52 protein-coding genes and 2 pseudogenes (1 of these 54 cut by a window edge) are annotated in these 57,001 nt (G+C 69.7%); 37 read left to right on the forward strand and 17 right to left on the reverse strand.

What is annotated here, in order from left to right; all coding sequences use genetic code 11:
- The 8 genes and pseudogenes from ACSMXV_RS33610 to ACSMXV_RS33645 all read left to right on the forward strand — a co-directional run.
- Positions 1-706 (forward strand): annotated as a pseudogene (locus ACSMXV_RS33610) (IS110 family RNA-guided transposase); it begins 394 nt to the left of the window's first position.
- Between the two features lie 32 nt (positions 707-738).
- Positions 739-2,031, forward strand: coding sequence for a bifunctional 3-oxoadipate enol-lactonase/4-carboxymuconolactone decarboxylase PcaDC (gene pcaDC, locus ACSMXV_RS33615; protein ID WP_473174889.1), 1,293 nt, complete (start codon positions 739-741; stop codon positions 2,029-2,031).
- Positions 2,032-2,122: 91 nt separating this feature from the next.
- The gene (locus tag ACSMXV_RS33620; protein ID WP_473174890.1) at positions 2,123-2,755 is read left to right on the forward strand and encodes an MBL fold metallo-hydrolase; all 633 of its coding nucleotides are present in this window, start codon (positions 2,123-2,125) and stop codon (positions 2,753-2,755) included.
- Positions 2,756-2,901: 146 nt separating this feature from the next.
- The gene (locus ACSMXV_RS33625) at positions 2,902-3,906 is read left to right on the forward strand and encodes a FecCD family ABC transporter permease (protein ID WP_473174891.1); all 1,005 of its coding nucleotides are present in this window, start codon (positions 2,902-2,904) and stop codon (positions 3,904-3,906) included.
- A complete protein-coding gene (locus ACSMXV_RS33630) occupies positions 3,903-4,976 on the forward strand; it encodes a FecCD family ABC transporter permease (protein ID WP_473174892.1) in 1,074 nt (357 codons plus the stop codon). Before ACSMXV_RS33625 ends, ACSMXV_RS33630 begins: the two co-directional genes overlap by 4 nt.
- Positions 4,973-5,851 carry an ABC transporter ATP-binding protein gene (locus ACSMXV_RS33635; RefSeq protein ID WP_473174893.1) on the forward strand — a complete coding sequence of 293 codons (879 nt, stop codon included), beginning with the start codon at positions 4,973-4,975 and terminating at the stop codon, positions 5,849-5,851. The genes ACSMXV_RS33630 and ACSMXV_RS33635 overlap by 4 nt, the downstream gene beginning before the upstream one ends.
- 222 nt (positions 5,852-6,073) lie before the next feature.
- Positions 6,074-7,120, forward strand: a complete 1,047-nt coding sequence (locus ACSMXV_RS33640) for an ABC transporter substrate-binding protein (protein WP_473174894.1) — start codon at positions 6,074-6,076, stop codon at positions 7,118-7,120.
- Positions 7,121-7,298: 178 nt separating this feature from the next.
- Positions 7,299-8,078: an exodeoxyribonuclease III gene (locus ACSMXV_RS33645; RefSeq protein ID WP_473174895.1), complete on the forward strand. Its 780-nt coding sequence runs from the start codon at positions 7,299-7,301 to the stop codon at positions 8,076-8,078.
- Between the two features lie 213 nt (positions 8,079-8,291).
- Here the strand turns inward: ACSMXV_RS33645 and ACSMXV_RS33650 are convergent, their stop codons facing one another.
- Positions 8,292-10,097: an SGNH/GDSL hydrolase family protein gene (locus ACSMXV_RS33650; protein ID WP_473179145.1), complete on the reverse strand. Its 1,806-nt coding sequence runs from the start codon at positions 10,095-10,097 to the stop codon at positions 8,292-8,294.
- Positions 10,098-10,287: 190 nt separating this feature from the next.
- Between ACSMXV_RS33650 and ACSMXV_RS33655 the strand changes: the two genes are divergently transcribed.
- The 5 genes from ACSMXV_RS33655 to ACSMXV_RS33675 all read left to right on the forward strand — a co-directional run bounded on the left by ACSMXV_RS33655 (position 10,288) and on the right by ACSMXV_RS33675 (position 14,195).
- Positions 10,288-10,734 (forward strand): DUF6278 family protein, encoded by a 447-nt coding sequence (locus ACSMXV_RS33655; protein ID WP_473174896.1) that lies wholly within the window; start codon positions 10,288-10,290, stop codon positions 10,732-10,734.
- Positions 10,735-10,960: 226 nt separating this feature from the next.
- The gene (locus tag ACSMXV_RS33660; protein WP_473179146.1) at positions 10,961-11,704 is read left to right on the forward strand and encodes an amino acid ABC transporter ATP-binding protein; all 744 of its coding nucleotides are present in this window, start codon (positions 10,961-10,963) and stop codon (positions 11,702-11,704) included.
- Between the two features lie 18 nt (positions 11,705-11,722).
- Entirely contained in the window at positions 11,723-12,640 is a 918-nt protein-coding gene (locus ACSMXV_RS33665; protein WP_473174897.1) for a glutamate ABC transporter substrate-binding protein, read from the forward strand.
- Between the two features lie 11 nt (positions 12,641-12,651).
- A complete protein-coding gene (locus ACSMXV_RS33670; RefSeq protein WP_473174898.1) occupies positions 12,652-13,296 on the forward strand; it encodes an amino acid ABC transporter permease in 645 nt (214 codons plus the stop codon).
- A 5-nt stretch (positions 13,297-13,301) separates the two neighbouring features.
- Complete coding sequence (locus ACSMXV_RS33675) at positions 13,302-14,195, forward strand: amino acid ABC transporter permease (protein ID WP_473174899.1); 894 nt, start codon at positions 13,302-13,304, stop codon at positions 14,193-14,195.
- 60 nt (positions 14,196-14,255) lie between these two features.
- Here ACSMXV_RS33675 and ACSMXV_RS33680 read toward each other — a convergent pair whose 3' ends face one another.
- A complete protein-coding gene (locus tag ACSMXV_RS33680; protein ID WP_473174900.1) occupies positions 14,256-15,863 on the reverse strand; it encodes an alpha/beta fold hydrolase in 1,608 nt (535 codons plus the stop codon).
- 131 nt (positions 15,864-15,994) lie between these two features.
- Positions 15,995-16,418, reverse strand: a pseudogene (locus ACSMXV_RS33685) (hypothetical protein); the annotation flags it as partial.
- A 281-nt stretch (positions 16,419-16,699) separates the two neighbouring features.
- On the opposite strand from ACSMXV_RS33685, the gene ACSMXV_RS33690 reads away from it, so the two are divergent.
- Positions 16,700-18,568, forward strand: coding sequence for a recombinase family protein (locus ACSMXV_RS33690; RefSeq protein ID WP_473174901.1), 1,869 nt, complete (start codon positions 16,700-16,702; stop codon positions 18,566-18,568).
- Positions 18,569-18,718: 150 nt separating this feature from the next.
- Complete coding sequence (locus ACSMXV_RS33695) at positions 18,719-18,937, forward strand: transposase (protein WP_473174902.1); 219 nt, start codon at positions 18,719-18,721, stop codon at positions 18,935-18,937.
- A gap of 72 nt (positions 18,938-19,009) precedes the next feature.
- Here the strand turns inward: ACSMXV_RS33695 and ACSMXV_RS33700 are convergent, their stop codons facing one another.
- Entirely contained in the window at positions 19,010-20,347 is a 1,338-nt protein-coding gene (locus ACSMXV_RS33700; RefSeq protein ID WP_473174903.1) for an MFS transporter, read from the reverse strand.
- Positions 20,344-21,009, reverse strand: a complete 666-nt coding sequence (locus tag ACSMXV_RS33705; protein WP_473174904.1) for an ArsR/SmtB family transcription factor — start codon at positions 21,007-21,009, stop codon at positions 20,344-20,346. Before ACSMXV_RS33705 ends, ACSMXV_RS33700 begins: the two co-directional genes overlap by 4 nt.
- Before the next feature lie 232 nt (positions 21,010-21,241).
- On the opposite strand from ACSMXV_RS33705, the gene ACSMXV_RS33710 reads away from it, so the two are divergent.
- The 3 genes from ACSMXV_RS33710 (at position 21,242) to ACSMXV_RS33720 (ending at position 22,835) form a co-directional block, all read left to right on the forward strand.
- Entirely contained in the window at positions 21,242-21,553 is a 312-nt protein-coding gene (locus ACSMXV_RS33710; protein WP_473179245.1) for a recombinase family protein, read from the forward strand.
- A complete protein-coding gene (locus ACSMXV_RS33715) occupies positions 21,501-21,797 on the forward strand; it encodes a helix-turn-helix domain-containing protein (protein ID WP_473174905.1) in 297 nt (98 codons plus the stop codon). The genes ACSMXV_RS33710 and ACSMXV_RS33715 overlap by 53 nt, the downstream gene beginning before the upstream one ends.
- 207 nt (positions 21,798-22,004) lie before the next feature.
- Positions 22,005-22,835, forward strand: a complete 831-nt coding sequence (locus ACSMXV_RS33720; protein WP_473174906.1) for a class I SAM-dependent methyltransferase — start codon at positions 22,005-22,007, stop codon at positions 22,833-22,835.
- Positions 22,836-22,933: 98 nt separating this feature from the next.
- Here the strand turns inward: ACSMXV_RS33720 and ACSMXV_RS33725 are convergent, their stop codons facing one another.
- The 5 genes from ACSMXV_RS33725 to ACSMXV_RS33745 all read right to left on the reverse strand — a co-directional run bounded on the left by ACSMXV_RS33725 (position 22,934) and on the right by ACSMXV_RS33745 (position 26,098).
- Complete coding sequence (locus tag ACSMXV_RS33725) at positions 22,934-24,064, reverse strand: hypothetical protein (RefSeq protein WP_473174907.1); 1,131 nt, start codon at positions 24,062-24,064, stop codon at positions 22,934-22,936.
- Positions 24,065-24,204: 140 nt separating this feature from the next.
- Positions 24,205-24,528 (reverse strand): helix-turn-helix domain-containing protein, encoded by a 324-nt coding sequence (locus ACSMXV_RS33730; protein WP_473174908.1) that lies wholly within the window; start codon positions 24,526-24,528, stop codon positions 24,205-24,207.
- Positions 24,525-25,310: a tyrosine-type recombinase/integrase gene (locus ACSMXV_RS33735; protein ID WP_473174909.1), complete on the reverse strand. Its 786-nt coding sequence runs from the start codon at positions 25,308-25,310 to the stop codon at positions 24,525-24,527. Before ACSMXV_RS33735 ends, ACSMXV_RS33730 begins: the two co-directional genes overlap by 4 nt.
- Before the next feature lie 118 nt (positions 25,311-25,428).
- Positions 25,429-25,593, reverse strand: a complete 165-nt coding sequence (locus tag ACSMXV_RS33740) for a hypothetical protein (RefSeq protein ID WP_473174910.1) — start codon at positions 25,591-25,593, stop codon at positions 25,429-25,431.
- Between the two features lie 172 nt (positions 25,594-25,765).
- Positions 25,766-26,098, reverse strand: coding sequence for an alpha/beta fold hydrolase (locus tag ACSMXV_RS33745; protein WP_473179147.1), 333 nt, complete (start codon positions 26,096-26,098; stop codon positions 25,766-25,768).
- Positions 26,099-26,219: 121 nt separating this feature from the next.
- On the opposite strand from ACSMXV_RS33745, the gene ggt reads away from it, so the two are divergent.
- The 9 genes from ggt (at position 26,220) to ACSMXV_RS33790 (ending at position 39,628) form a co-directional block, all read left to right on the forward strand.
- On the forward strand, positions 26,220-28,022 hold the full coding sequence (gene ggt / locus ACSMXV_RS33750) for a gamma-glutamyltransferase (RefSeq protein WP_473174911.1): 1,803 nt from the start codon (positions 26,220-26,222) through the stop codon (positions 28,020-28,022).
- 144 nt (positions 28,023-28,166) lie between these two features.
- Positions 28,167-30,245: a hypothetical protein gene (locus ACSMXV_RS33755; protein WP_473174912.1), complete on the forward strand. Its 2,079-nt coding sequence runs from the start codon at positions 28,167-28,169 to the stop codon at positions 30,243-30,245.
- Between the two features lie 220 nt (positions 30,246-30,465).
- Positions 30,466-31,308, forward strand: coding sequence for a nitrilase-related carbon-nitrogen hydrolase (locus tag ACSMXV_RS33760; protein ID WP_473174913.1), 843 nt, complete (start codon positions 30,466-30,468; stop codon positions 31,306-31,308).
- Complete coding sequence (locus ACSMXV_RS33765; RefSeq protein ID WP_473174914.1) at positions 31,305-32,591, forward strand: aspartate aminotransferase family protein; 1,287 nt, start codon at positions 31,305-31,307, stop codon at positions 32,589-32,591. Before ACSMXV_RS33760 ends, ACSMXV_RS33765 begins: the two co-directional genes overlap by 4 nt.
- 33 nt (positions 32,592-32,624) lie before the next feature.
- Positions 32,625-34,193 (forward strand): PucR family transcriptional regulator, encoded by a 1,569-nt coding sequence (locus tag ACSMXV_RS33770; RefSeq protein WP_473174915.1) that lies wholly within the window; start codon positions 32,625-32,627, stop codon positions 34,191-34,193.
- Positions 34,194-34,444: 251 nt separating this feature from the next.
- Complete coding sequence (locus ACSMXV_RS33775) at positions 34,445-35,287, forward strand: nitrilase-related carbon-nitrogen hydrolase (RefSeq protein WP_473174916.1); 843 nt, start codon at positions 34,445-34,447, stop codon at positions 35,285-35,287.
- 122 nt (positions 35,288-35,409) lie between these two features.
- Positions 35,410-36,813 (forward strand): dihydropyrimidinase, encoded by a 1,404-nt coding sequence (gene hydA, locus ACSMXV_RS33780; protein WP_473174917.1) that lies wholly within the window; start codon positions 35,410-35,412, stop codon positions 36,811-36,813.
- A 33-nt stretch (positions 36,814-36,846) separates the two neighbouring features.
- The gene (locus ACSMXV_RS33785; RefSeq protein WP_473174918.1) at positions 36,847-37,869 is read left to right on the forward strand and encodes a TIGR03842 family LLM class F420-dependent oxidoreductase; all 1,023 of its coding nucleotides are present in this window, start codon (positions 36,847-36,849) and stop codon (positions 37,867-37,869) included.
- 184 nt (positions 37,870-38,053) lie between these two features.
- Positions 38,054-39,628 carry an NCS1 family nucleobase:cation symporter-1 gene (locus tag ACSMXV_RS33790; RefSeq protein ID WP_473174919.1) on the forward strand — a complete coding sequence of 525 codons (1,575 nt, stop codon included), beginning with the start codon at positions 38,054-38,056 and terminating at the stop codon, positions 39,626-39,628.
- A gap of 42 nt (positions 39,629-39,670) precedes the next feature.
- On the opposite strand, the gene ACSMXV_RS33795 is transcribed toward ACSMXV_RS33790, so the two are convergent.
- Entirely contained in the window at positions 39,671-40,327 is a 657-nt protein-coding gene (locus ACSMXV_RS33795) for a hypothetical protein (RefSeq protein WP_473174920.1), read from the reverse strand.
- Between the two features lie 236 nt (positions 40,328-40,563).
- Between ACSMXV_RS33795 and ACSMXV_RS33800 the strand changes: the two genes are divergently transcribed.
- Complete coding sequence (locus ACSMXV_RS33800) at positions 40,564-41,370, forward strand: class I SAM-dependent methyltransferase (protein ID WP_473174921.1); 807 nt, start codon at positions 40,564-40,566, stop codon at positions 41,368-41,370.
- 385 nt (positions 41,371-41,755) lie between these two features.
- Here ACSMXV_RS33800 and ACSMXV_RS33805 read toward each other — a convergent pair whose 3' ends face one another.
- Positions 41,756-43,015: an acyl-CoA dehydrogenase family protein gene (locus tag ACSMXV_RS33805; RefSeq protein ID WP_473174922.1), complete on the reverse strand. Its 1,260-nt coding sequence runs from the start codon at positions 43,013-43,015 to the stop codon at positions 41,756-41,758.
- 198 nt (positions 43,016-43,213) lie between these two features.
- On the opposite strand from ACSMXV_RS33805, the gene ACSMXV_RS33810 reads away from it, so the two are divergent.
- On the forward strand, positions 43,214-43,915 hold the full coding sequence (locus ACSMXV_RS33810; RefSeq protein ID WP_473174923.1) for a DUF4232 domain-containing protein: 702 nt from the start codon (positions 43,214-43,216) through the stop codon (positions 43,913-43,915).
- A 30-nt stretch (positions 43,916-43,945) separates the two neighbouring features.
- Here the strand turns inward: ACSMXV_RS33810 and ACSMXV_RS33815 are convergent, their stop codons facing one another.
- The 3 genes from ACSMXV_RS33815 to ACSMXV_RS33825 form a co-directional block, all read right to left on the reverse strand.
- The gene (locus ACSMXV_RS33815; RefSeq protein ID WP_473174924.1) at positions 43,946-44,161 is read right to left on the reverse strand and encodes a hypothetical protein; all 216 of its coding nucleotides are present in this window, start codon (positions 44,159-44,161) and stop codon (positions 43,946-43,948) included.
- A gap of 3 nt (positions 44,162-44,164) precedes the next feature.
- A complete protein-coding gene (locus ACSMXV_RS33820; RefSeq protein ID WP_473174925.1) occupies positions 44,165-44,866 on the reverse strand; it encodes a sigma-70 family RNA polymerase sigma factor in 702 nt (233 codons plus the stop codon).
- Positions 44,867-45,217: 351 nt separating this feature from the next.
- Positions 45,218-45,919, reverse strand: coding sequence for a hypothetical protein (locus ACSMXV_RS33825; RefSeq protein ID WP_473174926.1), 702 nt, complete (start codon positions 45,917-45,919; stop codon positions 45,218-45,220).
- Positions 45,920-46,292: 373 nt separating this feature from the next.
- On the opposite strand from ACSMXV_RS33825, the gene ACSMXV_RS33830 reads away from it, so the two are divergent.
- From ACSMXV_RS33830 to ACSMXV_RS33850, 5 genes are all read left to right on the forward strand, one after another.
- Positions 46,293-47,861: an ABC transporter substrate-binding protein gene (locus tag ACSMXV_RS33830; protein ID WP_473174927.1), complete on the forward strand. Its 1,569-nt coding sequence runs from the start codon at positions 46,293-46,295 to the stop codon at positions 47,859-47,861.
- A 26-nt stretch (positions 47,862-47,887) separates the two neighbouring features.
- Positions 47,888-48,844, forward strand: a complete 957-nt coding sequence (locus ACSMXV_RS33835; protein WP_473174928.1) for an ABC transporter permease — start codon at positions 47,888-47,890, stop codon at positions 48,842-48,844.
- Positions 48,845-48,876: 32 nt separating this feature from the next.
- Complete coding sequence (locus ACSMXV_RS33840) at positions 48,877-49,728, forward strand: ABC transporter permease (RefSeq protein WP_473179148.1); 852 nt, start codon at positions 48,877-48,879, stop codon at positions 49,726-49,728.
- A complete protein-coding gene (locus ACSMXV_RS33845) occupies positions 49,725-50,912 on the forward strand; it encodes an ABC transporter ATP-binding protein (protein ID WP_473174929.1) in 1,188 nt (395 codons plus the stop codon). Before ACSMXV_RS33840 ends, ACSMXV_RS33845 begins: the two co-directional genes overlap by 4 nt.
- Before the next feature lie 62 nt (positions 50,913-50,974).
- The gene (locus ACSMXV_RS33850; protein ID WP_473179149.1) at positions 50,975-52,000 is read left to right on the forward strand and encodes an ABC transporter ATP-binding protein; all 1,026 of its coding nucleotides are present in this window, start codon (positions 50,975-50,977) and stop codon (positions 51,998-52,000) included.
- A 44-nt stretch (positions 52,001-52,044) separates the two neighbouring features.
- On the opposite strand, the gene ACSMXV_RS33855 is transcribed toward ACSMXV_RS33850, so the two are convergent.
- The gene (locus ACSMXV_RS33855) at positions 52,045-52,638 is read right to left on the reverse strand and encodes a hypothetical protein (protein ID WP_473174930.1); all 594 of its coding nucleotides are present in this window, start codon (positions 52,636-52,638) and stop codon (positions 52,045-52,047) included.
- Between the two features lie 130 nt (positions 52,639-52,768).
- Positions 52,769-53,980 carry an RCC1 domain-containing protein gene (locus ACSMXV_RS33860; RefSeq protein ID WP_473174931.1) on the reverse strand — a complete coding sequence of 404 codons (1,212 nt, stop codon included), beginning with the start codon at positions 53,978-53,980 and terminating at the stop codon, positions 52,769-52,771.
- 372 nt (positions 53,981-54,352) lie between these two features.
- Here ACSMXV_RS33860 and ACSMXV_RS33865 point away from each other — a divergent pair, with 372 nt between their 5' ends.
- The 3 genes from ACSMXV_RS33865 to ACSMXV_RS33875 all read left to right on the forward strand — a co-directional run bounded on the left by ACSMXV_RS33865 (position 54,353) and on the right by ACSMXV_RS33875 (position 56,732).
- Complete coding sequence (locus ACSMXV_RS33865) at positions 54,353-55,225, forward strand: universal stress protein (RefSeq protein ID WP_473174932.1); 873 nt, start codon at positions 54,353-54,355, stop codon at positions 55,223-55,225.
- 177 nt (positions 55,226-55,402) lie between these two features.
- Positions 55,403-55,936 carry a chloramphenicol phosphotransferase CPT gene (gene cpt, locus ACSMXV_RS33870; protein WP_473174933.1) on the forward strand — a complete coding sequence of 178 codons (534 nt, stop codon included), beginning with the start codon at positions 55,403-55,405 and terminating at the stop codon, positions 55,934-55,936.
- 307 nt (positions 55,937-56,243) lie between these two features.
- Positions 56,244-56,732, forward strand: coding sequence for a hypothetical protein (locus ACSMXV_RS33875; protein ID WP_473174934.1), 489 nt, complete (start codon positions 56,244-56,246; stop codon positions 56,730-56,732).
- Positions 56,733-57,001 lie beyond the last annotated feature (269 nt).

Genomic DNA, 57,001 nt, shown 5'->3' on the forward strand with positions numbered 1-57,001 from the left:
AGCGGGCGACGGGCCGGTGCAGATCGCGAGAATGTACAAACTCACGAAGGCGTCGGCCGTCAAGGCGCGCACGCAGGCCGTCAATCAGCTCAAGTCCGTCCTGATCACTGCCGATCCCGCCTTGCGGGAAGAACTGGCCGGACTGGGCAATGCCGACCTCTTCCGAACCTGTGCGCGGTTCGCCGACGTGAGCAGGCGCGAGGAGGTCGGCGAGGAGTCGGTGCTGCAGGCCACTCGGATCACGCTGGGTCTGCTGGCTCACCGGATCGGCCAGCTCTCCGAGCAGATCCGGGAGGTGGACGCTCGTCTGGCCCGGCTCGTGGAGTGTCATGCCCCGCAACTGCTCGACGTGGTGGGGATCGGTCCGGATACGGCCGTCGCTCTGCTGATCGCGGTGGGGGACAACCCGGAGCGGCTGGGCAGCGAGGCGTCGTTCGCTGCTTTGTGCGGGGTCAGTCCGGTCGAGCGTTCCTCGGGACGCCGGCAGTACCGTCGTCTCAACCGTGGTGGCGATCGTCAGGCCAATGCCGCGCTCCATCGCATCGTGTTCACCCGTCTACGGGTCGACCCGCGCACTCAGGACTACTACGAACGCCGCATCAAAGAGGGCAAGACCCGGCGCGAAATCGTCCGTTGCCTCAAGCGCTACGCTGCTCGGGAGGTCTTCCACCTGGTCAAACAGCTACAGCCAGGACCCCGCTTATAGGGGCTGTCGTGACAGATGAGAGGCTCAGGCGGGTGAGTGAGACACCAGCGAACATCCTGCAATACCGCTTTGACGGGCCAGAAGACGCTCCTGTCCTGATATTGGGTCCCTCACTGGGTACCACATGGCACATGTGGGACCGGCAGGTCCCGGAGCTGACGCGCCAGTGGCGGGTGCTCCGGTTCGACCTGCCGGGACACGGCGGCGCCCCGGCGCACCCCGCCCCTTCGGTCGGAGAGCTGGCCGACCGGCTGCTCGCCACCGTCGACGAGCTCGGCGTGCAGCGGTTCGGCTACGCGGGCTGCGCACTGGGCGGTGCCATCGGCGCCGACCTCGCGCTGCGCCACCCGGAGCGGCTCGCCTCGCTCGTGCTGATCGCCGCCTCGCCCCGGTTCGGCACGGCCGACGAGTTCCGGCAGCGCGGCGTGATCGTCCGTACGAACGGCCTCGACCCGATCGCCCGCACCTCGCCCGAGCGGTGGTTCACCCCCGGATTCGCCGCCGCCCAGCCCGCGATCACCGAGTGGGCCGTACAGATGGTGCGGACCACCGATCCCGGTTGCTACATCGCGTCCTGTGAGGCGCTCGCGTCCTTCGACATACGCGCCGAACTCGGCCGTATCGGAGTGCCCACGCTCGTCCTCGTCGGCTCGGAGGACCAGGTGACCGGGCCCGCCGAGGCCCGCACGCTGGTCGCCGGGATACCCGACGCCCGGCTCGCCGTCGTCCCCGGCGCCTCGCACCTTGCGCCCGTCGAGCAGCCGGCGGCCGTCACCGATCTGCTGATACGTCACTTCTCCACGGCCTGGCAGACCGCCGTCGACGCGACCACGGGACAGATGGCGATCGTGGCGCCCCCCGTCAAGCCGGTGCTCGCCCCGCCGTCCGCCGGGCCCGTCGCGGAGATCGCGCCGATGGCGGAGCAGCCCGTCGCCGGGGTCCGCCCCGATCCGTACGAAGCAGGTCTGAAGGTCCGCCGGGAGGTGCTCGGCGACGCGCACGTCGACCGGGCCCTGGCGGCGGCCGACGACTTCTCCGGGGACTTCCAGGAACTCATCACCCGGTACGCCTGGGGCGAGATCTGGAACCGGCCCGGGCTCGACCGGCGCACCCGCAGCTGCGTCACCCTCACGGCCCTGGTCGCGGGCGGGCATCTCGAAGAACTCGCCTTCCACACCCGGGCGGCCCTGCGCAACGGGCTCACCCCGGCGGAGATCAAGGAAGTGCTGCTGCAGGCCGCGGTCTACTGCGGTGTCCCGGCGGCCAACAGCGCGTTCAAGGTGGCGCAGGCGGTCATAAGGGAGGAGACGACTCCTCAGGAGTGACGGCCCGAAGAGGCCGAGGACGAGAATTCCCGAGGGTGTGATGCCCGCGGGGTGCATCGCCCGGCAGGGCCCGCGTTGCAGGATGGGACGCATGAAGCTCACAAAGAAGTCGCACGCCTGCATCAGGCTGGAGAAGGACGGTCGGACCCTCGTCGTCGACCCCGGCGCCTTCAGTGAGGAGGACGCCGCGGTCGGCGCCGACGCGATCCTCGTCACGCACGAACACGCGGACCACTTCAACGAGCAGCGGCTGCGGGCCGGTCTCGAGTCCAACCCGGCCGCCGAGATCTGGACGCTGAAGTCCGTCGCGGACAAGATCGCGCCCGCCTTCCCGGGACGCGTGCACACCGTCGGGCACGGCGACACGTTCACGGCCGCCGGGTTCGACGTCCAGGTGCACGGCGAACTGCACGCCGTGATCCACCCGGACATTCCGCGCATCACCAACGTCGGCTACCTCGTCGACGGCTCGCTCTTCCACCCGGGCGACGCCCTCACGGCCCCCGACCACGCGGTCGAGACGCTGATGCTTCCGGTGATGGCCCCCTGGAACAAGATCTCCGAGGTCATCGACTACGTCCGCGAGGTCAAGCCGCAGCGGGCGTACGACATCCATGACGCGCTGCTCACGGATCTGGCGCGGCCGATCTACGACAACCAGATCGGTGCCCTGGGCGGCGCGGAGCACCTCCGCCTGGCGCCGGGCGCCTCTGCCGAGCTCTGACAGCGCACGCCCTGCACAAGCCAGGAGCACGCCCTGCGCAAGCCAGGAGCACGCCCTGCGCAAGCCAGGACGCACCCCCTGCACAAGCCACCCGGAGGGCACCTTATTCTTAGCTGAGCCTTAACTAACTTCGAGAGAGCGAGCGCATGTCCCGAACGACCTCGCGCCGCGTCGGCTGGCTGGTCGTGGGCACCTTGCTGCTGCTCCTCGCTGTGCTGCTCAGCCTTGCGGTCGGGAGCCGTGCCATTGCCCCGGGCGAGGTGGTGGACGCCCTGCTGCATGGCGGTACCGACGACAACGCCCAGGTCGTACGCGCGCTTCGGGTGCCGCGCACGATCGTCGGTGTGCTGGTCGGGGTCGCGCTGGCCGTGGCCGGCACGGTGATGCAGGGCATCACGCGCAACCCGATCGCGGAGCCCGGAATCCTGGGCGTCAGCCAGGGCGCGTCGCTGGGCGTGGTCTGCGCGATCGCCTTCGCGGGCGTGCACACACTGAGCGGCTACGTGTGGTTCGCCTTCGTGGGCGCCGGCATCGCGGCGGTGACCGCCTATGTGATCGCCGGCAGCGGGCGCGGCGGAGCCACCCCGGTGAAGCTCGCGCTGGCCGGTGCCGCGATGAACGCCCTGCTGGCCTCGCTGGTTTCGGCCATCGTCACCACCAACGCCCGCGCGCTGGACGAATTCCGTTTCTGGCAGGTCGGTTCGGTCAGCGGGCGCGATGCCGAAATCGTGGGCCAGGTTCTGCCGTTCCTGATTGCGGGACTTCTCCTCGTAGCTGCGATGGCGCGCGGCCTCGACGCGATGGCGCTGGGGGAGGACGTGGCCAAGAGCCTCGGCCACAATGTCGGATTGCTGCGGGTTCTCGGAGCCCTCGGGGCGACGGTACTCACCGGCGTCGCGGTCGCCGCAGCCGGGCCCATCGCCTTCACGGGCCTGGCCGTCCCCCACATCGCACGGGCACTGGTGGGCACAGGCCACCGCTGGGTGCTGCCCCTGGCCGCGCTGCTCGGACCGGTGATGATCCTGGTCGCGGACGTCATAGGCCGTATCGTCTTCCCGCCGTCGGAGGTGCCGGTGGCCGTCATGACCGCATTGCTGGGCGTGCCGTTCCTGGTCGCTCTGGTACGGCGCAAGGCGGTGGTGGCGGCGTGACGCGGGTCGCGGATCCGGTGCCTACGGTGCGCCCGGCCGGATACGCCGTGCTGCGTGCCGGGCAGGCCAGTTTCCTGCTGCACCGGCGCGCGAGTGTGGTCACGGCTGCGGTCGGCGTGCTGCTGGCGGCGGCAGTGGTGGCGTATCTGTGCGTCGGGCAGTCCTTCGTCTCGCCTGCGGAGGTCGTCCGCGTGCTGCTCGGGCAACCGAGCCCGGACGAACTCGTCGTGGGCACGTTGCGCATGCCCCGTCTGACCGTGGGTCTGCTGGTCGGCGCCGCGTTCGGCGTGGCCGGCGCCCTCGTCCAGACAGTGGCCCGCAACCCGCTCGCCAGTCCCGACGTCATCGGCGTCACCCATGGCGCGGGTGCGGCGACGGTCGCAGCGATGACCTTCGGCGTCACATCCTTCACCGCGCTGCCGTATGTCTCCGTCGGCGGTGGTCTGGCCGCCGCACTGCTGGTCTACGTCTTCGCCTGGCGGCGTGGCCTGCACGCCTCCCGCTTCGTGCTCATCGGGATCGGTTTCTCGATCGCCCTCGGCTCGCTGACCCAGCTGTTCCTGACCAAGGGCGACTACTTGGTAGCCCAGCAGGCCAAGGTGTGGCTCACCGGCTCCCTCAACGGCCGCGGCTACGACCAGGCGGCTCCTGTCGCCGTGATCCTGCTCGTCGCCGTGCCGTTCGTGCTGTGGGCGGCCCGGGCCCAGCGCGACGTGTCGTTCGACGACGACACGGCGACCGCTCTAGGCGTCCGGCTCGGCAGGGTCCGCCTCGGCCTGGTCGGTCTCGGCGTCGTCCTCGCGTCCGTGGCGACCGCCACCGCGGGCCCGGTCGACTTCGTGGCGCTGCTCGCCCCGCAGATCGCCCGCCGGCTCACGCGCACCGCCCAGATCCCGCTGCTGTGCTCGGCGTTGACGGGCGCGCTGATCATGGTCGTGGCGGACCTGCTGGCCCGCGTCGTGTTCTCGCCGACCGAGCTGCCGGTGGGCGTGCTCACCGCGGCCGTGGGCGCGCCGTATCTGATGTGGCTGATCGCCCGCACCTCTAGCCGTTTCGGAGGCACCGCGTGACCGACAACCGTCTTGCGGCCCGGGGGCTCACCCTCGCGTACGAGGACCGCATCGTCGTCGACGGCCTCGACCTGGAGATACCGGACGGGCAGGTCACGGTCATCGTCGGCCCCAACGCCTGCGGCAAGTCCACCGTTCTGCGGGCGCTGGGACGGCTGCTCAAGCCGAGGCGCGGCGCGGTTCTGCTCGACGGCACCGAGTTGTCGCGTATTCCTTCGAAGAAGATCGCCCAGGCCGTCGGACTGCTCCCGCAGACCCCGGTGGCGCCGGAAGGGATCACGGTCGCGGATCTGGTCTCGCGTGGGCGGCAGCCGCACCAGAGGTGGTGGCGGCAGTGGTCGGGTGACGACGAGAAGGCCGTCACCGAGGCCATGGAGCGCACCGGGACCAGCGGCCTGGCCGACCGGCTGGTCGACGAACTGTCCGGCGGCCAGCGCCAGCGGGTCTGGATCGCCATGGCCCTTGCTCAGGACACCGATCTGCTGCTGCTCGACGAGCCGACCACCTACCTCGACATCGCCCACCAGGTGGAGGTGCTGAACGTGGTCCGGCAGCTCAACCGCGAGCGCGGGCGGACGGTCGTCGCCGTCCTGCACGACCTCAACCAGGCCGCACGGTACGCCGACCATCTGGTCGCCATGAAGGCCGGCCGGATCGTCGCGCAGGGCTCTCCCGGCGACGTCGTCACCGCGGATCTCGTGCAGGAGGTCTTCGGGCTCGCGTCGGTCGTCGTACCGGACCCGGTGACGGGCGATCCTCTGGTCGTGCCGGGCGCCCCCTGGCAGCCGGGCGGTGAGGGCGACGAGGCCGGGCCTGCGGGCAGGCAGGGCGACGAGGCCGGGCCCGCGGACGAGTTGACGACTGCACGTCCGTGAATGGCCGAGTTGGCCACCACGCGTCCGTAAATAGATGAGTTAACCGTGCAAGTCCGTGAATAAGCGAGTTGATCGTTCACGCCGTAATGGGGACGAGTTGAGCCCTTTACGTCCGTGACCGGAAGCACATGATCCGCCACTTGCCGTACCTGTACAGGGTCAACATAAGTTAGCCTCACCTAAGGATCTCTTAGGTGATTCACAGCAACACAGGAGCCTTGTATGTCTCTTCGGCGCCGCGGCACCGCTGCCGTCGCCCTCGTCGTCGCCGCCACGCTGTCCCTCGCGGCATGCGGCGGTTCGTCCGACTCCGGTGAGGGGTCGGCCAAGGCCACGGCGGGAGCCGGCGACAAGAAGGCCGTCGCCCAGGGCGGCGAGGACTTCGGCGAGGCCGCCAAGAAGACCGCTGAGATGGGCACCGACGCCAAGCCCGGCGAGTGGCCGCGCACCGTCAACCACGCCATGGGCGAGACCGAGATCAAGTCCCAGCCCAAGCGCGTCGTCGTCCTGGACGTCGGCGAGCTCGACAACGTCGTGTCGCTGGGCATCAAGCCGGTCGGCCTCGCGCCCACCGAGGGCTCCCCGGAGCTGCCCTCGTACCTGAAGAAGGACGCCGGCAGCCCCACGAACGTCGGCACCATCAACAACCTCAACCTCGAGGCCATCGCCGCGCTCAAGCCCGACCTCATCCTCGGCAGCCAGCTGCGCGCCGCGGACAAGTACGACGAGCTGAAGCAGATCGCGCCGACGATCTTCTCCCTCCGCCCCGGCTTCACGTGGAAGGAGAACTACCTTCTCAACGCGGCGGCGCTCGACAAGACCGCCGAGGCCAAGTCGCAGCTCGCCGCCTACGACAAGAAGGTGGCGGCGCTCAGCGACAAGCTCGGTGCGGACAAGCCGACCGTCTCGATGGTCCGCTACCTGCCCGACGGCGTGATCCGCCTCTACGCCAACGCCTCGTTCATCGGCACCATCCTCAAGGACGCCGGCATCCCGCGCCCGAAGAACCAGGACATCGAGGACCTCGCCGCCGAGGTGAGCGCCGAGAACATCGACCAGGCCGACGCCGACTACATCTTCACCGGCGTCTACGGCGACCCGAAGGCCACCGACAAGTCCAAGGCCCAGGGCAACCCGCTGTGGAAGAACCTGAAGGCCGTCAAGGCCGGCCACGCCTACGACGTGCCGGACGAGACGTGGTACCTCGGCCTCGGCGTCACGGCCGCGAACGAGGTCGTCGCGGACCTGGAGAGCTACCTCACCAAGTAAGCGAGCACGCGACGTATCCTCCGCCGCCGGCGTCGGGCAGGCTGCTCACCAGCCAGCCGGTGACGGCGGCGGTCGGCGTGTCGGCGGGGGCGGTTTCCGCAGCGTGTGCGACCCGACCGAGCGGCCGCTCACCCACGCGGCCGGACGTTTGTCGTACCCGACCGGTAGTTTGTAGGGCATGCGCATCGCCACCTGGAACGTGAACTCGATCACCGCCCGCCTCCCGAGGCTGCTGGCCTGGCTGGAGAGCAGCGGTACGGACGTGCTGTGCCTCCAGGAGGCCAAGACGACCGCCGAGGGATTCCCGGTCGAGCAGCTCCGCGAGCTCGGCTATGAGTCGGCGGTGCACGCCACGGGCCGGTGGAACGGCGTGGCGGTGATCTCCCGGGTCGGCATCGAGGACGTGGTCAGGGGCCTGCCGGGCGATCCCGGGTACGACGGCGCCGAGGAGCCCCGCGCCATCTCCGCGACGTGCGGCCCGGCCCGCGTCTGGTCGGTGTACGTGCCGAACGGCCGCGAGGTCGAGCACGCCCACTATGCGTACAAGCTGCAGTGGATCGAAGCGCTCAAGGCGGCGGTCGCGGGCGACGCGGCAGGCAGCCGCCCCTTCGCCGTCCTCGGCGACTACAACATCGCGCCGACCGACGACGACGTGTGGGACCCCGAGTTCTTCGAGGGCTCCACGCATGTCACTCCCGCCGAGCGGGCGGCACTTGCGTCACTGCGGGAGGCGGGGCTTTCGGATGTGGTGCCGCGGCCGCTGAAGTATGAGCAGCCGTTTACGTACTGGGATTACCGGCAGTTGTGTTTCCCCAAGAACCGGGGCATGCGGATTGACCTCGTCTATGGGAACGAGGCGTTCGCCAAGGCTGTGTCGGATGCGTACGTCGACCGCGAGGAGCGGAAGGGGAAGGGGGCGTCGGATCACGCGCCGGTCGTGGTGGACCTGGAGATTTAGCCCCCACCCCGCCCCTTCCCGTAACCAGGGGGCAGGCCCCCGGACCCTGCTGGGGGCTTCGCCCCCAGACCCCCCTATCGCCCTTCGGGCTCGTCCTCAATCGCCGGACGGGCTCATTTTGAGCCCGTCCGGCGATTGAGGACCGGGGTCTGGGGCGGAGCCCCAGTTTCGGGAAGGGGCGGGATTGGGGGAAAGGCCCCGCGCAGCGGCCCCCTACGGCCCGAGCACCCGCAAATCCACCGACTCCGCAATCGCCGCCAACCCGGCATCCCCCGGATGCAGATGATCCCCGCTGTCATACGCGGCCAGTATCCGCGCCGGCTCCGCGGGATCCCGCAAGACCGCATCAAAGTCCAGCACCGCGTCAAAATCTCCACCGCTGTCCCGGATGTAGGCATTGACGGCAACCCGCTCCGCATCAGCGGAAGCGGTGCACAACGCCTCCCCCTGACAGGGCGCGATCGTCGCGCCCACCACCCGCAGCCCATGCGCCCGCGCCCGCTCGGCGATCTCCCGCAGCCCGGCGATCACCTGGTCCGCCGAAGCCCCCCACCGGACATCGTTGACGCCCTGGAAGACCACCACCGTCCGCACCGACGTCTGCGCGAGGACATCGCGGTCGAGCCGGTGCAGGGCGCTGACGCCGCCCGTGTCGGTGGAGACCCCGTCACCGGGGTAGCGGTCGGTGACCACACGGTTCGCCGAGATGCCATGGTTGAGCACCCCGTACCGAGGGACCGCGCTCTGGTTCAGCAGCCGCCTGGCCAGCTCATTGGGCCACCGGCGGTTCGCGTCCTGCGTCGACCTCACGCCGTCGGTGATCGAGTCTCCGAGCAGCACCACGGACCCCGGCCCACCGCCCACGTCGACACCGGTCAGCAGCGGCCAAGTGGTGATCGTCGAGGTGTACGCGGCGGGGGAGCCGTCCGCCGCGTGGTCGCCCGGCTCGCTCACGTACGACCGCTGGATGGCCTGGCTGTGCAGGGGCGCCGCCGTCACGGTGCCGGGCAGATGGAAGCTCACCAGCAGGTTGGTGTCGGCGGGCACGTCGAAGTCCAGCGGGTCGCTGAAAGCCTGTGCCCCCGCCGGGATTTCGGTCCCGGCCGCGCCCCGGAACGACAGCGCCACGGGTTCGCCATGCGCCTCCGCCCCCGCGCTCTGCACGGCCACCGTCGCACTGCCGATGCGTACGGGCGTGGCCGCGAAGGTGTTCTCGAGCCGGATCCGCACCCGCGGACCGCCCGTGCTGGTGTGCACCACGAGCCGTACCGTCCGGTCCGTCCAGGGCCCCACAGCCGCGTATCCGGCGGTCGACGCCGACCAACTGCCCGTCCACCCCTCGGTCGTCGCCCGCACGGACAGGGCGAAGACGTGCAGGTCCGGCCCATTGTCCCTGGGCAGCTCGACCGAGGCGACGGCGCGGCCTCGAGCGAGCGGCACTGTCACCACGTAGAGCCGTGCCTTCTCGGCGGGTCGGCCGCCGGGTGTGTTGATGTGCGGCAGCGCCACGGCCTTCGTGGCCAGGGGGCCCGTGCGCCAGTCCGGTGCGGTGAGCCGGTACGTGCTGGACGAGCCGTCCTGATACCGGACCGTTCCGGTGCCCTGCGCCTCGCCACCCGTCGCGGCGACCAGGAAGACAAGGGCGTCGCCGCGCCCGCGCACCCGTACGGACTGGCCGTCCGCGCGCACGTTGTCCGGCTCGCCCGGGGCCGTGCGCGGCCAGGTCAGCCGGGCGCCGTTCACGGCCAGGGAACGCCCGGGGGTCCATCCGGCGGCCGTCAGGTCCTGTGCCGACAGGGAGCCGCCCGAGCCGTCGAGGTCCGCGTCGCCGGGGCGCGCGTCGTCGCTGACCGCTCTGTTGTCGAAGAGCCGCTCCAGGGGGAGCGGCTCGGCTCTCCCGGCGGGCGCGGCCTCTGAAGGTGCCGCCTGTGTGGCGGCCTCGGCGGATGCCGCCGGCGCCACCGTGACCACCGGCGCCACCGTACCGAGAAGAGCGAGTAACGCGGCCGGACCCCACATGCGTCGGCGCAAGACCGACTCCTCCCGCTCGGGGACAAGGTGACAGATGCGCCATGAAGCTAAAGATGCGACAGGGACGCGTCAATGAGTCACACCAGAACACCATCCGAACTGCGGCCGAACACCGCCCGAACGGGTACGTCCGCGCGCCTGTGGTGCACAGGCGGGGGTCAATGCCAGTCTGGGTGGTATGAACATCCCTTTCCTGGACATGTGGCGCAAGCGGCAGTCGGCGGTGTCGGAGCGGAGCGACGTGCTCGCGGCCGCGTTCAAGGCCGACCCGGAGGGCGTCGGGGCCCTCCTGTCCGAGTGCGAGCTGCTGCGCTCCCAGGCGGGGGACACGGGCCTGGAACTCGACGACTCCGCCACCTCGTTGGAGGCCCTCGACCAGCTGCTGCCGCGCTGGCGCGACGACCCGGAGATGCTGCCGTGGCTCGGCAACGACGCGGGCCTGTACCTCGGCACGGTGATCGTGCGCACCGTGCCGGGCGCGACCTGGCACGTCTGGCCCGGCGGCCACCCCGTGGTGCGGCTCGCGTCGGGCCGGGAGATCCACGTCGTCGAGTCCGGGCTCGACTGGGCGGTGAACGGCGCGCCCCAGCTCTCGCAGGTGTACGCGGAGGCGTCCGAGGCCTGATCGGGGCTGCGAAGAGGCCTGACCGGGGCCGCGAAGAGTCCTCACGGGAGACCGCCGAAAGGCGAGACGGAACGCCGACCCTGACACCCACTAGGGCGAGTTGCCCGACAAAATACGGTTTATTCAAGTAAGCGCGTGTCCTGTGTTAAATCCCATATTGCGGTGGATAGTTTGCGCGAACCGAGACCGCTGAGAGTGGGTAGAGCTGGGCATGGCCGTTGATCCATTGGCCGTCGATCCGTTGATCGAACTACGTGATGTGAACAAGTACTACGGGGCGCTGCATGTCCTGCGGGACATCAACCTCATCGTCGGCAAGGGAGAGGTGGTGGTGGTCATCGGCCCCTCGGGGTCGGGCAAGTCGACCCTGTGCCGGACGATCAACCGGCTCGAGACCATCCAGTCCGGCAGCATCTACCTGGACGGGCAGCCGCTCCCGGAGGAGGGCAAGGCCCTCGCGAAGCTCCGCGCCGAGGTGGGCATGGTCTTCCAGTCCTTCAACCTCTTCGCGCACAAGACCGTCCTGCAGAACATCTCGCTCGCGCAGACCAAGGTGCGGGGGCGCAGGAAGGACGAGGCCGACCAGCGCTCCCGTGAACTCCTGGAGCGCGTCGGCCTCGCCGCGCACGCCGAGAAGTACCCCGCGCAGCTCTCCGGCGGCCAGCAGCAGCGCGTGGCCATCGCCCGCGCCCTCGCCATGGACCCCAAGGCGCTGCTCTTCGACGAGCCGACCTCGGCCCTCGACCCCGAGATGATCAACGAGGTCCTGGAAGTCATGCAGCAGCTCGCCCGGGACGGCATGACCATGGTCGTCGTCACCCACGAGATGGGCTTCGCGCGCAACGCCGCCAACCGCGTCGTGTTCATGGCGGACGGCCGCATCATCGAGGACCGCACCCCTCACGACTTCTTCACCAACCCGGAGAGCGCCCGCGCCCAGGACTTCCTCTCCAAGATCCTCAAGCACTGAGGCCGGGGGAACGGAACCATGACGCGTACGACACGTGTGTGCCGCGCCCTCGCCGTGCTGCTGATCGCCGCCTTCACCGCTCTCGCCGCCGGCGCCTGCGGCAAGGAGGGCAGCCCGCCGGTGAAGGGACCCGCGCAGGACAAACTCCCCACGTTCGAGGTGAACAAGGACTTCGAGCTGCCCGACTCGCCCACCTGGCGGCGGGCCAAGCAGCGCGGCTACTTCATCGTCGGCGCCAAGGAGGACCAGCCGTACCTCGGCGAGAAGGACCCGGCGAGCGGCCTCTACACCGGCTTCGACATCGAGATCGCCAAGATGGTCTCGGCCTACCTCGGCCTCGACCCGAACAGGATCCAGTTCAAGACGATCGCCTCCGCGAACCGCGAAACGGCCCTGCAGAACGGCCAGATCGACTACTACGTCGGCACCTACACCATCAACGACAACCGCAAGAAGCTCGTCGGCTTCGCCGGCCCCTACTACATGGCAGGCCAGAGCCTGCTGGTGCGCGCCGACGAGAACGACATCAAAGGGCCCGAGGACCTCGACGGCAAACGCGTCTGCTCCGCCGCCGGCTCGACCCCGTACCAGCGGATCCAGGAGAAGTTCCCGAAGGCGATCCTGGTCGCGTACGACACGTACTCGGTCTGCGTCGACAACCTCCTCACCTACCAGGTGGACGCCGTCACCACCGACGACGCGATCCTCATCGGCTACGCGGCCAAGCTGCCGGACGAGCTCAAGGTCGTCGGCGAGCCGTTCTCCGAGGAGCCGTACGGCATCGGCGTGCCGCGCGATGACAACGCGCTGCGGATGGCGATCAACGACGCGCTGGAGGCCGGTGTGAAGAACGGCGACTGGAAGAGGGCGTACGACGCGACGCTCGGCCTGTCCGGCGTCCCGGCACCCACGCCGCCGCCCATCGACCGCTACTGAGGGAGGTCTCTGTGAACGTACTGATCGACAACTTCTCCGTCTACGGCGAGGGCTTCCTCGGCACCGTCGAACTGACCGTCTACGCCTCGATCCTCGCCCTCGTCCTCGGCTTCGTCATGGCGTCGTTCCGCGTGGCGCCCGTCGGGTCCCTCCGTACCTTCGGCACGGTATGGGTGACGGTGCTGCGCAACACCCCGCTCACCCTGCTCTTCTTCGCCGTACTGCTCGGCCTGCCGCGGTTCGGACTCGTCCTGCCCTTCCAGCTCTTCGCGGTCCTCGCCCTCGGCTGCTACACCTCCGCCTTCATCTGCGAGGCGCTGCGCTCCGGCATCAACACCGTGCCCCGAGGGCAGGGTGAGGCGGCCCGCAGCCTCGGTATGACGTTCCGTCAGACGCTGTCCACCGTCGTGCTCCCGCAGGCGTTCCGCACGGTGATTCCGCCCATCGGCTCCACGCTCATCGCGCTCGCCAAGAACTCCGCGATCGCGGGCGCGTTCAGCGTCACCGAGCTCCTCGGCACCTACAAGGTCCTCAGCGAACGCGGCTACAACATCATCTGGACCTTCGTCTGGATCGCCGTCGGCTACCTGATCATCACCCTCACCATCAGCGCGATCTTCAACGTGCTGGAGAAGCGCTATGGAGTCGCACGATGAGCCCCATGGCCCGTGGAACCACCGCCACCGACACCGCCCTGTACGACATCCCCGGCCCCCGGACCCGCCAGCGGCACCTCGCCTACGGCGCCCTCGCGACGCTCGTGATCATCGGGCTCATCGCGTGGATGATGTACCTGCTCTTCGACACCGGCCAGTTCACCTATGGCAAGTGGATGCCCTTCCAGTACGAGGGCATCCAGGAACTGCTTCTGCGGGGCCTCGGCAACACGCTCAAGGCGTTCGCGATCGCCGCGGTGCTCTCGCTGGCGCTCGGCGGCCTCCTGGCGGTCGGCAGACTGTCGGACCATGCGCCGGTGCGCTGGGTGTCCACGCTGATCGTCGAGTTCTTCCGCGCCATGCCCGTACTGGTGATGATCTTCTTCATCTTCGTGGCGCTCAAAGTGCAGCCGCTGCCCGCACTCGTCGCCGGACTGACGCTCTACAACGGCTCGGTGCTGGCCGAGGTCTTCCGCTCCGGCGTCAACTCCGTGGAACGCGGCCAGCGCGAGGCGGCGTACGCGCTCGGCATGCGGAAGACGCAGGTCATGTCGTACGTCCTCGTGCCCCAGGCCGTGCGTGCCATGCTGCCCGCCATCATCAGCCAGCTGGTGGTGGCCCTCAAGGACACATCGCTCGGCTTCCTCATCACGTACGAGGAATTCCTCCACGCCGGAAAACTGATCGCGTCGAACCTCGACTACGATCTGCCGTTCATCCCCGTGGTGCTGGTGATCTCGCCGATCTACATCGGGATGTGCATGCTGCTCTCCTGGTTCGCCAACTGGGTGGCGAAGTTCGAGCGGCGCAGCCTCAAGACCGAGGCGGTGGAGGTCGCGCCGGCGGAGACAGGGACGCTGCTGCCTGGGGCGGGTCCCCCCACGGCCCCCAAGTCATAGGGGGAGCCACAGGGGGAGTGCAAGCCCGCACGGCCGTGCCTGCCCGGCGGCAGCCGAAGATCACTGCTCGCGCAGCGGTACCGACACATACGACGGGTCGGCCGCGGGCGAGGAGAAGGTCAGCTGCGCGCCGGTCGGGTTGTGCTCGATGTAGAGCGGGTCGACCGTGTCGACCACCAGGGCGAGCCGGTGCCCCGCCGGGACGTCGTAGGCCGTGGAGAACAGCTCCAGGTCGACGGCGAACGGCTTGCCCGGTGTCCGCCCGTGGAAGGTGTACGGCGCGTTGCTGACCAGCTTGCCGAGGCCGAGCGGCCCCACGTCGTAGAGATACGCGACGAGGGTGCCGCTCTCCTTGGTGCTGGTGATCGTGGAGTGCAGCGTCGTCGTGCCGCGGATCTGCTGCGCCGTGCCGTACTTCTCGGACTGCCACACGGCGGCGTAGCGGCGCGGCAGCAGCGGCACGGACGCGACCGGCGGGAGTTGCACGAACTGGTCGAGGGCGTTGGAGAGCATCAGGATGCCGCCGTTGGCGCCCGAGTCGACGTTGGCGTGGATCGTGGTGGAGCCGGCCAGGTCGATCTTCTTGCGCGTCGGGCCGACCGACTTCCAGTCCGGATAGCCCTCGTAGCCGCCGGTGGAGCGGGACTTGATCTGTACGGGCTGCTCGCGGTCGATGCCGTTGTCCGCGCCCTTGAGGTAGTGGTCGAACCAGCGGGTGGTGTCGGTCCACACGTCGTTGGGCAGGCCGAGCAGGCCTGTCGCCTCGGCCGTGGCGTGGTCGCCGGGCCGGAGCTCGAGGCGCTTGGGGCCGGTCAGCTTCTCGTAGAACGAGGCGTACTGGTTGGGCGGGAAGATGGTGTCGCCCCAGGCGTTGGCGAGCATCACGGCGGCGCCGTTGTCGTTGATCCGGTCGACGTAGGTGGCCGGGGAGCGCTTCTTGCCCCAGGCGATGATCTCCTGCTCCTTGGCCAGGTTGGAGCCGAAGAAGTCCGCCATGATCTGCTGGAGTTCGGGGCTCGGGCGGCCTGTGAGATACGCCGTGCCGCCGAGCATCGCGGCGGCCTGGAGGTGCTGGGTGCGCCCGCTGTAGATCGAGTCGATCAGATCGCCCCAGCCGCTGAGCGCCGCGACCGCCTTGATGCGCTTGTCGTGCGCGGCGGCGAGCAGGCTGATGCCCGCCCCGTACGAGACGCCCGCCATGCCGACCTTCGCCGGGTCCGCGGGGGTGTTCGCCAGCACCCAGTCGATCACCTGGGAGGCGTCGGCGATGTCGGGCGGGCCCGCGACCTCGACGTAGCCGCCGGACTGCCAGAAGCCGCGGGAGTTGTAAGTGACCACGACATAGCCCGAGTCGGCGAGCTTCTGGGCCTGCGCGAGATATTCGACCTGCGGCGTGGCCCAGCTGGTGGGCAGCACGATGACCGGGAATCTGCTGGTGCCGTCGGCGGCTGCCGCGGGCGTGACGACGTTGGCCTTGAGGACGGTGCCGCCGTCGCCGGTGATGTCGACGAAGCGGATGCCTGCCGTGGAAGTGGTGCCGGCCGCCGCGGCTTGGACCGGCGGAGCGGCCTGTGCGGCGGGGGCGAGGCCGAACGCGGCGCCGGCGACCAGAGTCGCGGAGACGGCGCCGACGCCCGTCGTGCGGAGGGCCTTGCGCGGGTGTCCCATCAGTCACTCTCCTGACTCGTGCCAGCGAAAAGTGACCTGACGGTAACCGCGACGGCTTACCGGAGGTAACCCGTCGGTAAGTTACGTGGGAGTAACGATTGCTGTGAGGGGGTGGTGCGCAACCACCGTGCTCATGAAGCGCGATGAGAGGTGCGGGGCGCGGACGTCACCGGTGCAGGGGCCTGCGCGACCCGTGTGACGTCGGAGACCAGTTCCACCACGTCCGGGCCGTACGCCTGCGAGTTGACGACCTTGAGCAGCAGCACGAACGAGCCGCCGCCGTGCTTGCGCGCCAGCCGCTCGTGGTTGCGGGCCAGATAGCGGGTGGCGGCCTGGTCGGTTATCGCCCGCTGCCCGCAGAAGAGGAACACGGGTCTCGCCGCCCGGCCCTGGCCCGCGGTGAGCCGGGCGAGGATCACGTACTCGGCCTTGCCGTGCTCCGCGCGGTAGCGCTCGCTGCCTATCTGGAAGGCGCCGCGGTCCGGCATCGGGATCGGTGTTCACACCGATACCCGGCAGCAAAGAATGAAGGGGTGAGGCCATTCGGCGACTTGATTTCATGACAGCCGCCTGACCAGCGGAAGGCTGCGAGGGCACTTCGCTGCGCCCCCCGAGCCGAAGATCGACATCACGTGGCCGGACGAAGAGCCCGATCCAGCGCTTACCGGCGCATCCTGGAATTTCCCTTACTGCCCGTGCTGACCGCCCGGCGTCATAAGATCTGCGCCACATGGGTGACCCCAGGAGCACGGCGAATGCTCCTGGGGTCTGCCAGTCGCGAAGGGACTGACATGACCAAGACTCTCACGCCTGCCGTCGAGGTAGCACGAGGGGCCGTGGAGAGCAGACAGCTCCGCGCGGTGGACTACCTCCGGGTATCCACAGGGGAACAGCTCAAGGGCTACGGCATCGCCTACACAGGCATGAGGACCAAGAAGCACATCGAGAAGAAAGGGTGGCTCTACGTCCGCACGTACGCGGACGAGGGGTATAGCGGCAGCCTAGAGGCCCACCAGCGCCCCGACGTCAAGAAACTGATGGAGGCCGCACGCCAGACGCCCAGACCCTTCGATGTCGTGGTGGTCGCCGAAGAACGAGCCATCGGCCGCGCAGGCCGGGCCTTCTGGCCCTGGGTCTGGGAGCTGGAAGACCTCGGCGTGTTCGTCGCCATTGTCAAGGGCGACTACGACAACACCACTGCCGACGGCCGCTCACGCATGCGCAAGGCCGCGGACCGCGCCGAGGACGAACGCGAGACCATCCGCGAACGAACACAGGGCGGCATCCAGGAGAAGGCCGCGGACGGCCTGTACCCCGGAGGGATGGTCCCCTTCGGGTACCGCGTCGCCGAACAGGGAAAGAAGGGCGTCTCGTACTATGCCGTGGACGAGACGGAGGCGGCCACCCTGCGCCGAGCGCGGCAACTCTTCCTCGCCAAGCGCAGCTGGACCGCGGTGGCGCTGACCCTCAACAGCGAGGAGCGCTACAGCCGCTCCGGCAAGCCATGGACCCGCAAGAACATCCGCTGTCGCATGCTCGGGGAGGCCGTCCTTGAGCGCCGCATCGTCTGGCGAGGCAAGTCCGTGTATAGGGATCAGGATGGCGACCCGGTCTACGGCGAGATCGTTGTCATCAACCTCCCGGAGATCTTCACGGACAAGGAGACCGAGGAGTTGAAGGCTGCGGCCCAGGAACGGCCGCGACCTGTCCAGTCGGACCCGCGGGTCTACCTTCTGACCGGCCTGATGACGAGCCCGTGCGGCAGGACGTACGAGGGCCACCAGCACCGCGCCACTGAGGTCATCTACCGGTGCAAGGGACGCCAGGAGTCGTACGCCGGCGCGGGCGATCAGTGCTCCTGCCCCTACCTGGAGGCCACCGCCATCGAGCGTCAGGTATGGGGCGACGCGGTCAATTTGCTGAGCGACGCCGAACGAATGAAGGCGATGGCACAGGACTGGATCGGCGCCACGGTCGAGCAGCGTGTGGACCACACTAAGCGAATCGCTGAACTGGACCAGCAGATCGCCGAACAGAGCGACGTTATCGACACCACTATGGCCGTGGCGGCCCGCCAGGCAGCCAAGCGGGGTCTGCGAGGCGGTGAAGCCGAGGGAGCCGTGGAGAGGGCGGTCAGGCCCCTGAACGAAGAACTGGAGGGTCTGGAGAAGTTACGGCGGGACGCCGTGGCCTGGCAGCAGGAGGACGCCGAAGTGGTTCGCCGGCTCGAAGCTTTGGAGCGCCTGGCCGCAGCCGCACGCAAGAACCTCCAGAACATCGAGCCGCACGAGAAAGCCGAGTTGCTGGACATGATGGGCCTGCAGGCCGAAGTCGTCCGTTGCGCCCCCCGGCGCAAGGGCGTCGCCTGCGGCGTGCGCAACTGGTTCCTCAAGGCAGGCCGAGGCGTGCCGGTTCTCGACGACGAGGGCTGGGAGAGGATCAGGCATCTGATGGGGGGGCTCCAGGTCCACTTTGGACCGCCGGACGATGGTCGAGGCCATGCTGACCAAGGCCGTTACCGGCACCCGCTGGGAAGACTCTCCGGCGTTGGGCAATCCTCGTTCGCTGCAGACGCAGGCGTATCGATGGGTGGCGTCGGGGGTCTGGGGTCAGGCGATGGACCTGCTGACGGACGTGGAGTCGAGGCCGGTCTGGATGCCGGATCCCGTAGAGATCAGGGTCAGCCTGCGGCCGTTGGCTGTTGAGTCCAGGCCGGGCGACGAGGAACGCGACGGTTTGACGACGGCTGGCCAGGTTCGGTTGTCGCGCCGACCACTGCGAATGGCCACCAGTCAGCCGTGAAGTCGAGCCTGCGCCTCGTTGCCAGTGAGCTCAGCATCACGATCGCCCCGGCAATGAGGGATCGGAACGCGACCGCCCGCGAACCGGAGTGGGCCGGCCTCCTCACGTCCGCCGACCGGCGCGGCCTGACCCCGCTGTTCTGGTCCCACGTCCGCCCGTACGGGGAGGTCAACCTCGACATGGACACCCGCCTTGACCTTGCTGCGGTCAAACTTCCGGGCCCCCGAGTGCCGACGGACGCCGCCGGCCAGCAGTCATCTGAGCGTGCGTGAAGCGTGGGTGAGGTCAGAAGGAGCGATGGGAGGGAGAAGAAAACCAGATGGTCCATCTCCCTCCCGTAAACGTCATGTCGCTGCGTTCGCACTGCCTTGTGAGGCGTCTTCCTTGGAATGCGGCTTCACGACGCCCCGCCCACGCGTATGGTCCATCTCGCGCCATTCCGGCCGCAGTCCAGCCAGATTCGTGGTGAGGAAGTACGCGGCGCCGCAGGCGAGCAGCACCGGCACGAGTCCGACGGCGGTCACCGCCGCCCCGGCGAGCAGCCCGCCGAGAGGGATACCGGCCCAGGCCAGCGAGTCACCGAGCGCGTTGACCCGGCCCAGCATCCGGCGCGGCACCCGCTCGACGAGGACGGCCCCCAGCACTGGGTTGACGAAGCCGGCACCGAACCCGCTGACCGCGAAGACGGCCAGTACCACCCCCAACGGGGCGTCGAAGGCGAGGATCAGGAACCTCGGTGCCCCGAGCAGCAGGAACCCGGTGAGAACCACCACCCGCCGCCGCAGCCGGTGCGCGACCACCGCGGCGATCAGGCTCCCGCCGACCGCCGCGGCCCCCATGACGCTGCCCGTCAGGCCGATCGCGGTCGGCCCGTTGCCGGATTCTCTGGCCCAGACGGGTACGAGTACCGAGTTGAACGCTGCGTCCAGCAGGTTGGTGATGCCGACCATGACGATGACGGTGAGCAGCAGCGGCTCGCCGCGCAGGAAGGTGAAGCCCTCGCCGAACCGCCGCCAGTAGCCCGGTCCCGTCTCCCCGGTCTGCGAGGGGACTTCCTCGGCCGCGTGCCCCATGCCGCGAGGCAGTGCGAGTTTGATGATCACCGATCCGAGGGCGAAGCAGCCCGCGTTGACGGCGAGTCCGGTCAGGGGACCGAGCACCGCCACTAGGGATCCGCCGGCTGCCAGGCCGATGGTGGAGGCGAGCCGCTCGGTCACACCGGCCAGACCGGTGGCCCGCTCCAGTGGCACCCAGCCGCGCTCGGCCGCTTCCGGCACCATCACCTCCTTGGCCAGGTCGCCAGGTCCCCGGGCCGCGCCGATCAGCGCGACCAGAACCAGCAGAAGGGGAAAGGAAAGCAGGTCCAGGGCGTGGAGCAGGGGAACCGCGGCAGCGGCGATCGCGCTGGCCAGATCGGTGGTCCAGGAAACGGCCCGCGGGCCGATCCGGTCCACCAGCGGTCCGGTGAACGCCTTGACCACCACGTAGGGCGCCATCTCGCAAAAGGCGACCAGTCCGGTCTGGGTGGCGCTGCCGGTTGTGACGAGGACGAACCAGGGCAGTGCCACAACGGAGATCCGCGTGCCGGTCAGCGACACGGCCATGGCCGCCAGCACCCCACCTAGCGGGCGTAAGGACCTCTTGCCGGGTATGCCGCCAGGCTCCGAGGCGTCGTCGGTCATGACGTCGGGCTTCCTTCCTCTTCCTGAGGACCGGAAGGGAGCGACGACGCGGCAGGCGCATCCAGTTCGGGCAGGATCTGCGTGATCACAGCGACCCGTTCGGCTCCCTCGGGGGCACTCGCTGCCGTCTCCGGCGCGTCTCGCCGGTAGCGCGCGATGACTTCCGTCAACTCCCGGTACAGGGCGGCGGCTTCCTCGGGCGTGAGCCGCAAGGCCCAGTCGCTCATGTCGAAGGTGTACCGCCATGCGCGGGGCATCGTCTGAAGCCCGTTCAAGGTCTGCTGCGTGCGCAGGGTGTAGATGGCGGCGACGGACTGCTGGTAGGCCAGTGCGGCCTCGGGCTCCCGCTCGGCCAGCTCCGGATCGTTGAACCAAGTCGTCCGGTGCACCGAACGCCACCAACGCTCTCGCGCGTTGCCGCGTTCGGTGTCTTCCTCGACGAAACCGGCCGCGCCGAGCTGCCGGAGGTGGTAGCTGGCCGTACCGGAATTCACACCCAGCCGCTCCGCGAGGCGGGTGGCCGTCGACGGGCCGTACTTCCGCAGCAGCCCGACCAATTGCACGCGCACCGGATGCGCCAGGGCACGCAGCCCCTTGGCATCCAGGACAACCGAGTCCTCTTCAACGTTCGGGCCATCCGGCCTCTCCACTGCATCAGCCATGCGACACACGGTAGTCCGCAAAGGGTTCTTCGCAAAGAAGCCTTCGCGAAGAACCCTTTGCGGTTCAGGTAGCTTGCGGGGTGCCGCTGCTCATTTATCGACCGATTGATGAGCAAGATCGATAAGTGGCGGCGTGCGGCCGGATCGGCACCGGATCATGCCCATAAAACGGTGTCAGAAAGTCGATGTGCTCAAGAACTTGAGGAGCACCCTTTTCTGTACGATCTCGCGGGTGCAGCCACCCCAGGACGACGACACCGCCGATCTCCTCGCCCCCGTTCCAGCCGTACGGACCGGTGGCCTTGTGGGATACGCACGCGTGTCCGCCAAGGGACAGTTGCTCGACCGGCAGGTCCACGCGCTCACCGAAGCAGGGTGGATCCAGGACCTCATCGCGATCGTCTCCGGTCTGCGCAAGCGCGGCATCGGCTTCACCTCGCTACACGAGGCGCTCGACACGACCACGCCCCGGCGGGCGCCTGGCCTTCCACGTGTTCGCGGCCCTGGCGGAGTTCATCCGCGAACTCATCGTGCAGGGCACTAATGAGGGCCTGGACGCCGCCCGTGCCCGCGGCGCCCGACTCGGTCGCCCGCCGGCCATGACCGACGAGCAGGTACGTCACGCCCGCGACCTGCTCGCCCGCCCGGAGAACACCGTCACCTCGATTGCGAAGCTCCTCGGCGTCTCCAGGAACACGATCTACAACTACGTGCCCGAGCTGAAGGGCGGTCGCCTCGCGCTTGCCGAGACGACCAACACGGCAGAACCGCCCCGGCCGTCCAGGTAAGGGGGCTGATCACCGCCGTTTGCGGCTGGTGACACGGTTCTTACCGGCACGTCAGCCGTGAGTTCAGCGTGACTGAGGTGCTTTCACCGGGAACCCACGGCGTCTTCGGCAGTCAGGCATGAAAGTGCGGTGGGTTCGTTGCCCCACGATGGCCCGGGGACGGATCAGAAGCCGCCTGGCGGGGCGGACCCGTGGGAGGGTGGCCGCATGGCCAACGAGGTGAGGTTCGACCCCAACCTGTACCGGGGCACCGCGAGCTACTACGACCGCTTCCGTCTTCCCTACCCTGACGCGATGCTCGCCGACCTGGCCCGCCGCACGGCCCCCTCCGGGCGTGGACGCCTTCTGGACCTGGCCTGCGGCACCGGTCAGCTCGCCTTCCCGCTGCGCGACCGGTTCGCGGACGTATGGGCCGTGGACGCCGAACCCGACATGACGGAGGCGGTCCGCGCCAAGGCGGCCGCCATCGCGGACGCGGCCCGCCTCCGGGCCATCACCGCCGACGCCGAGGAGCTGGACGCGGACCCGGGAAGCTTCGAACTGATCGTCATCGGCAACGCCTTCCACCGCCTGCGCCGCGACGTCGTCGCCAGGCGCGCCCTCGCTTGGCTCCAGCCCGGCGGCTGCCTGGCTCTGTGCTGGTCGACGAGCCCGTGGGCCGGCTCCCTGGACTGGCAGCAGGCATTCGACAGGCTGCTGCGCAGGTGGCAGGAGACCCTCGACGCATCCAGCCGCGTTCCGCCCGGCGTGGAGAGCCAACGGCAGGAGGACGCGGACCAGGACGTGCTCTTTCGCGCCGGCTTCGAGCCCGCCGAACGGCACCGGTTCGCGGTCGAGCACCGCTGGACGACCGACGAACTCGCCGGCCACGTCCGCTCGACGTCATTCCTGCCTCCGTCTGTGCTTGCGGACCGCGCCGCTGAGTTCGACGCCGACCTCAGCGCCGAGCTCAGCCCCTACATGATCGACGGCAGCCTGACCGAAACAGTGAGCTTCGCCTACGACCTGGCCCGCAAGCCGACGCCGGACACCCCCTGAACGCTCGCCGCACGGACCGGCCTCCGGGGCGCAGCTCGCGAACAGTGCGCTGACGTGCATCCCCGGGGTTCGGAAACGGCACTGAATCGGCGGGATACTCATTCGCTCTCGGCGGTCTGCTCGATCTGGTCGTCGAGCAGGTTCTGGGCGATGGCAGCATAGCGGCTCGCGGTCGTGTGGGACAGGTTGAAGAGCAGGGCGAGGTGCAGCGGGTCGGCGCCGACGGTCAGCGCCTCGTGCAGGACCCGGTCGCCGCGGATGTGTTCGAGGTAGACGCCCTGGTGCAGCAGGTGCCGCTTGAGGTATTCGGCACTGACAGGTCCGTTTCCCAGGGCGGTCTTCGCGTTGATCAATACGTGCCGGTTGTGAGTCTTCGGCCAGGTGATGCGACGCTGGGCGAGCCAGGCCAGCAGGGTCTGGTGAGGCAGTTCGCCAAGCCGTTGGGCGTGTCCGGCGATGGTGATCCGGCGATTGGGCAGGTCGAGATCGTCCAAGGTGAGGCGTCGGATGGCCGTAGCGCGGGCGGCCTGGACGGCGGCCAGGGCGACGATCATCCGTTGCGCCGGGGTGACGGCGACCCGCTGGACGGCGAGGACCTCGGCGTCGGTCATCGGCAGCAGGCTGCGCTGGATGTCTTCGGTCTTCAGGCGGGTGGTGGGGTCGGCGAAGATCAGGCCACGCTTCTTGGCGAAGCGAAACAGTGAACGCAGCGCGGCGATGGCGTTGCGCCGCTGCCATCCACGCAGGGGTGACAGCGCGGCCGTGACGTCGGCGATGGTGATCTCGCGCAGGTGCCCACGGGTCGCCGCCCAGTTCTCCAGCAGGGGGCGGACGCAGCCGAAGTAGACGTAGAGGCAGGTGTGGGACCGGGGCTTGGCACGGCTGTCGCCGTCGAGCAGGACCAGCAGCCAGGCACGGCCGTCGCTGGCGAACCCGGCGGGCAGTTCGGCGGTGCGGTCGTCGATCCAGGAGCGGATCGCCAAGGCGCTGTCATCTTCCAGAAGTTCCAGGTCGGTGAGGACCTCGGCGACCCGACGGCTGGAAGCGTGTCGCGGTATTCGCGCACGGACTTCGGTGAGCTTCACGGGCTTGCCGGGCGGGCGGTCCTCCAGCACCGCCGTCAGGCCGTCCATCGAGCACCGCACGAGTGACGGCGACCATCCGTTGGTCTCGCCGAGCTGCTTGGCGTGGGCCGCGGCCGACCGCAGCGCGGGGTTGTCCGAGGTCAAGGCGGGGTGCTGCCAGCGTGGTGGGGGTGGGATGCCGGCCTTTCGCCGGTAGTAGGAGCCCAGGGCCCGGCATGTGTGGTCGCAGTAGGCCCGGTCTCGCCGAGACCCTTCGGGCAGCGGCTTGCCGCAGTGCACGCAGGTCATCGCGGTGGCAGAGACCTGCCGGTGCGAGGACGCGGGGCGACGGTGCGCGGCTGGCCCACCGCGGTCGCCTGCGAGTCGGTCGCCGGCATCGGCTCCGGCACCTTCTCCGTCTCGGGCAGGAGCAGTTCCTCGACGCCGCAGCCGAGCACGGCGCAGATGACGTCCAGCTCGTCGAGCTTGACGGTGTTCGGCTGGCCGGACCACAGGCCCGACATCTTCCCCGCGCTGATCACCACGCCGCGTTCGGCGAGCATTCGCTGGAGTTCGCTGGCCTTCCAGATGCCGCGGTTGGCGGCCGCCAGGCGAAGGTTCCACTTCACTGGGCCAGCCCTTTCCATCGGTCGGTGGCGCGCTGTTGTCCGGCGACCCAGGCGTCTTCGACATGGGTGCCGTGGACGTGAATATACCGGGCCGTGGTTCCGGTCCAGGTATGTCCGAGTAGCTCCTGGATGGCGAACAAGGTCATGCCGGCGAGATAGAGCTGGGAGGCACAAAAATGCCGCAGCACATGCGGGGTGAGCTTCCCGGCCCAGGTGGGCAGGTGCTGAGCCGCGGCATCGGCCAGCGACCGGCGAAAGACATCGGCGGTCGCCGCGAGCAGGAGCCGTCCCGGTTCTTGCACTCGGAGGGGAACAGCGGGGCGCCTGGCCTGGTGTGGTCGGCATCGAAGTGGCCCCACACGTCCTCGATGAACCAGCGCAGGTTGCGGTCGGCGCCGTTGAGCAGCGGCACCAACCGCGGCTTCGGTCCACCCGTCGAGATCCCTTGCCGTGCCGGACGTTGAGCTTGCCGAACTGGCCCAGCTCCCACCGGACGTCGTCCAGATCGAGCATCCGTGCCTCGTTGATCCGCAGCCCACGTCGGCCGCCACCCGGGCGACTGCGTAGTTGCGGGCGGCCGGGCCGAACTTGCGGCAGGTCACCAGCTCCTCGCGCCATCCGGCGAACAGCGCCTCGATCTCCGCCTCGCTGGGCGGGATCCGCAGTTGCGGTTCCACCGAGGCCCGCGGCCTGTTCATCTCATCCAGCGGGCACCCGACCACACGTCCGGTGAGGTTGTGCAGCTCGACCTTGTGCCGCAGCTCAAGGAACTGGAAGAACACCGCCAGCGCGCCCGCCCGGTCCGAGTCGAAGGCTTGGCATCGCGGAGCACCTTGCCGAAATAGACATCGGCGTCCGCCGGCTCCATCTCCCACAGCGGACGGCCGAACCAGTCCCGGATCAGCTCCAAATGGTTGGTGTCATTGCGGATCGTGCTGTCAACCAGACCAGCCGAGGCCCGCGCAGCACGAACCCCGCCAGCACATCGGTCTCGAACTCGGCGAGCCCCTCCTCGCTCGCCGGCGCCCGGTACTCGCGCAGATCGCGTACTACGGCCAGAGCCAACCCACGCCTCCACGACTTCACCCAGACTGAAGAAATCCCGACCGGGATGAGGGTTGCGTACTGCGGGCGAGGTTGGGTCAGAACGGCCTGCGGTCACTCGAACGAAGTAACAGGCCCTGGCCCAGGCACTCTCAGTCGTGCCAGGAGTTGGGGGCGTACGCGGACTCGGGGACTATTGCTCTCCCAACACGGTGCGGAAGCCGTGGGCAACGAAGTCCTGTTCTGTGAAGGCGGCGATGGGGCTACTGAACATGCCGCCGCCGGGGTACAGATTTGGTTCCGCGACGATCACTCGGGAGAACAGCTCCGGGCGCTGGGTCGCCAGCACGATGGCGCTGGCTCCGCCCATCGAATGTCCGATCAGGACGCAGCCTTCTACGCCGCAGTGGTCCAGAAGGGTCGCGACCGTGCGGCCGTGAGCGTGCAGGGAGTAGGAGAAGTTCGCGGGACGGTCGATGTAGCCGTGTCCGAGGAGATCGATGATGATCGCTTGCCGGCCGGCGATGCGGAATTCCTAACTCAGAAGACTAGCGGTCGCGCGTACTCGCGTTCGAGTTCAAGGTGGTCCTGACGGGAGCATGGCAGTGAAGTTACGCTGCGTGGACCGGTGTCGACTGGAGGTACGGATGCGTCGCCCTGTTGCGCGGAGCCTGTCGTTCGTGGCCGTTACGGCGGCCGTGGTGTCGCTCGGGGCGGCCGCGCCACCCTCCTCGGACGCGGCGTCTCCGCCCGAGAAGACACCCGTCGCTGTCGGGTACGGCGGCGCGGTCGCCAGCGTCGACGCGGACGCGTCCGCCGCCGGCATCGCGGTCCTGAAGAACGGTGGCAACGCGGTCGACGCGGCGGTCGCCACCGCGGCGGCCCTCGGCGTCACCGAGCCCTACTCGTCGGGCATCGGCGGAGGCGGCTACTTCGTCTACTACGACGCGAAATCCCGTACCGTCCAGACCATCGACGGACGCGAGACGGCGCCGCTGACCGCCGACTCGGGGTTGTTCCTCGAGAACGGCCAGCCGATCGCCTTCGCCGACGCGGTCACCAGCGGACTGAGCGTCGGCACGCCCGGCACTCCCGCGACCTGGCAGTCCGCGCTCGACGCGTGGGGCAGCCGGTCACTGGGCTCCCTGCTGAAACCGGCGGAGCGGCTGGCCCGCGACGGCTTCACCGTCGACGCCACCTTCCGCTCGCAGACCGAGTCCAACAAGGCCCGCTTCGAGGACTTCCCGGACACGGAGAAGTTGTTCCTGCCGGGCGGCGAGCTGCCGGTGGTCGGCTCGACCTTCAAGAATCCCGATCTGGCCACCACCTACGCCGAGCTGGGGCGCAAGGGCGTCGGCGCGCTCTACCGCGGTGACCTGGCGAAGGACATCGTGCGTACGGTGAACGATCCACCTGTGGACCCGTCCTCGGGATGGGTGGCCCGGCCCGGTGACCTCTCGCTGAAGGACCTCGCGGCCTACCGCGCCAAGCGGCAGGCGCCGACGAAGACCTCCTACCGCGGCCTCGACGTGTACTCCATGGCGCCCTCGTCCTCCGGCGGCACGACGGTCGGCGAGGCGCTGAACATCCTGGAGAAGACCGATCTCTCGAAGGCGAGCGAGGTCCAGTACCTGCACCGCTACATCGAGGCGAGCCGTGTCGCCTTCGCGGACCGCGGCCGCTGGGTCGGCGACCCCGCCGTCGAGGACGTCCCGACGAAGGAACTGCTGTCGCAGAAGTACGCGGACTCGCGCGCCTGCCTCATCAAGGACGACGCGGTACTGAGCAGCCCGCTCGCACCGGGCGACCCGCGCAACCCGGCCGCCTGCACGGCCGGCGACAAGGCCGCCCCGACGACGTACGAGGGCGAGAACACCACGCACCTCACGGTCGCCGACAAGTGGGGCAACGTCGTCTCGTACACACTCACCATCGAGCAGACCGGCGGCAGCGGCATCACGGTGCCGGGCCGCGGCTTCCTGCTCAACAACGAGCTGACCGACTTCTCCTTCGCGCCCGCGAGCCCCGACGTCCACGATCCGAACCTGCCGGGCCCCGGCAAGCGCCCGCGCTCCTCGATGTCCCCGACGATCGTCCTCGACCAGCACGGCAAGCCCGTGGTGGCTCTCGGCTCGCCCGGCGGCGCGACCATCATCACGACCGTGCTGCAGACCCTGACGGGCTTCCTCGACCGGGGCCTGCCGCTGGTCGACGCCATCGCCGCCCCCAGGGCCAGCCAGCGCAACCAGACGACCACCGAACTTGAACCGGGCCTGTGGAACAGCCCCCTGAAGGCGGAACTGGAGTCCATTGGCCACGGCTTCCGGCAGAACCCGGAGATCGGCGCGGCCACCGCTGTCCAGCGCCTGACGGACGGCCGCTGGCTCGCGGCGGCCGAGACGGTACGGCGGGGTGGGGGCTCGGCGATGGTGGTGCGGCCGGCGTCGTAGGGTCTCGGGCTGCCGCCGCACAGCCATGGACCAGTCCGCCAGAGAGCTTTGCGGCACCACTGAAAACTGCTCGTAGCGCTCCTGTAACACGGCGGGTGTTTCCTGGCGGACCGGAAGATTCCAGTCTGATACGGGCGGACTTCGATGACAGTGGAACAACTCCCGGACCAGGTTCGGGAGTTCGCGGCCTATCTGAGACGGCTCGTGACGCAGCTCGATCAGGACGCGGGCTGGTGTGCCGTTTTCTGGCAGCGCGACCCCGAAGGAATGCAGGCCTGCCTGGACGGCCGAGAGGTGCCGCCCTGGGACGTCGTGGAGTCCCTGATCCAGGACCTCGCCGCGGACCGCGGCGACTGGGTCGCCGGGCCGGAGACCGTGCAGGCGCGCAGTCTGCACGCCGCGTCACTGGCCGCCTACGACGCCAGGCCCGGGGGCCGTGAGGCGCTCGGCGACCGGCTCGACGTCATGCTCAGTGAGCAGCGGTACGCCGCCGAGCGCCAGGCGGAACTGGGCGAGCTGCTGCGCGACGCCGCCTCGCCGGACGAGACCGAGGGCCTCCGACTCGACCTGGCCTGGGCCCGCGACGACCACGAGCGCGCGACCGCACGCTGCGCCGAACTCCGCTCCCGGATCGCCACCGTGGACCGGCTCTGGAATGGCGCGGAGGCCTTCACCCCGGACGGCCAGGAGGTGCGGGGAAGGCCGGGGGCGCCGGACGCTCCCACGGCCTGGCAGCATCCCGCCGCACCGGAGGGCCCGACGGGCCCGGGGTGGCCGGGCCAGGGCCACTCCGTCGCGGCAGGCCGCACCATCGCCCCCGACGACTGGTTCCGCCCGGAGGACGAGGCGCCCACGACCGGTGGACCGTCGGCGGCCGCAGGCAGGCAGGCGCAACGGCGGGAAGGACCGGCCCACCCGTCCGCAGGGGCCTACGGGCCGGGTGCCCCGGGCCGCGCAGCCGCTGGCGGGTACGGGTACGGCGGCGGCGCCGTCGGGGGCGGTTCCGCGCCCGCTGCCGGACAGTACGCTCCCGAGGGGACAAGGCCCAGCCATTCCTCTGCCGAGGCTTATGGTTCCGGATCCACCGGCGGCGATTCCGCGTCTGCCGGGGGCTATCGTCCCGGCGTGACCGGCGAGGGCCCCACGTCCGCCGGGGGTTTTCGGCCTGGCGTGGCCGGTGGCGATCCCGCGTCTGCCGGGGGCTATCGTCCCGGCGTGACCGGCGACGGCCCCACGCCCGCCGGGGGCTATCGTCCCGGCGTGACCGGCGACGGCCCCACGCCCGCCGCGGGCTATCGTCCCGGCGTGGCCGGCGACGGCCCCATGCCCGCCGCGGGCTATCGTCCCGGCGCCCCCGCCGGAGGCCCTGCCCCCGGCGCCACCCGCGACACCGGGCAGGACCCCGCTGCCCGGTCCGCGAACCGTGCATCCGCGACCTGGGAGGCCGAGACCGGGGAGGCCGAGCCCCGCAAAGCCGAGGGCCGCAAAGCCAAAGCCGAGGCCCGCGCCAAACGCCGTCGCGGCAGCGCCCGGTTCGCCGGGATCGAGGCTGAGCCGGACACCGCCCTCGCCGAGCCCGCGATGCCCCTGCCGGTGATGCCCGCCCCGGCGACGACCGTCGGCACACGTCGCGGCGCCCGGTTCGCCGGAGCTCCCGAGGACTCCGAGGACACGCGGCAGCGCCTGCCGCTCGACGCCGAGGCACGCCGGGCCGTCACGGCGGCCGTCGAAAGACTGGTCCGGCTGCGTGCGGAGGGCCGCAGTGGCGAGGCCCACGCCGTGCTCGTCGAGGCCGCGTACTGGGCCCCCACCCGCTTCCCGCTGCTCGCCGCCGAGCTGCACCGCGCGGGACTCGGCGCCGACTGGGCCACGCTGCTGTGGGAGGCCGCGTCGCTGCCGCCCGACCGGCTGGTCGCCGCGGCGGACGCCCTGTCCGCAGCGGGCCGCACCTCGGACAGCGACCAGATCCTGCGCCAGGGCCTGGTCCGGCCCGCCCGGGAGATCAGCGACGCAGTCGTCGGGCTCGTCGACGAGGGCCGGCACCGCGAGGCCCGCGTCCTGCTCGACGTGTACGTGCGGGTCCGTACCCCCGAGGAGGTGGCCCGTTGCGCGCAGAGTGACCCGGAGCGGCTCGTGCCGCTGCTCCTGGACGCGGTCAAGGCAGTGTCCGACGAGCGGCACCGGGATCTCGTGCACGCACTCCGGGTGGCCGGACTGGCGTAACGGGTACGGGCGGGCGTGAGCGCGGGCGGGCGCGCGGCACTCACACAGGAATCGGTCTCGCGCCCGCCCCATCTCACCCGCTCGGGTAGGAAACATGATCGACTCAGCGGGTTAACGGCAATGGTCTTGCCCAGCTCCCGTAGGCGGCTTACTTTCGGCCTCTACACCCTGTTTCTACGGGCGTAGAGGCTCTCGGACGTTCCCGTCGAAGGAGCAGCTCATGGCCAACGTCGTACGTGCCGCACTGGTCCAGGCGACCTGGACCGGCGACACCGAATCCATGATCGCGAAACACGAGGAGCACGCACGCGAGGCGGCCCGCCAGGGGGCGAAGATCATCGGGTTCCAGGAGGTGTTCAACGCCCCCTACTTCTGCCAGGTGCAGGAGGCCGAGCACTATCGCTGGGCCGAGCCCGTGCCGGACGGGCCCACGGTGCGCCGTATGCAGGACCTCGCGCGCGAGACCGGCATGGTGGTCGTCGTCCCGGTCTTCGAGGTGGAGCAGTCCGGGTTCTACTTCAACACCGCGGCCGTGATCGACGCCGACGGCTCGTACCTCGGCAAGTACCGCAAGCACCACATCCCGCAGGTCAAGGGCTTCTGGGAGAAGTACTACTTCAAGCCCGGGAACATGGGCTGGCCGGTCTTCGACACCGCCGTGGGCAGGGTCGGCGTGTACATCTGCTACGACCGGCACTTCCCGGAGGGCTGGCGGCAGCTCGGCCTGAACGGCGCCCAGCTCGTCTACAACCCGTCGGCCACGTCACGCGGCCTGTCCGCGTACCTGTGGCAGCTGGAGCAGCCCGCGGCCGCGGTCGCCAACGAGTACTTCATCGCCGCGATCAACCGCGTCGGCCAGGAGGAGTACGGCGACAACGACTTCTACGGGACCAGCTATTTCGTCGACCCGCGCGGCCAGTTCGTCGGCGAGACCGCGAGCGACAAGACCGAGGAGCTCGTCGTCCGGGATCTCGACTTCGACCTGATCGACGAGGTACGCAATCAGTGGGCGTTCTACCGCGACCGCCGACCCGACGCGTACGAAGGACTGGTACAGCCGTGAAAGACCTCTACGACCGCCACCGCGCCGTCCTCCCCGACTGGCTGGCCCTCTACTACGACGACCCGATCGAGATCACGCACGGCGAGGGCCGCCACGTCTGGGACGCCGAGGGCAACAAGTACCTCGACTTCTTCGGAGGCATCCTCACCACGATGACCGCCCACGCCCTGCCCGAGGTCACCAAGGCCGTCAGCGAGCAGGCCGGGCGGATCATCCACTCCTCGACGCTCTACCTCAACCGGCCGATGGTCGATCTGGCCGAGCGCATCGCGGCCCTCTCCGGCATCCCGGACGCCCGGGTCTTCTTCACCACCTCCGGCACGGAGGCCAACGACACGGCCCTGCTGCTCGCCACCACGTACCGCCGCTCCAACCAGATCCTGGCGATGCGCAACAGCTACCACGGCCGCTCCTTCAGCTCGATCGGGATCACCGGCAACCGCGGCTGGTCACCGACCAGCCTCTCGCCGCTGCAGACCCTGTACGTGCACGGCGGCGTCCGCGGCCGTGGGCCGTTCGCGGACCTGGGCGACGACGACTTCATCGCCGCGTGCGTCGCCGACCTCGAGGACATGCTCGGCCAGACCCGTGGGGGAGTGGCCGCGCTGATCGCCGAACCCATCCAGGGCGTCGGCGGATTCACCTCCCCGCCCGACGGGCTGTACGCGGCCTTCCGCCAGGTCCTCCAGCGGCACGGCATCCTGTGGATCGCCGACGAGGTGCAGACCGGCTGGGGCCGGACCGGCGACAACTTCTGGGGCTGGCAGGCACACGGACAGTCCGGACCGCCCGACATCCTCACCTTCGCCAAAGGCATCGGCAACGGCATGTCCATCGGCGGCGTCGTCGCCCGCGCCGAGGTCATGAACTGCCTGGACGCCAACTCCATCTCGACGTTCGGCGGCTCCCCGGTCACCATGGCCGCGGGTCTCGCCAACCTCTCGTACCTGCTGGAGCACGACCTCCAGGGCAACGCCCGGCGCGTCGGCGGCCTGCTCATCGAGCGGCTGCGCGGCATCTGCGCCCAGCTGCCGACCGTACGGGAAGTGCGCGGCCGCGGCCTGATGATCGGCGTGGAACTGGTGAAGCCCGGCACCGACGAGGCCAACCTGGAGGCGGCCGCCGCCGTGCTCGAGGAGGCCCGCGCGGGCGGGCTGCTCATCGGCAAGGGCGGGGGCCACAGCACGAGCGTGCTGCGCATCGCCCCGCCGCTGTCGCTCACGGTAGCGGAGGCGGAAGAAGGCGCCGCGATTCTCGAACGGGCCCTGCGCAGCGTCTGTTAGCAAGACACCCCCTGGCCGCATGGAGGGGTCGCCATGACCGTCACCACCGCAGTTCCGGCTCCCGAAACAGCCCTGTCCGTACGCCAGATCCTCGCCCTGGAACGGGTCGCGGCGGGCGAGCCGGAGGTGGTGGCGGGGGCCGGGCAGCTCGACCGGCCGGTGCGCTGGGTGCATGTCGCCGAGGCCGCCGACGTCGGAGTGATGCTCAGCGGCGGCGAGATGGTGCTCACCACCGGCGTGCTGCTCGCCGGAGACGTGCGCATCCAGACCGAGTACATCAGGTCGCTGGACCGCGCGGAGGCCGCGGCCGTCGTGCTCGGACTCGGCCGGGCCTTCCCCGCCCCGCCCGAGTCCATGCGGCGCGCCGCCGAGCGGTGCGGGATGCCGATGGTCGTACTGCACCGCCCCTTCCCGTTCGCGGAACTCACCGAGGAGGTGCAGTCGCGGCTCGTACGGCGCAAGTTCGCGGCCGTGAGCCTCTCCGAGGCCGTACGCACCGCACTGACCGGGCTCATCACGACGGGCGCGCCGCTGCAGCGCCTGCTCGACGAGATCGCCGGGCACAGCGCCTGCCCTGTCGTGCTCACGAACCTCGCCCACCGCGTCCTCGCCACGGCGGGCGAGCGGTCAGCGGTGGACGACGTGCTCCGCGACTGGGAGCGCATAGCGCGCCAGGCGGGCGGCAACGAGGGCGACGGCTGGATCCGCGCCGACATCGGCGGACGCGGCGAGCAGTGGGGCAGGCTCGTGCTGTGCGGCTACCGCGGCGACATCGAGACCGGCAGACTGCTCGCCGACCGCGGTGCCGAGGCCCTCGTCCTGCACCGCATGCTCGGCGGCACCGTCGCCGCCTGGGAGGAGCAGTCCGCACAGAGCCTGCTGACCGACCTGGTCTCCGGCGTCGTACCGGCCCGCCAGTTGCTGCCCCGTGCGCGCGCCGCCGGGCTGCCGGTGAACCGGCGCACGTTCGTGCCGCTGGTGGTACTGGACGGCGATGCGTCCCAACTGGGCCGGATTCTAAGGCTGTTGGGCCTCTCCGGACTGGTCGCCGAGCTGGCCGACGGGTACACCGCCGTGCTGCTCAGTTTCGCCCGCGACCAGGACGCCGACGCCCTGGCCGCGCACTTCGCCGCCCGGCTGCGCACCGGGGGCCGACCGGTGGTCGCCGCCGCCGCGCCCCGTACCGCCTGGGAGGACGTGCCCGCCGGTGTGAGCGAGGCCCTGCACGTCGCCGAGGCCGTCGCGGACACGCCCGTCGACCAGGACCTTCCGATGCTGGTGCGGCTGCGCGACGTACGGCTGCGCGGTCTCGTACGGCTGCTGCGGGACGATCCGCATGTGCAGTCCTTCGCGGAGCGCGAGCTCGACGGGCTGCTGTGCGGCGGCGGAGACGGCGATCCGGATCTGCTGCCCGTGCTGCGCACGTATCTCGCGACCGGACGCAACAAGTCGCGGACCGCCCAGCTGCACCACGTCAGCAGACCCGCGCTGTACCGCAGGCTGGAGGCCATCGAGGCCCGGCTCGGCGTCGACCTCGACGACTTCGAGCAGGCCGCGTCCCTGCACATCGCGCTGCTCGCGCACGACGCCCAGCGGGGGTGACGCGATGGCGTACGGCAGAAACGATGCCTTGGCACACGGCGCAATCGATGCGACGGCACGCGGCGTAATCGATGCGACGGCACGCGGCGGAAACAGCGGGGCAAACTGCCTGGAACACGGCGGTGTTGAGGGCGAGTCCTCCGGATGTGACACCGTGGAACGCCACCCCGCCGCAGACGTGACACGGTGCAACTCCGAGGCGCTCACCTGGCTTCCTAGGCTCACGGCACACCGAGCGACCGGAGGTCCCGATGAGCAGAGTGGTCCGCGCCGCCGTCTTCCAGACCGCCTGGACCGGCGACAAGGAGTCGATGATCCAGGTCCACGAGCAGGCGGCCCGCGACGCCGCCGCGCAGGGCGCACAAGTCCTGTGCTTCCAGGAGCTGTTCTACGGGCCGTACTTCTGCCAGGTCCAGGACAAGGCGTTCTACGAGTACGCCGAGCAGATCCCCGACGGACCCGTAGTCAAGCGCTTCCAGGCGCTCGCCAAGGAGCTGGGCATCGTCCTGATCCTGCCGATGTACGAGGAGGAGCAGCCCGGCGTCCTGTACAACACCGCGGCGGTGATCGACGCCGACGGTTCGTACCTCGGCAAGTACCGCAAGACCCACATCCCGCAGGTCGAGGGCTTCTGGGAGAAGTTCTACTTCCGGCCCGGCCACTCCGACTGGCCCGTCTTCGACACGGCCGCCGGGAAGATCGGCGTCTACATCTGCTACGACCGGCACTTCCCGGAGGGCTGGCGGGCGCTGGGTCTTGCGGGCGCCGAGATCGTCTTCAACCCGTCGGCCACCTCGCGCGGCCTGTCCGCGTATCTGTGGCAGCTGGAGCAGCCGGCCGCGGCCGTCGCCAACGAGTACTTCGTGGGCGCGATCAACCGCGTGGGCGTCGAGGAGCTGGGCGACAACGACTTCTACGGGACCTCGTACTTCGTGGACCCGGAGGCGCAGTTCGTCGGGGAGGTCGCCAGCGACAAGGACACCGAACTCGTCGTCCGCGATCTGGACATGGCCAAGCTCCGCGAGGTCCGCGACCGCTGGCAGTTCTACCGCGACCGGGCCCCGGGGGCGTACACGCCGCTGACGGCGCCGTGAGCGTGTTCTGACCGGCTCCCGAGCGGGCCGATGAGCAGCAGGTTCGCGGGCCCGGCACCTGTGGGAGCCGGGCCCGCGGGACCACCTTCCCTACGAGGATCCCCACGAGGAAACGAGGGAGAATGAGCAGCCGCACCGTCATCCGCGGTGGCCTCGTCATCACCGCCGCCGACGAGATCCATGCCGATGTCCTGATCGAGGACGGCCGTATCGCCGCCCTCGCCGCGCACGGAACCCCGGCCGCCGAGGCCTGGACGGCCGACCGCACCATCGACGCCACCGGGAAGTACGTCATCCCCGGCGGAGTCGACGCGCACACGCACATGGAGCTGCCGTTCGGCGGCACCTTCGCCTCCGACACGTTCGAGACGGGCACCCGGGCCGCCGCCTGGGGCGGTACCACCACGATCATCGACTTCGCGGTGCAGAGCGTCGGCCACTCCCTGCGCGAGGGCCTCGACACCTGGTACGCGAAGGCCGACGGGAACTGCGCGATCGACTACGGCTTCCACATGATCGTCTCCGACGTCAACGACGACACGTTGAAGGAGATGGACCTGCTGGTGGAGGAGGGCGTGACCTCCTTCAAGCAGTTCATGGCATACCCCGGCGTCTTCTACAGCGACGACGGCCAGATCCTGCGCGCCATGCAGCGCTCCGCCGAGAACGGCGGGCTGATCATGATGCACGCCGAGAACGGCATCGCGATCGACGTCCTGGTGCAGCAGGCCCTCGCCCGCGGTGAGACGGATCCGAGGTATCACGGCGAGGTCCGCAAGGCGCTCCTCGAGGCCGAGGCGACCCATCGCGCGATCAAGCTCGCGCAGGTCGCGGGCGCCCCGCTGTACGTCGTGCACGTCTCGGCCATGGAAGCGGTCGCCGAACTCGCCAAGGCGCGCGACGAGGGCCTGAACGTCTTCGGCGAGACCTGCCCGCAGTATCTGTTCCTGTCCACGGACAACCTCGCGGAGCCCGACTTCGAGGGGTCCAAGTACGTGTGCTCCACGCCGTTGCGGCCCAAGGAGCACCAGAAGTACCTGTGGCGTGGCCTCAGGACGAACGACCTCCAGGTCGTCTCCACCGACCACTGCCCGTTCTGTTTCGTCGGCCAGAAAGAGCTGGGCCGCGGCGACTTCTCGAAGATCCCCAACGGTCTGCCGGGCGTCGAGAACCGTATGGACCTGCTCCACCAGGCCGTCGTCGACGGCCACATCAGCCGTCGCCGCTGGATCGAGATCGCCTGCGCGACCCCGGCCCGGATGTTCGGCCTGTATCCGAAGAAGGGCACCATCGCGCCCGGTGCGGACGCGGACGTCGTCATCTACGACCCGGGCGCCGAGCAGACCGTCTCCGCCGAGACGCACCACATGAACGTCGACTACTCGGCGTACGAGGGGAAGCGGATCACTGGACGTGTCGAGACCGTGCTGTCCCGGGGCGAACTCGTCATCACCGAGCGGGAGTTCACCGGGCGTGCCGGACACGGCGTCTACACCCCCCGCTCCACCTGTCAGTACCTCAACTGAGACTGAGCACACTGAGCACTTAGGAGTGGTGCCATGGACTTCGGACTCGTCCTGCAGACCGACCCCCCTGCCTCCCGCGTCATCAGCCTGATGAAGCGTGCAGAGCGCAACGGCTTCACCCACGGCTGGACCTTCGACTCCTGTGTGCTGTGGCAGGAGCCCTTCGTCATCTACAGCCAGATCCTCGCGAACACCCAGAAACTCACCGTCGGCCCGATGGTCACCAACCCCGGCACCCGCACCTGGGAGGTCACCGCCTCCACCTTCGCGACCCTCAACGACATGTACGGCAACCGCACCGTGTGCGGCATCGGCCGCGGCGACTCCGCGATGCGCGTCGCGGGCCGCAAGCCCAACACGCTGGCCCGTATCAGCGAGGCCATGAAGGTGATCCGCGCCCTCGGCTCGGGCCAGGAGGCCGACCTCGGCGGGACGGTGATCAGGTTCCCCTGGGCGAAGGAGGACGCGCACCTTCCCGTCTGGATGGCCGCCTACGGCCCGAAGGCGCTGAAGATGACCGGCGAGGAGGCCGACGGCTTCATCCTGCAGCTCGCCGACCCGTTCCTCACCGAGTGGATGGTGAAGGCGGTCAAGGACGCGGCCGTCGCGGCCGGACGCGACCCGTCCGACGTCAAGATCTGCGTGGCCGCGCCCGCGTACGTCACCGAGGACGACTCCCCGGAGGCGCTCGCGCACGCCCGCGACCAGTGCCGCTGGTTCGGAGGCATGGTCGGAAACCACGTCGCCGACCTGGTGTCCAAGTACGGCTCGGACTCGGAGATGGTGCCGCACGCACTCACCGACTACATCAAGGCCCGCGAGGGCTACGACTACTCGCACCACGGTCGCGCCGACAATCCCGACACCGCCTTCGTCCCCGACGAGATCGTCGACCGGTTCTGTGTGATCGGCCCGGTCGAGAAGCACGTCGAGAAGATGAAGGCGCTGCAGGAGCTGGGGGTCGATCAGTTCGCGGTGTACGACATGCACGATGCGCAGGAGCGCGTCATCGACGCGTATGGATCTACGGTCATCCCGGCGGTTCTCGCCGGGTGACCTGGTAGCCCGACCTTTTGCGGTGCCCGCCGTCGTGGGCTGTGCCCACCCGTCCCGCCCTGCGGGACGACTGCCCACAGCGCTAGCCCTCTTGTCGTCCCCTTCCCGCGGTCCCGGGGGAGGGGCACCGGCCATCCCCGCACGGCACGGCCTCTCCCTACACTCCTCACTGATTGGCCTGCTCATGACCGACACCGTCCCCACGGGCCCACCGCCGCAGCCCGCCGCCCAGTTCCCGGCCTCTCAGATCACAGCCGCCGACGGCCGTGTGGAGATAAGCCCCGGCGCCTACCCGGAACACAGCCCCTTCGCCAACGAGGACCTGCGCCCGGTACCGCTCGCCGAGCGCAAGTGGACGACGTACAACTTCGCCGCCCTGTGGATCTCCATGGCCCACTGCATCCCCAGCTGGACCCTGGCGTCCGGTCTGGTGGCCATCGGCATGGACTGGAAGCAGGCGGTCTTCACCATCGCCCTGGCCAACATCATCGTGCTGCTGCCGATGCTGGCCACCGGCCATGCGGGACCGAAGTACGGCATCCCGTTCCCGGTGCTGGCCCGCGCATCCTTCGGCGTGCGCGGCGCCAACATCCCCGCACTGATCCGGGCCGGGGTCGCCTGCGGCTGGTTCGGCATCCAGACCTGGATCGGCGGCAGCGGCATCTTCGCCCTCGGCTCCAAGCTCACCGGCGGTGAGTGGGAGAAGGCCGGTCAGATCGCGGGCAACCCGTGGCCGCTGTGGCTGTGCTTCGTCCTCTTCTGGGCCCTGCAGATCGCCATCATCTACCGGGGCATGGACTTCCTGAGGCACTTCGAGAACTGGGCCGCGCCGTTCGTCATCGCCGGCGCTTTCGTGCTGCTGATCTGGATCGCCGTCAAGGCGGACGGCTTCGGCCACCTGCTCGACCAGCCGTCTAAGCTGGGCTGGGGCCCCGACTTCTGGACCGTCTTCTTCCCATCCCTCATGGGCATGATCGGCTTCTGGTCGACCCTGTCGCTGAACATCCCCGACTTCACGCGCTTCGGCGCCGGCCAGCGCGCCCAGATCTGGGGACAGTCCCTGGGCCTGCCCACCACCATGACCCTCTTCGCGGTCCTCGCGGTGCTGGTCACCTCAGGCTCGGAGGCCATCTACGGCGAGGCGATCTGGGACCCGGTGACGCTGGCCGCCAAGGCCGACAACGTCTTCGGCCTGCTCTTCGCGCTGATCACCGTGCTGGTCGCCACCATCTCGGTGAACATCGCGGCCAACGTCGTCTCCCCGGCGTACGACCTGGCCAATCTCGCCCCGAAGCTCATCAACTTCCGTACGGGTGCGCTGATCACCGGCGTCATCGGTGTGCTGATCTTCCCGTGGAAGCTGATCTCGACGCCCGAGTTCTACATCTTCACCTGGCTCGGTGTGGTCGGCGGTCTCCTCGGCACGGTGGCCGGCATCCTCATCGCCGACTACTGGATCGTGCGCCGCACGGTGCTGCACCTCGCCGACCTCTACAAGAGCGAGGGCCGGTACTGGTACGCGTCCGGCTTCAACTGGAGGGCGATCCTGGCCTTCGCGGTGGGCGGACTGCTGGCGGTCGGCGGGTCCTACTCCACCGTCGACGCGAAGGGCGTGAAGCAGGGGCCGTTCCCGGTGGACGGCCTCATCCCGTTCCTCAAGCCGCTCGCGGACTACGGCTGGGCGATCGGTCTGGCGTCGGCGCTGGTGCTGTACGTGGTGCTGATGGCCGGGCGGGGGGAGGAGCGGGCCGAGGTGTAGAGGCCTTGCCGGGCATGCTTTGGCTGTGGAGGACGGTCGGTTCTACTGGCCGTCCTCCAACGCGGCCACCGCCTCCTTGGCGGCTTTGATGGCACCCTTGTTGATCTCGTCCGTACTGGGCGCCTTCTTCGTCTCGAAGTCACTGCCGTTGTACGTGACGATCACCAATGCGTTGGACGCGCGGGCGATCACCACCCCCTCGCGCGTCTCCTGCTTGTCCTCGGTGGTGAGGTTCACGACGGAGTACGCCGTGTCGCCGAGACCGGGGACCGCCCCTCCGCCGCTCTTCTCCGCGATGCGGTCCTTGTAGGCCTTCTCGGCCGCCGCGTCGTTGTCCTTGATCTCGAAGGTGACGTCGAGCCACCGGTAGTCGTAGCCCTTGAGCGCGTTCCAGGAGCAGGTGCGGCGCACCGACTTGTCGGTCGAGGCCAGCTCCTTGCCCGCCGTCTTGGCGCCCGGTACCAGGGACTTGAGTGTTTTGTCTGAAATACTGTCGCACGGTTCGGGAGGCTTGCGGTGCGTCTGCACCGCCACTGCAGTCGCGGACGCCGAGGGCGTCGCTCCGCCGCCCGACGGCGACTCGGTGTGCCCGGCCGGTGAGGCGCCCGGGTCAGAGGTCCAGGCCCAGCCCGTGATGGCGAGCAGCGCGACGGGCAGCAGGCGCGCGGTGAGAGTGAGCGGCAGAGGAAGAGTACGCACGGGTCACTTCTCGGGGGTCGGTGGCAGACGGGCAACCGCACTGGGGCTTGGCCCGCACTGCGGACGGGACGACAGTTTCACATGAGTCGCTGTGCGGCGACAGGGGAGCCCCGTTTGTGGTCCCGTGCTCCGCACCCTGCCGAGCCTCGCTTGGTGCCTGCGGCCGGCCGACTGCCCGTACCGCACGGCCGCGAAACCAGTTGCATGCCTTCGCCCCTGTTCAGCAGCCTGGTGCAATGACGCAACCGCCCTCCGTACGAGAAGAGATCCTCGACTACTACGCCCAGGGCAAGGAGGACGCACGTCTGAGAGGTGGCGTAGGCCGACTGGAGTTCTGGCGCACCCAGGAAGTGCTGCGGCGACATCTTCCCGGACCTCCCGCGCGCGTACTCGATGTCGGCGGCGGCACCGGCGTCCACGCGGAGTGGCTGGCCCACGACGGGTACACGGTCGACCTGATCGACCCCGTCCCGCTCCATGTGGAGCAGGCGGACCGGCTGCCGGGCGTCAGCGCCCGCCTCGGAGACGCCCGCGCGCTGCCCGCCGACGACGGCGCGTACGACATGGTGCTGCTGCTCGGCCCCCTCTACCACCTGCCGGAGCGGGAGGACCGGGTGCGTGCCCTCGCCGAGGCCCGGTGTGCCGTCCGCCCCGGCGGTCTCGTGGCCGCCGCCACCATCAACCGCTACGCGGGACTGCACGACGTGCTCCGTGAGGAGCGGTACTTCGACCCGATCCGCCGCGTCCGCACCGACGCCTACGCCGCCGACGGACGGCACGGCTCCGGCGGCGAGGACGCGCTCTTCACCACCGCGTACTTCGCCGACCCGGCCGAGGTCCCGGGCGAGTTCACCGACGCGGGGCTCGTGCCCGTGGGGCAGTACGGCCTGGAGGGCGCCGCCTGGCTGATGGGCGGAGTCGAGGAGTGGCTGGACGACGAGGACCGCCGCGAGGCCGTACTGGCGGCCACGCGCCGCATCGAGTCGGAGCCCACCCTGCTGGGCATCAGCGGCCACCTCCTGAGCGTGGGGCGGCGCGCCTGAACGGCGGCGGCGTCTCATCGCGGCCTCCCCGGCCCTCTCCCTGCGTGTGGCGGCGCCGCGGGGACTGGTCAGGACCGTGCTCGCCGGCGCGGAGTTCGAGGCCCGGGAGTACCGCGACGGTCACCTCCTGATGACCGCGGTTCACGGAGAAGGACTGTCCGGGCAGGCGCCCTGGAGCGGCATGCGCGGCGCACACTGGAGCGCTAGAGGTCGGCCTTCCATGACACCGCTCCCGTCCGCCTGCTCGGGCACCAGGTCGGCCGGCGCCCCATGCCCGCAAGCGGGCCCCTCATCGGGCGGCTCACACCGGACACGTCCTGCGACGCTGTCGGCCGTGTGGTCTCGGCCGGTGACGAACACCGTTGCCCGGAGAGGAGCCCGCGGGTCAGGCGATCAGCGGAATGTGGTCGAACGGCAGACCCACCCGGGCTGAACCGATGCGTTGGGCCAGCGGATCGGCCATGTTCGGCGCTACATGGCTCAAGTAGGTCGCCCCGTCCCGGAAGTACCGCTGCATGCGTGCTCCGTCGCGGGCGTGCCGGGAGCCCGCGGTCCGGTAGAGGATGTCGAGAGCCTCCCAGGCGAGCCGGCCCGCGGTGAGGAACACGGCCGCGAGTCGGTCGTCCTCGGCCATGGTGAAGGGGGCCTCGCCGGAGGTGTTGCGCCGGCAGACCTCCATGTACTCCTCGGCCGCACTGCGCACGGCCGCTTCCGCCGTGGAGATCTTCGCGAGTGCCTGGCCCAGGTAGCGCTGGAAGTCCGGGAGTTCGGCGCGGGTGCGTTCCGGGTCGGTGGCGAGCGGACGGCCCGACATGATCGCCGCGTACTCGTCGGCGGCCGCATAGGCGGTGCCCACCATGAACGAGGCCAGCTCGCCGTGGAAGAAGCTGGCCGCCCGGCCCGCGTACATGGGGTTGCCGTGCAGCCGTGAACCAGGGGTGCCGCCCTCGACGGGCAGGTCGAGCAGGCTCGCCGGAAGGGTCAGTCGGGCGGGGATCCGACCGCGGTCGATGCGGATGCTGTTGGAGCCGGTTCCGCGCAGGCCGAGCGTGCCGTGCCAGTCGTCGACCACGGTCCACGCGGACCGCGGCGCCACGAAGAGCAGCAAGGGGCCCGGGGGATCGCCCTCCTTCTCCGGGGCGAGCAGGGTCTGGCCCACGTAGTGCGTGGAGTAGGGCGCGCCCGACGAGTACGGCCAGGTGCCGTCGAGGATGTAGTGGTCGTCGCCGTCCGGCTGGGCGACGCCGATCGGCATGACGGTGGACGCGGCACGGAACTCGCCGTCCGCGCCGAAGACCTCCGTCTGGATCTCCTCGCCGAAGAGTGAGGCGAACTGCAGCACATGGGCGGAGACCAGCGACAGAGCCCAGCCCGTCGACGGGCAGCCGCGGGAGATCTCGACGACGACGCGGTAGAAGGCGGGCAGGCCGAACTCGTAGCCGCCGCAGCGGCGCGGCTGCAGGGTGCGGTAGAAGCCGGCCCGCAGGAAGTCCTCGTGGGTGGCGGCCGGATAGCGGGTCAGCCGCTCGGTCTCCTGCTGGCGTTCCAGCAGGACGGGCCGAAGTGCCACGGCCCGTTCGACCAACTCGGCCTCGGTCAGGTCGGGTTCGGGGACCGGAAGATACGTACGGTCGGCGACGCTCATACTCTCCACGGTCGCCCGGGAGGTCCGGCCGGACAAGGCGATCGTCGGTCACTTCGACGATCTCGCTTCCGCCGCTCCAGACGATCTCGCTTCCGCGGCTCCCATGACGATCTCGGTTCCGCCGCCTCGATCGAAGGCGCGTGCGATGATCGGCGCGTGACTGCGGTAGATCGGCGTATGACTGCGGTAGCTCGGCGGGTGACTGCGATACGGGGGATACGGATACGACCGGTCCTGTTCGCCGTCGTCACCGCCCTGTCGGCAATCGCGGCGAGCGGGTGTGGTCTGTCGGCCGAGCTTGATCGCGAGCGGAACCCCGAGCGCAGGCCCGAGCCGTCGGCGACGTCGTCCGCGCCGCCCACGTCGGTACGGTCGCCCGGGCAGGTTCCGAGCCCGAGCGGGATTGTCCAGGACGAGACGGCCTGTCCCACATCGGGTGTGCGCATCTCGGCGGGCCCGGTGAACGGCGCCATGGGACTGCGCGCTCAGACGGTGACCCTCACCAACTGCGGTAAGCAGCCGTACCGCCTGAACGGCTATCCGTCCGTCCGCGTCCTGGACGAGAACGGCAAGGTCATGGACGGGGTGAAGGCCGTCCAGGGAACCGGCTCCATTCCCATGGCCCCGCCGGAGGACGCGGAACCGGGGCCGCTGATCCTGGACCCCGGCGAGTCGGCGCAGACGAACCTGCTCTGGCGCATGGGAGCCCAGGCCGGCACGTATCTGCGGATCGCGCCCGCGGCGGGCGACGATCCCGTCACCGTACGTGTGGCGGACCCGCTCGACATCGGGCCCGAGGGAGAACTCGGCACCACCGCGTGGCACATGGCTGAGGACGAAACCGCCCCGGCACGTCCTGTGACGGCTGCCCCGACGGAAGGGGCCGCGGCGCGGCGGTGAGCTTCGAAGCGCACCGCCGCGCCGCCCCGTTCAGGCCTTCAGTACGGCGTCGAGGGCGCCCGACTTGGCCTCGTCGACCAGCGAGGCGAACTGGTCCGCACTCATCTGCACGCGCTGCCCGAAGTCGTCCGTGAGGACGACACGGCGATCGGCGGGAGCGTTCGGGTCGACGTACAGCTGCGGGCAGCCGCAGTTGCAGTTGCCGCAGAACGCGGCGACCGGCTCGAGGCCGTTGGTGTCTGTCATGGTTCAACCTCCGTGTGGAATCTGGGGATGTGGGACACGACGGGCCGGGGAAGCGGACGGTATGTGCCCCCCGGACCTGCGGTCCGGGACCGTCGGTTTCGGTGGGTGCGGCGCTTCCGCCTGGCGGAGCAGCGCGTTCATGTCCTCGCGTGCCCGGGCCACCCGGGAACGCACGGTGCCGACCGGACAGCCGACGGCGCAGGCGGCCTCCGCATAGGGCAGACCGAGGAGCTGGGTGAGCACGAACGCCTCCCGGCGTGGCGCGTCCAGCGACCTCAGCAGGTCGAGCAGGGCCACACCCTCGTCGAATCCGGGCAGGCCACCGGCCTGCGTGTGCTCCGCCGCGGCCTGCCAGTCGCGGGTGTCGGCGATACGCGGACGGGCGGCGGCCGAGCGATAGCGGTCGACGACGACGCGTCGGGCGATCGCCAACAGCCAGGTGCGCGCGCACGACCGGCCCGCGAACCGGGGCAGCGCCGTGAGCGTCCGCAGATAGGTCTCCTGGGTGAGGTCGTCGGTTCCGTGCGGATCCCCATCGCCACGGAGATAGGCGACGAAGCGCCCCACGTCGCCGCGGGTGGCACGGACGAAACTCTCGAACGCCTCCTGGTCGCCGTCCCGGGCGGCCAGAGCCCACTCGGTGACCTGTGTGTCGCTGTGCGGTCGGGTGCGGCCGCGCGGTGGCCGTATCAGGGAAGGGGTCATCGCGAACTGTCCTTCGCATGCGGGCGGAACCGGCGCGCGGGGGCGCGGTTCCGTCGGCGGGCAGCCCTCCGGGGCACACGGCCCCGTCCCGTGTCCGTGACCGGCCCACCGCCACTCCCGTCCCCGACGGCGCGTCAGCGCAGGCCACGGACAACCGATGGCCGGACTGAACAGGCTGCCGCAGGGCAGACAGCGGGCAGGTCAGGCAGGAGCAGGACAGGCAGAGGCGGGGCACTCGGAGAGCCACGGGGTCTCAAGAAGACCCGGCGCTCAAGCACGTACGCACATACGCAGGTACGCCGCTCGCGCGCCGGTACTCCGGTACGTCACCGGCCGTGGCCGGGACGGGCGTCAGACGCAGACCGGACGTACCGGCGGACCCCTGCGTGGGACGGCGTGCCGCAGCAGCAGACGGCGCAGCCGGTGGCCGCCGCGACGGAACGGCCGCACGGAGACGGGCGCTTGATGTACCGCTGCCGCCGTGAACACGCCGACGGCCAGCTCCAGCGGCGCGAAGAGGAACGCGGTGAGCGCCCGGCCGAGCCGGAACACCGCGGCCTCGCCCCGCCACAGCCACAGGCCGCACAGCAGCCCGGCCAGGGCGTGGGCCAGCACCATCCCGAGGGACGTGCCATGGCCGGACGCCATGTGCGCATGACCCGACGCCATCGAGGCCGAGTCCATGGCGTGGTGCATGTGGGCCATGCCGGTACTCGCACCTGAGCCCGTACTCATGCCCGAGCCCGTCCCCATACCGGCCATGTGATGAGCCGTCGAGGACGTGGCGTCAAGGCCCGCTTGCGGCGAGGCCAGGGTGAAGGCCAGGTGCAGCGCGATCTGGGTGACCACGGTCGCGCCGGTCACCATGGCACCCCCGCGCTCACGCCCGGTCAGGAACCACGTGGCGAGGACGACGACGGCGAACGCGGACCCGACGACCCGGCCCGGCAGCGCATCACCGGACATCAACGCATGGCCCAGGCCCGTCGTCGCCACACAGGCGCCCGCGAAGATCGCGGAGCGCGCGAGGCGGAAGCCGGGCCCGGTGGTCATGGCGGCCATCGTGCCATCCGCCTGGCCGGTACGCGCGGCAAGTCGCGGCATTCGTACGGCCCGCGCGTCGTCACGATCGCGCGTGTGTCACCGCGATCGCCTGTGCGTCAACGCGATCGCCCTGTGCGTCAACGCGATCGGCCCGCGGCCCGTTTCCACGCGACGGTCAGGTCAATGTGTGTAGCGTGCACCTTTATGTCGCGCTGTGACATTCAAACTTCACAGGTTTCCCGCAGCCCTTCCGGTCGGACCCCTTGAGCATCGAATGTATGCGAAATACGTTCCACGGTATTCCTTGATCGTCGCATCCCCCCGCCGGAGGTCTGTCCTCGTGCGCCGAACAGCCGTTGCCCTGACGGCAGTTGTCCTGGTCTTGTCCACAACGGCGGGCTGCGGCTCCCTGCAGTCCTCGGCGACCGAGGTCGGCGGGGAGCGCATGGCCGACGACCGTCCCGTACGCGAGGGAGGCACCCTCACGGTCGCGCTCGCGTCCGATCCCGACAAGCTCGATCCGTCGCTCGCGCAGACACTGGTGGGCCGCACGGTCTTCGCCGGTATGTGCGAGAAGCTCTACGACGTCGACCAGAGGGGCACCGTCGTCCCCCAGCTCGCCACCGCCCTGCCCAAGACCTCACCCGACGGCCGGACGGTCACCTTCAGCGTGCGCAAGGACGCCCGGTTCAGCGACGGCACCAAGCTCGACGCCGCCGCCGTCGTCACCTCCCTGCTGCGCCACCGCGACCTGCCGGGCTCCGCCCGCGCCACCGAACTCGCTCCGCTCGAGAGCGCCGCGGCCACCGGCCGGTACGCGGTCAAGCTCACCCTCAAGCAGCCGTACGTCCCGCTCACCGCCGTACTCGCCGACCGCTCCGGCATGGTGATGTCGTCGGCCGCGCTCAAGAAGTACGGCAAGAACTTCACCAACCACCCGTCCTGTGTCGGCCCGTTCCGCTTCGAGGAACGTGTCGGCGGCGACCGCATCGTGCTGGCCAAGGACCCGAACTACTACGACGCCGACACGGTCCACCTCGACAGGGTGGTCTACCGGCCGATCCCCGACGGCAACGTGCGCCTCGCCAACCTGCGCTCCGGCGACATCCAGATCGGCGACCAGATGACCCCCGTCGACGTCCGGAGCGCCCTCACCGAGCCGGAGCTCCAGCTCTTCAACTCGCCCTCGCTCGGCTACCAGGGCATCGGCCTCAACGTGGGCAACGTCAAGGGCCTCGGTGAGAAGCCCGGCCGTATCGACACGCCCCTCGCGCGCGACGCACGCGTGCGTGCAGCCTTCGAGCTCGCCATCGACCGCCGTCTGATCAACAAGGTCGTCTTCCAGGGCATGTACGAACCTGCATGTGGCCCGATATCGCCTGAATCCGCTGTCGCGCCCGGCGTCAAGGCGTCGCAGTGCCCGGGGCGGGACGTCGCCGAGGCGAAGCGGCTGCTGAAGGAAGCGGGCGTGAAGAGCCCGGTGCGGCTCGAGCTCAAGGTCTCCACGACGCCCGAGCAGAACCGCGTCGGCCAGGTCATCCAGGCCATGACCAAGGAGGCCGGGTTCGACGTCACCCTGCGCCCCACCGAGTACGCAACGCTCCTCGAAGAGGCCGACTCCGGCGACTACGACGCCTACCTCAGCGGCTGGTCCGGGCGGCTCGACCCGGACGGCAACATCGCCAGCTTCCTGAAGACCCGGGGTGCCATGAACTCCTACGGAATCTCCGATCCCAAGATCGACGACCTGATCGACCGCGGCCGGACCGAGGCCGACCCGGACGAACGAGCTCGCATTTACGACGAGTTGACGCGCCGCGTCAACGACGAGCACGCCCTCATCTACCTCTACCGGCAAAAGAACTACGTCGTCGCCCGCAAGGACGTGGCAGGCGTCCGCGTCTACGGTGACGGCCTGGTCCGGGTCAGGAACGCGGGGTACGCCCGATGATGAAGCTCCCCGCTCCACGGAACCCCATGGCCGCGTATCTCCTGACACGCCTGCGCCAGTGCGTCATCACGCTCATGCTCGTCTCCGTCGTGGTCTTCGCGGGCATCCGTGCCCTGCCCGGCGACCCGGCGCTCGCCCTCGCGGGAGAGGAGCGCAGCCCCGAGGCGCTCGCCGCGATCCGTGCCGAGTACGGACTGGACGACAACATCGTGATCCAGTACGGACGGTTCGTCGGACACGCCCTCACCGGAGACCTCGGCACCTCGTCGCGCACCGGACTCCCGGTTTCCGACGCCATCACCGAGGCACTGCCCGTGACCCTCGAACTCGCCGCGTTGTCCCTGCTGTTCGCGGTCGTACTGGGCATCGGCGCAGGCGTCGTCGCGGCCGTCCGGCGCGGCAGGCCCGAGGAGTGGCTCGCCAATGCCGTGGCGCTGCTCGGGCTGTCCGTTCCGACCTTCTGGCTGGGCATCGTGCTCGTCCTCGGCTTCGCCATCGCCGTTCCCGTCTTCGCGGCCTCCGGCTACGTACCCTTCGGCACGGATCCCCTCGACAACCTGCGCCGCATGGTGCTGCCCGCCGTGGTCCTCGGCTCGGGCCTCGCGGCCGTCGTCATGCGGCAGACCAGGGCGGCCATGCTCGACTCGCTCTCCGCCGACTACATACGCACCGCCCGGGCCAAGGGACTGTCACGGCGCGAGGTCATCGGCGGGCACGCGCTCAGGAACTCCCTGGTCACCGTGGTGACCGTGCTCGGCCTCCAACTCGGCCACCTCATCTCGGGCGCGGTCGTCACCGAGCAGATCTTCGTCCTCCCCGGGTTCGGCAAGCTCACCATCGACGCCGTCTTCACCCGCGACTACGCGACCCTGCAGGGCGTGGTGCTGTGCACCTCCGCCGCCTACATCCTGATCAACCTGCTGGTCGACGTGGCCTATTCGGCCATCGACCCGCGCATCCGGCTCGGAGGTGCAGCCCGGTGACCACGGCAGCCGTCGCGACAGCGATACGGGACATGAGGGCCAGGGGAACCGGCAGCGCCAAGCTGAAGGCCCTCCGCACCAACCGGCTTGCGATGACCGGTGCCGTGATCGCCGCCGTGTTCGTCCTCGCCGCCCTGTTCGCACCTCTCGTCGCGCCCTACGACCCCGCTCGGCCCGACTTCGACAACGCGCTGTCCGCACCCAGCTGGGCGCACTGGCTCGGCACCGACGACCTCGGCCGCGACCAGCTCTCCCGTGTCATCCACGGGGCGCGCGCCTCCATGCAGGTGGGCCTGCTGGCGGTCGTACTGGCCTTCCTCGTCGGCGTACCGCTCGGCCTGCTCGCGGGCTACTACGGCAAAGTCGCGGACAGCGCCGTCTCCCGGCTCACCGACACCCTGCTCGCCTTCCCCTTCCTGGTGCTGGCCGTCGGACTGGCCGCGGTCCTCGGGCCCTCGCTCACCAATGCGACGATCGCGATCGGCATCGCGCAGACGCCCGCAGTCATCAGGATCACGCGCGCGGAGACGCTTCGCCTGGCCCACGCCGACTATGTGGCGGCGGCCGTCGCCAACGGCGGCGGCGACGGAACCGTGCTCCTGCGCCACATCCTGCCCAACGCCACCTCTGCGCTCATCGTCCAGGCCACCGTCGGCATTCCGTCCGCGATCATCGGCGAGGCCATGCTCAGCTTCCTGGGCCTGGGCGTGCAGCCGCCCGACCCCTCGCTCGGCGTGATGCTGTCGAGCGCCCAGGCGTTCCTCGCGCCCGCGCCCTGGATGGCGGTCTTCCCCGGCCTCGCCATCGTCGCGGCGACCCTCGCGTTCAATCTGCTCGGCGACGGGCTGCGCGACGTCCTCGATCCCCGTGGAGGCACCCGATGAGTATGCCTGACGCCCCCGAGACCCCGGACACCACCGCCGGCGTGCCTGCCGGCGCTGCCACCGCCGCGGCGGTGGCCCCGGACGCCCCCGTGCTGAGCGTGCGGGACCTGTCGGTGTCGTTCCGGTCCGGCGACCGCACCGTGCACGCAGTCGACCACCTGTCGTACGACCTCGCGGCAGGTGAGGTGCTCGCCGTGGTGGGCGAGTCGGGATGCGGCAAGTCCGTGGCCGCGATGGCCGTGATGGGGCTGCTGCCACCCACGGCGGGCATCACCGGGTCGATCCGGCTCGCCGGCCGCGAACTCGCCGGGGCCGGAGACAAGGAACTGGGGCGGGTCCGCGGCAAGGACATCGCGATGATCTTCCAGGAGCCGATGACGTCGCTGAATCCGGTCCTGACGGTCGGACGCCAGATCGGCGAGGTACTCCGCCGCCACCAGGGTCTGACGAAGAAGCAGGCACGCGCGCGTGCCGTCGAACTCCTCGACCTGGTGGGCATACCGGCACCCCGGCAGCGCATCGACGAGTACCCGCACCAGCTCAGCGGCGGCATGCGGCAGCGTGTGATGATCGCCATCGCGGTCGCCTGCGACCCGGCCGTGCTCATCGCCGACGAGCCGACGACCGCCCTCGACGTCACCGTCCAGGCGGGCATCCTCGAGGTCCTGCAGTCCCTGCGGGAACGCCTCGGGACCGCCGTCGTGCTCATCACCCACGATCTGGGGGTCGTGGCGGACATCGCCGACAGGGTCCTCGTGATGTACGCGGGACGGCCCGTCGAACAAGCCCCGGTGCACGAGCTGTTCGAGGCTCCCCGGCACCCGTACACGCGCGGGCTGCTCGGCGCGGTGCTCAGGCCTGGCGTGGTGGCCGGGCGGGGAGTGGCAGCGGGGCCGGGTGCGGTGCTCGAACCCGGCGTGGCGGCGGTGCCGGGAGCGGCACTCCGGCCCGCCGGCAAGCGCCGGCTGCCCGAGATCCCGGGCCTCGTTCCGAGCCTCGACGAACAACCCGACGCCTGCACCTTCGCCCCGCGCTGCGCGTTCGCGGACGACCAGTGCACGTCGGGCCGCCCGGGCTTCAAGGCCGTCGCGGCCGATGTGGGCGCGAACGCCGCACACCGGGCGGCCTGCTGGCACCCGCACGACGTCGCGCTCCAGCGCATCAACCAGGAGGCCGGACAGTGACCACCGCGAACACGGCGACCACCGCCACCGCCGACACCACCGACGGGCGCGCGCCGCACCCCGTGCTCGAACTCGTCGGTCTGGAACGCCACTTCAGCGGCTCCGGCGGCACTGTACGCGCCGCCGACGGCGTCACCCTGTCCGTCGGCCGCAGCGAGGTCGTGGGCCTCGTCGGCGAGTCGGGCAGCGGCAAGTCCACCGTCGGACGCTGTGCGGTCCGCCTCGACGAGCCCACCGGCGGCACCGTACGCATCAACGGCACCGACATCACGCGGATGTCGCGGCGCGCCCTGCGCCCCCTGCGCAAGGACTTCCACCTCGTCTTCCAGGACCCCTCGTCGTCGCTCGATCCGCGGATGACCGTCGGGTCGATCATCGCCGAACCGCTGAGACTGCACGGTCTGGCCAAGGGGGAAGCGGCACGCGCGCGTGTCGCGGAACTCCTCGAGCAGGTCGGGCTGCGCCCCGAGCACGCCCACCGGCATCCGCACGAACTGTCCGGCGGGCAGCGGCAGCGCATCTCCGTCGCCCGCGCGCTGTCCGTCGACCCCGACCTGCTCGTCGCCGACGAGCCGACCTCGGCACTCGACGTCTCGGTGCAGGCGTCGGTGCTCAACCTGCTCGCCGATCTGCAGCGCGACCGTGGCTTCGGCTGCCTGTTCATCACGCACGACCTCGCGGCCGTCGAGTTCCTCGCCGACCGGATCGCCGTGATGTATCTCGGCCAGATCGTCGAACAGGCCCCGACGGCCGAGCTGTTCGCCCATCCCAAGCACCCGTACACCCAGGCGCTGCTGTCCGCGGCTCCCGTTCCGGACCCGGCCGAGCAGCGCTCGCGGCAGCGCATCGTGCTGAGTGGCGAACTGCCGAGCCCGCTCGACCCTCCGCCCGGCTGCCGCTTCCACACGCGCTGTCCGCTGGCCGTCGAACGCTGCCGTGCCGAGGTGCCGCAGCTGCGGGTCCTGCCGGGCGGCGGCCGGGAGGTGTCGTGCCACCTGGTCGCAGACGACGGCACGGCACCGGACGCGTCCGCGCCACCGCAGGCGGGTACGGCCGGAACGGGAGCGGACTCTCCCACCGCCGACTGACCGACGTGACCGTCTACGAACAAGATCCACTTTTGCAGCAGACCCTAGGCGGTCTGGGCTTCCCAGGTGAAGTTCACGTTGGGTGTGGAGCCGCCCTGGGTGGAGTCGGGGGCGGTGGCGCTGAAGGTCCAGGTGATGCGGTAGGTCTTGGTCTCGGGCGGGTTTCCGGTGAGCGCCCAGGGGCCGATGCCGTTGGCGTAGTTGGTGCGGGTGGTGGTGAGGTTCTCTAGGGTGTTGTTGTAGTCGACGGCGCCGGCGGGCGTGAAGCCGTCGCAGGAGTCGAACGAGCCGCCGGTGCCGTCCTCGACGGTGACGGTGATGTACGGGCTGATGTCGTTGGCCGGCGGGTTGGCCGTGGATGTGTAGAGCTTGATGTTCGTCGGGACGGTGGCCTGGGACGTGATGGCGATACATCTGGTCCCCGTGTCGCCCGGCGTGATGTTCGTGAGGTTGAACATGGGCTGGCCGTCGCTGTCGTTGGTCAGGTTGATCGAGCCCGCCGTCCAGGAGTTCCCGGAGTTGGTCGTCCGTCCGGAGAAGGCGGCATGGGAGGCGTGCCAGACCAGACCGCCGCTGAGGACCAGGCCGATCGGTACGGGCAACACGTAGGCCGCCAGTTTCACCCGAGACCTTCGCATGTCCGTGATTGATCCATTCATTGCCATGGGTGAATGACTAGCCGGTTGAACCCGGTGGATCTCCGAGGCTTGCGTCTCCTGGGTGAAGTCGGCTGCACGGTTCATCCTGCTGGACCGAATCCGGCCGAGTTCAGCTCACCGACTGGTTGCTGTAGGAGTTGGACCCTGTTCTCATCGGGCGGGCCCTCAGCCCGGGAATCTGGGTGGGTGTGTTGCGGGCGGTCGTGTCGCCCATGCCGAGCTGCCCGTCTGCGTTGGCGCCCCAGCACGACACGATGTTCCCGACGCGCACCCCGCAGGTGTGCGCCCGGCCGGCAGAGACGGTCGCCCAATAGGTGGCGGTACCCACTTGGAGGGGGCTGTTGCGGTCGGTCGCGTCACCGAGCCCGAGCTGGCCGTTGGCGTTGCGTCCCCAGCACCACAGCGTTCCGTTCAACCGGGTGGCACACGTATGGAGGCGTCCTGTGGCGGCAGACGCCCAGGTGATGCCGGTACCGACCTGGACGGGGTCGGTGCGGTCGACGTTGTCGCCCTGGCCGAGCTGGCCGTAGGTGTTCTCCCCCCAGCACCACAGCGTCTGGTCCATACGGGTCCCGCATGTGTGCGTATAACTTGCTGCAATGTCTGCCCACTCGGCAGTGCCCACCCGGGTCGGGACGTTGCGGTTGACGTTGTCGCGCAGACCGAGCTGGTAGTTGGTGTTCCGTCCCCAGCACCACAGGGTGCGGTCGCCTCGGATGCCGCAGGTGTAGTCGAACCCTGCCGAGAGGGCCACCCAGTCCGAGGCAGTGCCGACCTGGACCGGAGTGTTGCGGTTGACGGTGTCACCCAGTCCGAGCTGGCCGAGTTGATTCCTGCCCCAGCAGTACAGCGTCCCGCTCGCCCGGGTCGCGCAGGTGTGGTTCTCGCCGATGGCGATCGCCGCCCAGGTCGTACTGGCGCCGACCTGCGTCATCGTGAGGCGCTGAGTGTTGTCGCCGAGCCCCAGCTGACCGAAGTTGTTCATCCCCGAACACCACAGCGAGTCCAGACGGACGGCGCACGAATGCCCCGGCCCGACCGCCACCCGCTGCCAGTCGCTGAAGGTGCCCACCTGCGTAGCGCTGGGGCGGTCGGTCTTGTCACCCAGACCCAGCTGCCCCCCGGCGTTGTCTCCCCACGCGTACAGCCTGCCGACGCCGAATTCCTCGGCCGACCTCGCGGCGCTCGCCGGCACGGTGGATCTCCCGGACAGCTCGGCGGAAGCACTCGGAAGCAGGGCGATCATCGGGAACCCGATGGCCACGGACAGCAGCGCCGCTACCCGTGTGAACCGCGCTCCCCGGCGGCGGTCAGTGCGCATTCCGGCACGTCGGAGTAGGTACAGCAGAACTCTCACGCAGGGTGCATCGGCGCATTGGACCACGGCTTGAGGCCGTCCGCTCGCGATGCGTTCGATCAGACTCCCGCTGTTCGGGCTAACAGCACTGAGCGCGTTTCCGGAACGTGGTACCGCGTCCCGAAACCGTCGCCCTCACGGCCGGCCTTCGGGAGGTCTGGACCGTCATGCCTGCGAAGGCCGCTCCGGGAGCGCCGTGGGGGAAACGGTTGGCTGTGGCGGCAGGTGCCCTTGCCCGGCCCGGGCCCTCGTGCCACAGCCCCCGCTCCCCCTCAAGCTGGAAGGAGACAGGGACGGCTGAGCGGCCGTGCCCGTGAAACCGTACGGAGGCAACCCGTGACCCTCGCAATCTCTGTCGGAGTGGACGGATCCCCTGAAAGCCTGGCCGCGGCCGAGTGGGCGGCCCGCGAAGCCACGCTGCGCGGGGCGCCGCTCCGTATCGTGCACGCCTGGCTCTGGCAGCCCTTGGACCTGCCTCTTGTGCAGGACAGGGAGGCTCAGGCCCAGTCGGCCCGCGCCGTACTGCGGGAAGCCGAATCACGCGTGGCCGGTCGGTACCCGGACCTGCCCGTCACGGCCGAATTGCTCTCGGGCACGCCGGTTGACGCTCTGCTGAACGAGGCCGCGCGGTCGGACATGCTGGTGCTCGGATCCCGTGGGCACGGCGCCCTTGTCGGCTTCCTGCTCGGCTCCGTCGGTCAGCAGGTGATCGCGGCCGCGACGAGGCCGGTCGTCTCGGTCCGGGCCCACCACAGGGAGACAGATGGTCTGGAAGGCCGCGAGGTCGTCGTGGGCCAGCAGGGCGGTCCGGAGGACAGCGAAGACGTTCTTGCATGCGCCTTCGAGGCTGCGGCCGCGCGAGGCGCGACTGTACGAGTGGTGCGTGCGTGGAGTCTGCCGCCCCTCTACGCGTACAGCCCGGGTTCGATGCGGCTGCTCGACGAGGCGGGAGGGCTGGAGCCGTTCGAGAAGAAGGCACTGGGCGAGGCGCTCGCTCCGCTGCGGGAGCGGTTCCCCGGCGTGCCGGTGATCGAGCATGTCGAAATCGGCAGCGCGGGACAGGTGCTGCTGTCGGCCGCCTCCCGCGCGGAGTTGCTCGTGGTCGGACGCCGGGTACGTCGTTCCCCCATCGGCACTCACATCGGGTCCGTCGCCCACGCCGCTCTGCACCATGCGGCCTGCCCCGTCGCCGTGGTACCGCACCGCTGAGCACCGATCGGTCCCCGTCGTCGCAGTGGTCCGGTACGAGCGGCGATGAAGTCGCCTTCACCGTGCCACCGCAGGGTCACCACCTGCGGGCTTGGCCTGCGGTCGGAAGAAGTCGTTCTCGGCGTACTTGCCGATATTCGTTTCCTGCCGTGTGGGACGCGCCACTACCGTGGCGCGGTGACGACTCAGATGATCATTCTCAACGGTGGTTCCAGCTCGGGGAAGTCCGGGATCGTACGGTGCCTGCAGGCCGTACTGCCGGATCCGTGGCTGGCGTTCGGGGTCGATTCATTCGTCGACGCGATGCCCGCGAAGATGCAGGCGTCGGACGAGGGGATCGAGATCGCGGCGGACGGCGTGGTGAGCGTCGGGGCGGACTTCATGGCGCTGGAGGCGGCATGGATGGAGGGCGTCGTGGCGATGGCCCGTGCAGGCGCCCGGGTCATCATCGATGACGTCTTCCTCGGCGGAGCGGCGTCTCAGCAACGGTGGCAGAAGGCACTTGGCGATCTGGCCGTGCTGTGGGTCGGCGTCAAGTGTGAGAGTGCGGTCGCCGCGGGCCGTGAGGTCGCACGCGGAGACCGGGTCCAGGGAATGGCCGCGTTGCAGGCGGATCCGGTTCACGAGGGGGTGATCTATGACCTGGAGGTGGACACGACGCATACCGAGTCCCTGGTGTGTGCGCGAACCATCGCCTCCCACGTCGGCTGATCAACCCTCCTGCCACCATTGACGGCCATGAACCGACCTGATGGACGCCTGCCTGACGCGCTGTTGCCAGCAGCGTGAGACAGACGCCTCCCTCTGATGGGGGTCCGGTGAACGGTGAGGAGTCCGAACGGATCACGCTCGCGCTGGAGCGCACCACCAAGCCCGAAGACGCCGACGACAGGGAAGCGGAGGCGTGGCGACGCCGTGCCGGACAGATCAGCGTTGGCGTGCCGACCTGGATGCCTCCCGCCGGGCGCGCCGGAAAACATGTGGCGTGCGGCCGCGACCGTCACCTACCGTGCCGGGCATGCGCGTCGTTTTCACTAAGGGTCCCGGTACGAGCTACGACATCGCCGTGCACCGCGACACCGGTGCCGCGCTCGCCCCGCGCAACGGGCCCGGCGGGCATCCGTATCTCCCGCACGACCTGGTGCACTTCCTCGTCGAGGCGGAGGCGGGCATCAAGCTCGGGGTCTACGGGCGGCTGGCCGCCGGTGACAACGGCCTGTTCTGGCCCGCCGATCCCGCGGAGCGCGCCAAGGCCGCCCGGCGCCGCAAGTCGAAGCGAGTGAAGTCGTCCCCCCAGGCCCAGGCCGACATGGCCAGGTCGGAGGAGCTGGCGGGCATCGCCGTACCCGTGTGGGAGGTGCGGCACGGCCACGCGCGGGAGCTGCCGGCGTATGTGACGGCGGGAGAGATCCCCCCGGTGGTCGACCGGATCGTGTCCCGGTTCGACGACTACGCCGACCGCTGGCACACGCTGCCGGTCGGAGGTTCGCTGACCCTGACGTGGTGACGCCGGCCCAGTCCGCCTACAGCGACCTCGCTCGTGCGATCGCCACGTGCTGCTGCTGGCCGCCGGACAGCTCGCCCGGCCGGGCCGCGGAAGGAACCGACTGGCAGCGGGCCTCGTCGCCGAAGCGGCCGGCCCCAGGACATACCACCCAGGATGGGGCGTCTACGTCATCATCCACACCTCGGGCCTGGGTCCGGACCGACGGCGTCTCGCACGACGAATCTGGCCGGTGGGATCCGCACGGAGAGCGGTAAGTCCTGCACGCCACC

The organism is Streptomyces sp. DSM 42067 (assembly GCF_055792885.1).

Bases quoted from the DNA above. Each gene is read 5' to 3' on its own strand.
- ACSMXV_RS33855 (WP_473174930.1), bottom strand. From the start codon at position 52,638: ATGCGAAGGTCTCGGGTGAAACTGGCGGCCTACGTGTTGCCCGTACCG.
- ACSMXV_RS33820 (WP_473174925.1), bottom strand. From the start codon at position 44,866: ATGACCCCTTCCCTGATACGGCCACCGCGCGGCCGCACCCGACCGCAC.
- ACSMXV_RS33845 (WP_473174929.1), top strand. From the start codon at position 49,725: ATGAGTATGCCTGACGCCCCCGAGACCCCGGACACCACCGCCGGCGTG.
- ACSMXV_RS33825 (WP_473174926.1), bottom strand. From the start codon at position 45,919: ATGACCACCGGGCCCGGCTTCCGCCTCGCGCGCTCCGCGATCTTCGCG.
- ACSMXV_RS33875 (WP_473174934.1), top strand. From the start codon at position 56,244: ATGCGCGTCGTTTTCACTAAGGGTCCCGGTACGAGCTACGACATCGCC.
- ggt (WP_473174911.1), top strand. From the start codon at position 26,220: ATGCGTCGCCCTGTTGCGCGGAGCCTGTCGTTCGTGGCCGTTACGGCG.
- ACSMXV_RS33785 (WP_473174918.1), top strand. From the start codon at position 36,847: ATGGACTTCGGACTCGTCCTGCAGACCGACCCCCCTGCCTCCCGCGTC.
- ACSMXV_RS33620 (WP_473174890.1), top strand. From the start codon at position 2,123: ATGAAGCTCACAAAGAAGTCGCACGCCTGCATCAGGCTGGAGAAGGAC.
- ACSMXV_RS33705 (WP_473174904.1), bottom strand. From the start codon at position 21,009: ATGGCTGATGCAGTGGAGAGGCCGGATGGCCCGAACGTTGAAGAGGAC.
- ACSMXV_RS33805 (WP_473174922.1), bottom strand. From the start codon at position 43,015: ATGAGCGTCGCCGACCGTACGTATCTTCCGGTCCCCGAACCCGACCTG.
- ACSMXV_RS33650 (WP_473179145.1), bottom strand. From the start codon at position 10,097: ATGTGGGGTCCGGCCGCGTTACTCGCTCTTCTCGGTACGGTGGCGCCG.
- ACSMXV_RS33760 (WP_473174913.1), top strand. From the start codon at position 30,466: ATGGCCAACGTCGTACGTGCCGCACTGGTCCAGGCGACCTGGACCGGC.
- ACSMXV_RS33755 (WP_473174912.1), top strand. From the start codon at position 28,167: ATGACAGTGGAACAACTCCCGGACCAGGTTCGGGAGTTCGCGGCCTAT.
- ACSMXV_RS33675 (WP_473174899.1), top strand. From the start codon at position 13,302: ATGGCCCGTGGAACCACCGCCACCGACACCGCCCTGTACGACATCCCC.
- ACSMXV_RS33835 (WP_473174928.1), top strand. From the start codon at position 47,888: ATGGCCGCGTATCTCCTGACACGCCTGCGCCAGTGCGTCATCACGCTC.
- ACSMXV_RS33770 (WP_473174915.1), top strand. From the start codon at position 32,625: ATGACCGTCACCACCGCAGTTCCGGCTCCCGAAACAGCCCTGTCCGTA.
- ACSMXV_RS33840 (WP_473179148.1), top strand. From the start codon at position 48,877: ATGAGGGCCAGGGGAACCGGCAGCGCCAAGCTGAAGGCCCTCCGCACC.
- ACSMXV_RS33775 (WP_473174916.1), top strand. From the start codon at position 34,445: ATGAGCAGAGTGGTCCGCGCCGCCGTCTTCCAGACCGCCTGGACCGGC.
- ACSMXV_RS33700 (WP_473174903.1), bottom strand. From the start codon at position 20,347: ATGACCGACGACGCCTCGGAGCCTGGCGGCATACCCGGCAAGAGGTCC.
- ACSMXV_RS33655 (WP_473174896.1), top strand. From the start codon at position 10,288: ATGAACATCCCTTTCCTGGACATGTGGCGCAAGCGGCAGTCGGCGGTG.
- ACSMXV_RS33640 (WP_473174894.1), top strand. From the start codon at position 6,074: ATGTCTCTTCGGCGCCGCGGCACCGCTGCCGTCGCCCTCGTCGTCGCC.
- ACSMXV_RS33695 (WP_473174902.1), top strand. From the start codon at position 18,719: ATGAGGGATCGGAACGCGACCGCCCGCGAACCGGAGTGGGCCGGCCTC.
- ACSMXV_RS33680 (WP_473174900.1), bottom strand. From the start codon at position 15,863: ATGGGACACCCGCGCAAGGCCCTCCGCACGACGGGCGTCGGCGCCGTC.
- ACSMXV_RS33645 (WP_473174895.1), top strand. From the start codon at position 7,299: ATGCGCATCGCCACCTGGAACGTGAACTCGATCACCGCCCGCCTCCCG.
- ACSMXV_RS33665 (WP_473174897.1), top strand. From the start codon at position 11,723: ATGACGCGTACGACACGTGTGTGCCGCGCCCTCGCCGTGCTGCTGATC.
- ACSMXV_RS33790 (WP_473174919.1), top strand. From the start codon at position 38,054: ATGACCGACACCGTCCCCACGGGCCCACCGCCGCAGCCCGCCGCCCAG.
- ACSMXV_RS33625 (WP_473174891.1), top strand. From the start codon at position 2,902: ATGTCCCGAACGACCTCGCGCCGCGTCGGCTGGCTGGTCGTGGGCACC.
- hydA (WP_473174917.1), top strand. From the start codon at position 35,410: ATGAGCAGCCGCACCGTCATCCGCGGTGGCCTCGTCATCACCGCCGCC.
- ACSMXV_RS33720 (WP_473174906.1), top strand. From the start codon at position 22,005: ATGGCCAACGAGGTGAGGTTCGACCCCAACCTGTACCGGGGCACCGCG.
- ACSMXV_RS33800 (WP_473174921.1), top strand. From the start codon at position 40,564: ATGACGCAACCGCCCTCCGTACGAGAAGAGATCCTCGACTACTACGCC.
- ACSMXV_RS33815 (WP_473174924.1), bottom strand. From the start codon at position 44,161: ATGACAGACACCAACGGCCTCGAGCCGGTCGCCGCGTTCTGCGGCAAC.
- ACSMXV_RS33860 (WP_473174931.1), bottom strand. From the start codon at position 53,980: ATGCGCACTGACCGCCGCCGGGGAGCGCGGTTCACACGGGTAGCGGCG.